Here is a 56,698-nt window from a genome sequence, read left to right on the forward strand (position 1 = left end):
CCTAGCCCAAGCTCGTGGCCAGCACGGCCGTGACCTCAACAAAGGAGAACGCCCATGTCAGAAAACGCCACCCATAGCGCAGCACTGGTGACCGACCCGGTCTGCGGCATGCAGATCGATCCCCAGATAGCCGTCACCACCCGCGAGCACGAAGGAACCACCTTCTACTTCTGCTCACACGGCTGCGCCGCCGCATTCGACGCCGACCCCCACCGCTACGGTCACCCCCACGCGGCACAGTGATCCCCTCACCGCCTGTGTCGCCCGTCCGCAATCGGGTCGCTCAGCGTTCGTTGTTCTTGACGGCCCAGAGCTCAGGTCTCGAGAGTGTGCGGCTTGATCACGCGCGATCCGGTCGGAATGCTGTCGTCGGCCATTACGCAGTCCTCGCGTGATGCCGCCAGTCTGACGACCGACGCGGACGTTCGACAAGGTGGTTGCGAGAGTCGGTGCCTCTTGGATCGTTGTCGTGGCGATCGCCCCCATCCCGCCAACGTTCGCTATCACTCTGGCGTTTGCCTTCCGGCTGCTCTTCGGGCTCAGGGAGGCTGTCTTCCTTCGCGCGGGCACGGCGGACAGTGACTCGGGATGCCGTCAGGCGTCGGGCGCGGTAGCCGCAGTCAGCACGATGAGCGGGCTGTGCGCGATCATGTCGTCGACATCGTCTCTGCGCCATCGGCGCGCCGCAGCCTCGATGAGCGGCCGTGCTTCGTGGGGATCGGGGATTATACGCGCCGCGGCTGGGACGTCGGCTTCGATGCCCTTCTTCAAATGCACAATGACGTTTGGGTCTGCGGTGATGTTGTGTATCCAGTCCCGTGTGCGGTCTCGACGCGGCATCCCGGTGATGAACAGCACGCCATCCTCATCGTGTAGGAAGATCTCGATGCGGCGCGGTAGCCCGCTACGGCGACCGGTCGTCGTCAGGTCGATGAGCTGGCTTCGGTGCAGGGCTTCGCGGACGTCGTTGTTCACACCTGTTGAAGCAATCTCCCAGCCGTAGGTAGCGTTCGGCGGCGCCAGAGTGGTCAATGTCCGCAAGACCCGTCTGCACTAGTAGTCGCGGTCAGGTGCGCTTTACGAGGCAAGCACGGCGCTCGAAATTGAAGGACGGCAATCGGCATTGAAGGACGGCAATCGGCGCGAAGAGACGCTTGCGACAACGCAACGCACTACGGCGCGCGACAGCGACACGGCGGAACAAGAGCGAGCGAAGTAGGGAAAGAGCGACAGCGATGCACGCAGGCACCCGACCTGGTGGTTACCTCATCGGCAACCTAAACGTGCATCTCCCTGCACTCGCAAGCAAACCGTAAAAAGTCCTGGATAACGCGCAAAACCGGCCGTACGCTGACGGCATGCGAGGAGGCCTTGAGCGGTGGAAAAGGGGTGTCGAGTCCCGCGGGGTTCGACACGCGATCGCCTACGCGCTTGAGGGCACCTGTGATGCTCACCTCCCGCACTTGTCCGGTGCTGATGCGCTCGAAGCGTACGGTCTGGCATCTGACTCGACCGTCGCGCGATTCATCGTCGACCAGGGCCGCATCTCAGCCGACGAGCTCACCGCCAGCGGGCTTCGCGTCTGGCTGACCGGCCACGACCCCGTCAGCGGCGAGGAGCGCGGCCGGCAACGGCTGAGCGCCGACGCTGACCTCTTGCTCGACGGCACGCTCAATCACCCCAAGTCGTACAGCATCGCCGCGTTGCTGCATCCAGAACTCGCGGCCGAGTTCGAGGCGCTGCAGGACCGGCAGCGGGATCAGATCCTGCTCACCTGGCAGCGTGAGCTGAACGCGCGACGTGGGCACGGCGGACTCATCCGAGAGGACATCACCCGGATCGAGGTCGTCGAGCTGCAGCATCGTCGTTCCCGGGCGCTCGACCCGCACGCTCACCGTCACATGTGGTTGAACGTCAAGGTGCTGGGTGAGGACGGCAAGTGGTCGAACGTCGACTCGCGTGTCGCGATGAAGCTGCATACGGTGATCAACGCCGAAGGCGATCTCGCTGCCCGCACCGACCCCCGATGGATGGCCGCCCTCGCACGCTACGGGTTCACTCTCGACGGGGACGGGGAGGTGGCGCAGCTCGCGGGCGCGGTGCGGTCCTTCTCGCGTCGGTCGGCGCAGATCGAGCGGAACCGAGCGAGGTTGGTAGCGGAGTGGACGGCCGAGCACAATGGGGCGAGCCCCAGCGTCCGGGTCCTGACGCAGATCGACCGTCGCGCATGGGCGATGTCGCGCCCGAACAAGCCGGCCCACCTGGACGAGCAGTCCTGGGAATTGACCGTCCGCCACGAGCTGGCGGGTATCGATCCCGCACTCACCCGTTATCGGGCTCCGATCTCGACTACCGCAACGCCCCTCGACGCGCTGGACCTGGATCTGCTGTCGAATGCTGCGGTCGTTGATGCCGACGCGCGGTCCACCCGTTCCGGCGGCCGGTTCAACTCTTTCGATCTCCGCGCCGGCGCCATCCGCGCCCTATCCCACAGCGGAGTGATCGCGCCGCGCGACGCGATGACCACCACGATCGATGAGATCACCGACCGAGCGCATCGCAAGTCCGTGCGACTCGTGGGGGACGCGGGCATTCCCGGCCACGTGAAGGCGTTCATGGCGACGGACACGATGCGCCTGAAGATCCGTCTCGCGGGGCGCCTCGATGCTCTCGCCTCACCCGGCCGCTCACTCCTGCCGGCCGAGCTACGTCGTGCCGCTGCATCCGCGGAAGACATCGAAAACTTGGATGCCTCGCAGTTCGCAGCGGCGGGTGCGATCGCGGGGACGGGTGGGCTCGTGGCGGTCACCGGGCCGGCCGGCGCGGGCAAGACCACCATGCTGCGCGTCGCGCACGCTGGACTGATCGGACAACGGCGACGGATGCTGGTGGTCGCGCCGACCCGGAAAGCGGCATCGGTCGCCTCGCGCGAGGTCGGCGCCGCAGCCTCGAGCCTGCACGCTCTGCTCGCCGACCACGGATACCGCTGGCACGCCGATCCCGCCGGAGCCCAAGTATGGACTCGGCTGTCGCGCGGCGACGCGGATCCAGCGACAGGGATCGTGTATGACGGGCCTGCGAAGTTCGTCCTCCGGCAGGGCGATCGGATCGTCGTGGATGAGGCCGGCATGGTCGACCTCCAGACCGCGGCCGCGCTTGTCGATCTCGCCCTAGCGCACGGCGTCGGCGTGGCGATGGTAGGAGATCCTCATCAAGCGCTCCCGGCCGGGCATGCAGGAGCGATGGCAACCGCAGTGCGCTACGCGACAGCATCCGTCGAACTCGACACCGTCCACCGGTTCAGCGATCCCGAATACGCGGCGCTCACGCTGCGCCTGCGCAACCCCCGCGACCGCGACGAGGCCCTCAGCGTTGCGGGGGAGTTGCTTCGACGCGGGCACGTGCAACGTGTGGCCAGCACGGACGAAGCGCGCGAGGCGATGGTTGCGGCTTACTTCGATTGGCACGCGCGAGGCAAGCGAGTGGCGCTGGTTTCCGGTTCAAACGGAGAGGCGGATGCGATCAACGACGCCATCCAGCAACGACGCGTCGATGAAGGTGAGCTGGACCCCACGACGCTCGCGCTGGGGATGGGGGAGCAGTGCATCCTGGTCGGTGACACCGTGCAGACCCGCCGCAACGATCCGCGCACCGGTGTCGAGAACCGTGCGCAATGGATGGTGCGCAACATATCGGATGGGAGCATTGACCTCGCCTCGGTCAGTGACAGTGGTGAGATTCGCCGCGTGAGCCGCGACTACGCGCTCGACCATCTGCAACTTGCGTACGCGTCGACGGTGCACGGCATTCAAGGTGAGACGACGGATGCCGCGGTGGTTGGGCCTGATGTCGACGCGGCCGGCCTGTATGTAGGCCTGACGCGTGGGCGGCACCAGAACATCGCCGTCACGATCGCTCGGACCGACGAGGATGCGCTAAGCAACATCGGCGCTACGATGATGCGCGGAACGACCGAGCTGACGATCCAGGACGCGATGCGCGCGGCGGAGGCTGAGCTGCGGCGAGCGGCGCGCGAGCGGGCGCTGGAGGCGTCCGGGCCGTGGAACGTCCCGGGCTCTTCTGCCTCGCTCGGCGGACTGTCGCGCTGATTGCGTTGGGACTGCGGGCATCCGCTTTGCGACGTCGTCCTCCACTAGATCGCGCCCACCGCGAATCTCGCTGCGCTCAAGTCGTTGCTGACCAACTCGATGTGAGCGTCAGCACAGCAACACGCATGATGGCGAAAATGGAACAGGAGGGGCGCGCAACGGGTCTCATCTCGCGCGAGACCTACAACCGGATGCAGACGGAGCAGCAGAAGCTGACGTCGCCGCATCAGTTGGGCGACGCAGACCCGGCAGGACCTGCGATCGGACTACATTTCCGGCCGGTGCGTAGGCCGTCACCTACACTGGCCACAGCGCGTTGTCTGGTGCCGCGATGCGCGGTTCTCGGTACCGTGGGATTGCGACTTCCAGTCGCGCTATCGACGTTGAATCACACATCGGTCGAGCGGCCCACATTTCGCCCGCACTTGCTGAGAAGAGCCGCGAATTTCAATGCATATTCGTGTCGGCGCATGCGCCTGAGCGCTCCGGAATTCCGCGGTTTTTGCGGGTGAATGAGGGTTGTTCATATGCCTTTCGCCTCATTCGATTCCCCCCATCTCCACAAACCGCTGTCACAGAGAAGGGCCCGAGAACCGCGGAATCACGCGAATCTCGGGCCCTTTTCGTTTGCTCCACTGGGCAACAGCCCCGGTCCTTGAGCAAGCGAAGCGAGACGAAACGCCGCGTCAGCTCGGCGTCAGCTCGTCCGGAGCCGCGCGATGTCGGCGAGGTCGTCTTTCGAACAGGTGGTCATCCGGACCTTTGCCCTTGCACATGGCTAGCCGAGGGCGCGGACGCGGGGGTTCGCCTGCACGATGCCGTTCCTCAGCGCGAGGGCGACGCGGCCGACTGATTGTCTAGATCAGGTTCGCGTAGATGATGCCTGCGGCGACGAGTCCGCCGACGAGCAGCCCGAGGCTCGACCACACGATGATTCGTGTCCAGTCGATGTAGCGGGGTGAGCGGGTGCCGGCGCCGAACCCGGCCGTGTCGGTCCAGGCCACGAACTCGTCGAATCGCATCGTCACCCGAGGTGGTGGCGCCGACGGGGCTGACTGTCGAGAGGGTTCTGCCCGGGGCGCATGCGGCCGGGACGCGTGCTCTGGCCGGCCGAGTGGTTGGTGGGCCGGATGGGGTCTGCGGAGCGGGTCGCTGGTGTAGCTCACGAGGATGTCGCGGGCCTCCCGCGCACTGTTGAACTCGCGGCCGAGCCGGGCGCGGTCCTCCGCATTCGCGTCCGGATGGAGGTCGGGGTGGAGCGCACGCGCGCGTCGGCGGAACGCGTCGCGGATCTCGTCCACGGTAGCGACTGCGGTGACTCCGAGGTGCGTGCGTGCTTCGTCGAGCGTCATGCCATTGCCGTCAGATAGCGCTGGTATTCGCGGGTGAGGCGCTCTTGCCGGCCGCGCTGGGCGACGACCGCGAACTGCGCGAGCAGTCGCTTGGACAGCCGTGCCTTCAGGGCCTCGTGGACGATCAGCAAGGCGAACGATGCCAGCGCGGCCGAGTATGCGACCAGGCGGAGCGTGGGGGAGGGCCCGGTGAACACGCTCGCGACATACGTGACGATGAACAGGGCAGCGAGCCAGTTGGACAGCCGCCCCCAGATCGCTAGCGATCGGTAGTGCGCGCCGGTGGTCTGCCACCAGAGCTTGTTCGGGGACCAGAATTCCCATCCATCGGGTGCCGGAATCGATGTCTGCGGTGGCGACCATCCTGCCGGGGGCTGCCAGAACGCATTGGCTCGAACCCATTTGTCAGTGGGCGTCGGCCAGCCGCGCGGTACGCGAAAGTCAGCTGGGACACCCGGAACGCGAATTCGCCGCCCTCGTCCGGTCAACGTCGTCCTCCCCAAGAAACGGCACATTGTCGACGCCAGACTAGCGCCGCCCAACGTAGGGGCTTCGCACGCGCGATCCGACCCCTGCCATGCTGTTTCCGTGGCTCAGCAAAACGACCTCGTCGCCGTGCTCATCGACGCAGATAACGTCTCTCCCGCACGGATCGGTGCCGTCCTGACCGAGATCGCCCAGTACGGGACGGCGTCCGTCAAACGCGTGTACGGCGACTGGACGAAGCCACAGCTGAGCAGCTGGAAGGCCGCGGCGAGCGAGCACGTCGTTCAACCCATGCAGCAGTTCGCGAACACCGCCGGCAAGAACGCCACCGACAGCGCTCTCATCATCGACGCGATGGATCTGCTGTACACCGGCCGATTCCAGGCCTTCTGCATCGTCTCGAGCGACAGCGACTTCACGCGTCTGGCGTCCCGCATCCGCGAGGACGGCGTCACCGTCTACGGGTTCGGCGAGCGAAAGACCCCCGAAGCGTTCCGTAACGCATGTGATCGGTTCACCTACCTCGATGTCCTCGTCGAGCCGTCAACGGGTAGCGTCGACGCGCCCGCCATCAAGACGCGCATTTCGTCGGCCAAGCTGCGCTCCGATGGTCAACTGGTCAGTGCTCTGCGGGCGGCGATCGGCGGCGCCTCCTCAGACGACGGATGGGCCGACCTGGCTGCCGTGGGTTCACTCGTGCGAAAGCAACGACCGGACTTCGACTCCCGCAACTGGGGCTACGCGAAGCTGTCCGACCTGGTGCGCGAGATCGGACTGTTCGAGGTCGGGCCGCGGCCGGGCGGCGGCGTGCGCGTAAGGGTGACGCCACCAACGACAAAGTAGCCAACGCGTTCCGGTGCGATCCGCTTGCACGTGAGACGGGGTGGTGCGCGACGACTGATCCCTAGCGGGCGGTGCACGAAGCAGGAACGAGGCGGACAGGCCAGGAGTAGTGCGATTGACGCTCCTGTGCGGGCTGGCCAGGGCACGCTCTCGAGCGATGCTGAGTCGGGATGCCGTCGATGGCGTGGTGCTGGTTGACCGCCACACGCTAGCGACGCGTCGCGAAGTTACGCTGGGGCTCTGGGCCGGTAGCGCAGTGCGGTTACTCCCGACTGGAACTCATGGCGATCAACGAGCTCTAGCTGCATGCGCTCGCGCAGCCCGGCGAGCAGTGTCGGCCCGTGCCCCGCGACGATCGGCTGCACGACGAACACGTACTCGTCGATCAGTCCCAGATCTGCCAACGCCTGTGGGAGCGTCACGCCGCCCACGAACAGGCCCTCGCCTGGTTCCTGCTTGAGCCGGCGCACCGCTGACCTCAGGTCATCTCGCACCAGTTCGGCGTTCCAATCGACCGTGGCGAGCCTGCTCGACACCACATACTTCCTCGCTCGGTTGATGGTCTCGGCGAACGGGATCTCCCAATCCCGCATCCAGTCGGGCCACGTTCCTGTGGCCGGTTGCCGCCAGGCGGACTCCATCATCTCGTACGTGGTCCGGCCGAAAAGTAGTGCATCGGCACGACCCATCTCATCGGTCCAGAAGCGCATCGACTCCTCATCGGGGGGCAGTCCGGCATCATGATGGACGCAACCGTCGAGCGTGACATTGATCGCGTACCGAAGTGGCCTCATCTCGTCGTTCTCCTCACGCGCGCTGCACGTCCTCAGCGGACTCCGCTCACACTACGGTCGGCGCCGGTGCGCTGCTCGCCATCTCGCGTCCGCTCCTTGGACCGACCGACCTTGATCCGTATCCGGGCATCGCCCGTTGAGCGGACCGCCTCGCTCAAGACAGGTCGGATGTCACCTGCTCAGTCAGCAGTCCCTATGACCTCCAGTGTCCCCTTTCGGCGGACAGACGTCGGCGTGGGACTCCTAGTACCTTTACGGTCAAGGGGGGGCTCTAGCGCTGATACGTTCGCGATCAAGCGGCGAGGCTAGTAACCCGTTACGAACGAAGGGGTTCGAGTTGACGAAATCTCGCGCACGACGCCGCTTCTCCCGCGCCGTTGCGGTCACCGCCCTGGTATTGGTGAGCCTGTTGACCGGCGCACAGGCGGCCACGGCCCTCGGGTGGAGTCCCGTCGTGCCCTGCGGCAATGGGGGGATCCTGTCAGGCAGGTCCTACCAGATCACGTTCAGCAATGCCGGGGGAAACAGCTACGCAGACAGCGGCTGTGGACCGAACGCGGCAATTATCCTCCGGTATCAGGCGTATCCGGGCGGCCCTTGGTACAACACTTCGCAGTCCATCGCATACGGGACCGTGTCAAAGGCCCAGAGCGGTACTTGGAACGGCTATCACAAGGCATTCACCACTAGCGGCGTCCAGGTCGGCTTGACGAACTCCTAGGGAGCGAACATGAAGAAGCGATTGGTCGTACTCGCATCCGCACTCGGCGTTGCCGGCCTCGTCGCGGCGGGCAGTGTCGCTGCCCTCGGTGGTGCAGTCACGAACCCCGAGGCCGACACGCCCGCGGAACCTGTCACCCAGCGGGTGTACGACGCGGCATATGCGGAGTTCAGGGACTGCATGAAGGATGCTGGTGTCCCCCTCGCCGGTGAACGCACTGTAGGCGCCGTTCACGAGTTCTCCTATCTGGCAGACGGTCAGTCTGCCTACGACAAGTGCTACCCGGATTTCGCCGGCGTCGACTTCCAATGGCAGGTGGCGAACTCCTACGACTCCCCGACCTACGTCAAGCTCCGGGAATGCCTCACCGAAGGCGGCGTGCAGCCGGGCAAAGACGTCGAGACTGTCTGGGCCCAAGTGCAGGCGGAGAAGATTGACGTCGACGCGTGCACCTTGGGTGTCGGCTCGAACTAGAAGCCGTGTGTCGGCGGCCATGAAAAGCTGCCAATAGTGAAGGACCGGCGCGCCCGCAAGCCGGTCGCTTTGCGCGCGCGGTTATGCGTCGGGGCCATCGGCCGCGACTGCCGCGCGCCGGTCGCGCGCATGACCCGCACGCTCGAATACCCGATGCGCGTCCGCCAACTGCAACACCGCTGCCTTGCCAACCACCGGAGCGCGCGCGAGTCGACTTTGCGCCTGGCTCGAAGCACGGCGCGCAGACATCGACGGCGGGCCTGCGGCCTAGGCGAGTGCCGCTCAGCCTCACGTCCTAGCGATCAGCAGCGCAACGGGGGGCATGTCGCGGGTGCGCTCACCGGGTCAGAACGGCGCCGGGTCGAACTCGGCGTCGGTGGCGAAGTGCACCCCGGCGGCGGAGGGGTCGGGGTAGCAGCGCCCGGTCGGACTCGTCCACTCCAGAACTCCGCCGCTCCGCTGCTTCACGGACCACGTCGAGTGGTGCATGAGAACGTGATGTCGTCGGCGCAGGTGCGCCAGGTTCGTGTGCTCGGTCGGCCCGCCGAGGGCGTGGTCGATCGTATGGTCGACATCACTCCGAGCGGTGGGCTGCCGGCATCCGGGAAAACGGCCTGCGCACGGCACGCCGGCTCGGCATCCGGCGACATCGGCAGGTCAGTGTCGGCGCCGTCGACCTCGATCAGCTTGGCCAGCCGATCGGCGTCGCGCTCGGCCTCGCGCGCGGTCACTTTGGCATCGCGGATCGTCTGCGCCTCGGCATCCGCGACCTCTCTACCCATCCGGGTCAGTCTGTCGAGGATGCCCTGGGCAAGCACGGAGGGCAGCGGTGCTCGCAGCTCCGACATACCGTCGTCCAGGTCGATGACGCGTACCGCGCGGGACTCAGTGGATCGGGCACCGGGTCCGCGACGCGGCCCGTACCTGCCCGCCCGAGGCCGGCATGGTGGGCAGTCGGCGACGGTTCACCTCGAGTCCCGAGCCGAGGATCGTCACTCGCGGGTCGCTCAGGGCCGCGATCGCGGTCGCAAGGCCCGCGATCGCGAGCTTCTCGCCAGGGCAGCGATGTCCTCGGGCCACCGTCGCACCGCCATGGGGCACGAATGCCGCCAGCGCCTCGTAGTCCTCGACACCTTCGAAGCGCTCGGGCCGGAACTCCTCCGGGCGGTCCCACGCGTGGTCGTCGGTGTCGGTCGCCTGGATGTCGAGCACCACCCGGCCACCCGCGCTCACCCGCTCGCCGTCCAGCGCGATGTCGACGAGGGCCGTGCCTGGGAGCATCGGGACGAAGGGGGCCGTCCTCCGGATCTCCTGGGCGAACGCCGTCGCAAGCGGCCCGTCAGCGAGCAGCCCGCGCTCCGCGGACTCCGCCGCGATCCGTTCACGCCACTCCGGCCGGTCGTGCAGCTCCTTGGCGGCGAACGCGACGAAGCGCGCGACCGCGATCATCGGTCGGATGCTGTTCTGCAGCTCGATGCCGGCGAGACGCGCCGGCAGCAGCTGACCCTCGCGATCCCGGTGATGCGACCAGGTGTGCAGCGCCGTTCCTGCTTCAGCACGCAGCATCCCGGACCTCGCGGCCTCGATCAGCTTCTGCGCGTGGTTATCCGACCAGCGCCGGTTCAGCTGGGCGAGCAGGTACGCGGGGGAGTAGGGCGCGCCGAAGCCGTCGACGATCTGCGCGAGTCGTGCCGCCCAGCGCGTCTGCGCGTCCGGCGTACCCGGAAGGCCGGCCCACTGCATGCTCGCACGTCCGAACGCACCGACCGCGGCGTCGTAGGCGGTTCGCTCGCCGCCCTCGACCCATGCGTCGAGTTCGACCTGCCACTCCCGCTCGAAGAGGGGCGTCAGTCGTGCCACCTGTGCGTCCTCGTACGCGACGTCGATGAAGGCGCTCTTGCGATGGCGATGCTCGTCACCGTCGAGGCTGTGCACCGAGCCGTGCCCGAAGAGCGTCTCCTGCACGAGTGCCGGCATCGCACCGTGGCGGGCTATCCGCTCGCTGTCGTAGAAGACGTCGACGCCGTCCACACCGCGAACCAGCAGGGCCTCTTTGCCGAGGAGCCGCATGGGCACGGCTCGGGCCCCCGCCTGGGTGCGGCGCCAGATGTGCGCGCCGAAGTCGTACCCCCGAGTGAGAACACTGAGGGAGTCGTCGTTCAGAACCGTGCGGAGAGGATTGCGCATCCATCCACTGTCACAGCGCTCGCCGGCGCACGACAGGGGGAGGCGCCGACGGGATGCCTGTGCTAGAGCCTCTCGTGCCTGGAGGCGCGTCAGCCCGCTGCCGCGTGCTCTGCAGCGACGTCGATCAGGACCGGGATCGCGCGATCGAGCATGGGCATGGTCGCGGTGAGCGAGATCCGGAAGCACTCCGGGGTGTCGAAAAGCGTTCCGGGCATGATGTGGACGCCGCGGGCAGCGACCGCATCGCAGAAGGCCCGCGCGTCGTCACCGGGGGCCCGGCCCCACAGATAGAACGTGCCCTCGGGCCGTGTGATGGTGAAGCCGGCATCGGCCAGAGCTCCGTACGCCCGGTCGCGCTTGCGGGTGAGCTCCTCCATGTCGAGCGAGAGCGATTCGAGGTCGGGGACGGCGTACTGCATGATCGCGTCGGGGAAGCCCCAGCCGATGGCAAGCCCCAAGGGCACCAGCGCAGCCCTGAGGGATGCCTTGTCGTCGGCGGGGAGGAGAGGCGAGAGGGCGAGATAACCCAGCCGCTGGCCCGGCGCGAGCAGCACCTTGCCGTAGCTGTAGTCGATGAGCGTCCAGGGATACGATCCCGCCGGGCTGGTGAAGCCGATGCCGTCGAAGCGGATGCGGCGGTAGGGCTCATCCGACAGCAGCCAGATGCGTCGACCATGCGCGGCGGAGGCCGACTCGAGCACGTCGGCCAGGGCGTCCCATGCGGATTTCGGATACACGCGCCCGGTGGGATTCGCGGGCGAGTTGACGACGACGACGCGGGTCCGGTCGGTGATGGCCCGGGCGATGGCGTCGATGTCCAGATCGAACGAGTCCGGAGTCAGCGCGGCCCGCACCGGGGTGAGGTCGCGCACCTGCAGCATCGGCTCGTAGCAGAACCAGCCGGGCACCGGTACGACCACCTCATCGCCGGGGTCGGTGAGCAGGGCCAGGGCGAGCGAGATCGCCCCGAACGCCCCCTGGGTCATGGCGATGTCGTCGGGCTCGAACGGCAGACCGAGCTCGCTCTGCAGGCCCTGGGCGATCGTCTCCTGCGCGTCGCGCCGGCTGCCCGTATACGCGAACCAGTCGACCGAACGGGGAGTGAGCTGTGCGCTCATCGCCGCGGCGAGGCCGGGCAGCGGCATCTCGTGCGGATTCCCGAACGTGAGATCGACGGCATCCGGAACATCGGTGAGCGCCTGCATCCGGGCGAAGAACGACGTCACCGACTCGATCGCCGCCTCGGCTCGGGACGCGCGCGCAGAAAGTGTCATCGCCGACCTCGTCTCCCCAGCACCGAGCGTGTGGCGCCAGCATCGCAAGGCGATCGGCTTGCGTCAATGGCCACCGCGGGCGCCGGGTCAGCCGAACAGCAGCACCAGCAGTCCGCTCGCCGCGCCGAGCGCGAGCGCCCGAGCCCGCTCAGCGGCGGCGTCGGGCGCGCACGGCGTCCACCGCGGTCCACCCGAGAAGTCCCGCGGCCCCGGCGCCGAGACCGGCGGCGGCGACCGGCATGGGCAGGAGCGCGCCGTCCATGGGCGGCAGCGCGAGAAGGACGAGGGATGCCGCGGCGAGCACCCCCCCGATGGCCGACGTCGTGGCTCGACGCACCAAGCTCGTCAGCATCCGGCGGTCGCGCGGATCGGCCAGCAGCCGCACATTTACGCTCAGGTCGCCCGCCGCCAGGTCGCCGACGATCTGATCGACCAGATTGGGCAACCGTCGCAGCGTCGGCACCATTCCGAGTGCGGTGTTGCCCAGCATCCGGCCGATGGACGCCGGCGCGAGCTGGGTCATGATCAGCCCGTTGGCCAGCGATCGCGATTCCGCGAGGATGTCGAACTGCCGCGCGCTCGTGCGCACGGTTCCTTCGAGGATGGCGAAGGCGCGGGCGGCGGCGAGCAGATCAGGCGGCAACGGGGAGCCGTACGCGAGGAAGAGGTCGGAGGCACGGTCGACGGTCTGAAGCGTCACCTGCGAGCCGTCACCCAGTTCGTGCGTGACGAACCGCGCCAGGTCGCGGCGGAACGCCCGCTGCTGATCGGGGTCGTCGATCGGCATGATCCGCAGTGCGGCGTCGCCGAGCCGACGGGTGTCGCCGGTGAGGAATCCGATCGCGAGTTCCTGCACGGTGTCGCGCAGCTCGCTGTCGATCCGACCGACCGATCCGAAGTCGATCAGCGCCGGCCGGCCGTCGCCGGTCAGGATGATGTTGCCGGGGTGCAGATCAGCGTGGAACGCGCCGTCGATCACCATCTGACGGAGGAAGGACGACAGCACCGTCCGAAGCGCATCGTCGACGGGGGCGTCGAGGTCGTCGCCCAGGTCGGCGAGCGTCGGGCCTTCGACGTACTCCATCACGAGCACACGCGCGGTGCTGAGTTCGGGAACGAGGTCAGGGATCAGCACTTCGTCGGCGGCTCGTCGTGCTGAAGCCGAGAGCGCGGCGAGGTTGGCGGCCTCACTCGCGAAGTCGGCCTGCCGCCTCAGATCGTCGGCGTACTGACGTGCGACGCCTTCGATCCCCACCTGCCGGGCCTGTGCCGAGCCGAGCGTGAGCCACCTGGCGATGCGCAGCATGATGTCGATGTCGCACTCCAGCAGCGGAACGATCCCCGGTTGCTGGATCTTGACCGCCACGTCGCGCCCGTCCGCGAGTCGCCCGCGGTGCACCTGGGCGATGGATGCTGCTGCGGCCGGTTGGTCGTCGAAGGCGCTCAGCAGCTCGCGACGCGGACCCCACTCGACAGCCAAGAGGGCGGCGACCTCGTCCGGGTCCGCCGGTGCCACGCTCTTCTGCAGAAGCGAGAGCTCGGCGACCCACTCGGGCGGCAGCAGGTCGTCACGCGTGGAGAGGAGCTGACCCGCCTTGATGAATCCGCCGCCCGCGGTCTCGAGCGCCGAGCGCAGGCCCTTCGCCTGTCGGCTGCGCAGCGGGCTCGTCGCGGGGTCGCGGCTGAAGTCCAATCGGCCGAACGGCAACAGGCCGTGTCGGCGCGCGATGGCGAAGATCTCACGGAATCGAGCGCGGCGCTGCCGGCTGTTCAGCGGACGATCCCCGGCCCCCGCCGCCGCAAACTCTGCGAAGCGCGGCGGGCGGGTCAGTCGCGGAAGGCTCACCCTCTGATTCTGACGGCGTATTCACCGTCGAGGGCGATGCGGGCGGTCACGCCCGGTCGGACTTCTCGTCGGGGATCTCGTCGCTCCTGGGTCCGACGACATCGCCGGTGATGGTGTGCTCCCGCTCGACGTCCTTGATGACGTCGGTCTTAAGGTCGCTCGCGGGGTTGCCTTCTTCGTCAGGGGTGAGCGACGGGACGGGTGAGCTGTTCATGAGTGCTCCTCTGAGTGGGTCGGCCATCGGATGATGCGGTCGAGGCTACGGTGGCCGCGCCCGTCGCCGAAGCGGGTTGCCCGCATCGGCATATCGGTGTACCGCGCGGATGCGGCGGGACCCGTGCGGGGCCGATCAGTCGTCCGACCTCGATGCGTGCTGCTGGCGGATGCGCCGCCCCTCGATGATGTCGGCTCGCTCCTTCTCCGCAGCCTTGTCGCTGCGACGCGTGTCACGGGGAGGGAGCTGGATGTCCCGCTCCGCGGCGATGCCCGCCTGGAGCTGTCGGCCGCGCTCGAGCTCGGCGTCGAACTCCGCGCCGAAGAGGAGGGCGATGTTCGCGATCCACAGCCACAGCAGGAAGACGATGACGCCGGCGAGCGACCCGTAGGTGCGGTCGTAGTTCGAGAAGTTGACGATGTAGACGGCGAAGAGTGCGGTGGCGATGGCCAGCACGAGGATCGCCAGCAGCGCGCCCAGCGTGATCCAGCGGAACTTCGGCTGGCGGGCGTTCGGCGTCGCGTAGTAGAGGATCGCGAGTGCGACGACGACGATCACCGCCAGCACCGGCCACTTGACGATGCTCCACACCGCCGTCACCGCCGAGCCGAGGCCGAGCGCGGCGCCGACCGCGTCTGCGACCGGTCCGCTCACCACGAGGATCACCATCGCCAGGGTGACGAGGATGACGGTGATGACCGTGACCCCCAGCTGCAGCGGCTTGAGCTTCCAGAACGGCCGGCCTTCGTCGATCTCGTAGATCCGGTTCATCGCGCGACTGAAGGCGCCGACATAGCCCGACGCCGACCAGATCGCGAGCACGATTCCGGTGATGAGTGCGAAACCGGCGGCGGGCGAGCCCGCGACCTGCTCGATGGGCCCGCGAAGGGCATCTGCCGTGTCTCCCGGCGCCACCGACTGCACGATGCCCAGGAGCGTGTCCGCCGCGTCGTCGCCCTGTCCGAGAACGCCGAGGAGCGAGAACACGGCGATGAGACCGGGGAAGAACGACAGCACGCCGTAGTAGGTCAGGGCCGCGGCGATGTCGGTGCACTGATCATCCGAGAACTCACGCAGGGTCTTGCGGACCACGTACTTCCAGGAGCGACCTTCGATCTGCCGGGGGGAGTCCGGCTTGTCGGGGTGCTCCGCGGCGGGGGCGTGGTCGGCATCGCCCTTCGCGGGGTTGCGCGTGTCTCGGCTCATCGTGACCTCCGGTGGCGGGCGCTCGGTGCGCCCGCGTCAGCGAGATCTCAGTGAACCCGGCCGATGCCGACCGCGCGTGGGGGTTGCGCGGAGCGCGCACGATGTGGCAAGGCGTGCGGGGCAGGGTCAGCTGCGCGGCCACTCGATGAGGACGAGACCCTGCTTCGTGTCGGCGTGGGTGACCGTGCCATCCGTGAACAGGTAGGTCAGCCCGTAGCCTTCGTCATCGGTGGCGATCGTGGTGTCGGGGTTCTCGGTGACGTAGACGCCGTCCTCGGCCTCTTCGCGGATCCAGCCCTGTGCCTCGAGCTGCTCTTGGGCCGCCGCCGCATCGTCATCGGAGATCTCGGACCAGCCGAAGATCTGCAGGTGGTCTCCGGCAGGCCCGTCGAAGTCTGCCCACACGCACATGAGACCTTCGGTGAGCTGCACCTCGCCCACCCAGAACGGCTGGGCCTGGGCGGTCCATCCGATCTCCTTGAACTCCGCGACCATGTCGGCGGGGATGAGAGTCTCGCACGTGGGGTCGGCACCCGGCTCGACGTCGGGATCGCCCGACGGCGTGGCCGCGGGGGTGTCCACGGGCACCGGCGTCGCCGTCTCTTCGCCGGCGGTGGCCGGGTCCTGCGGCGAAGCGCAGGCGGCGAAGAGCAGAGCCGCGGCGGTGAGCGCGAGGACGGCACCGAGACGGCGGTGGGGATGAGTCATCGAGAGGCTCCGAGCGGGGTCAGTCGGTGGCATGGAGGAGGTCGTGGAATTGGTCGTGCAGCAGCCCGTTGGTGGCGAGGGAGGAGCGAGCCGACAGGCTGTCGTCGCCGTCGAACGACGTGAACCGGCCGCCTGCCTCTCGCACGATCGGGACGTGCGCGGCGATGTCGTACTCCTTCACGTCGAACTCGGCGACGAGTTCGAGCCGGCCCTCCGCGAGCAGCATGTAGGGCCACGCGTCGCCGTATCCGCGGTCGCGCCACACCGCACGCGACAGACGCAGCAGGGCGTCGGTGCGGCCGGCCTCATCCCATTGCGCGATGCTCTGGAAGCTGACGCTCGCCCGAGCGACGTCGTCCACGGCCGACACGGCGAGACGTCGCGCAGCGGCATCCGACGTGTTCGTCCATGCGCCGAGCCCGGTGGCTGCCCACCAGCGTCGTCCGATGGCCGGCTGGCTGACGACCCCCACCCGGGGGACGCCGTCGATCGAGAGGGCGATGAGCGTCGCCCACATCGGAATGCCCTTGAGGTAGTTCGAGGTCCCGTCGATCGGGTCGATGATCCATTGCCGTGCGGTATCGCCCGAGGCTCCGAACTCCTCGCCGAAGACCCCGTCGTCCGGTCGCTCGTCGGCGATCAACGACCGGATCGCGCGCTCCGTGGCGAGATCGGCCTCGGTCACGAAGGTGTCGTCCGCCTTCGTCTGCACGTCGAGGTCGGCCGCGTCGAAGCAAGCCATGGATGCCGCGTCGGCGGCGTCGGCGAGCCGGAGAGCCAGGGCGAGATCGGCCTCGAGATCCCCGTCGAACGGCGCGTCGAAGGCCGTTGCGGGGGAGGGAGAGGTCACGGCATCAAGGATAACCGGCGCGGCATGGCCTCGATTTCCGGTGTCGCAATCGTGATGGTAATGTTGACCCTCGGTTCGCCCCGTTGCGAATCTCGCACCTCTAGCTCAATCGGCAGAGCAACTGACTCTTAATCAGTGGGTTCTGGGTTCAAGTCCCAGGGGGTGCACCATCACTCGAATTCGATCTCGCTGGCCGCGATGGCGTCGGCGTAGGTCCGCAGATCCGGCCCCGGCTCCCAGTCGATGAACTGGTCCTTCAGACGTGCGTTGAGTTCTTTGTAGGCGTTGTCGGAGCTGATGTCCGGCGACGTGCGGGCGATATCGACCACTGCTTCGCGCAGCACGCGGTCGGCGTCGTCGAGGATCTTGGCGCGAGCCTGCTCGTTCCAGGCGATGTCTGTGCTCTTCATACCGGGGACGCTAACCCACGCCGCGCGGTCGCGCGGGGGGTTGCCCTCTCGGCGGTCATGTGGTGGGCGCTTGACGGGATGGCCGCCGGTTCATAGATTGCGGCGATGACAGACGTTCCTCCCGACCTCGCCGGTCGCCGCGCGCTCGTCACCGGCGGCGCCGGCGGGATCGGCCTCGCCTGTGCCCGGGAGTTCGCCCGACGCGGTGCGCACGTCATCATCGCCGACATGCAGGAGGATGCCGCCCGTTCCGCCGCCGACGAGGTGGGGGGCGAGGCATGGGTGACGGACCTGTCCGACACCCGGGCGCTGGATGACCTGGTGCTCGACATCGACATCCTCATCAACAACGCCGGGATCCAGCGGGTCAGTCCGATCGAGGAGTTCGACCCCGACACGTTCCGGCTGCTGCTGCGGCTCATGCTCGAGTCTCCGTTCCTGCTCGTGCGCGCGGCACTGCCCAAGATGTACGAGCGCGGGTGGGGGAGGATCATCAACATCTCGAGCGCGCACGGACTGCGCGCCTCGCCGTTCAAGTCGGCGTACGTGTCGGCCAAGCACGGGCTCGAGGGGCTATCGAAGGTGACGGCGCTCGAGGGGGGTGCGCACGGCGTGACGAGCAACTGCATCAACCCGGCGTACGTGCGCACGCCGCTCGTCGAGAACCAGATCGCCGATCAGGCGCGCATCCACGGGATCCCCGAGGGGGAGGTGGTCGAGAGGATCATGCTCGCGGAGACGGCCGTGAAGCGACTCGTCGAACCCGAGGAGGTCGCCTCTCTCGCCGGGTGGCTCGCCTCGGAGGCTGCGGGCATGGTCACGGGCGCCTCGTACACGATGGACGGGGGGTGGACGGCGCGATGACGACCGCCGCCGCCGGCCATCGCTACCGCACGATCGACGTCGCCGTCCCGGGAGGAACGATGTGCGCCGGGGTGTGGGATCCCCTCGACCCCGCACCGGGCGCGCCCGCCGTGCTGTTCGTGCACGGGGTGACGGCGTCGCACCTGGCATGGCCGTTCGTCGTCGACCGCCTCCCCGGCGTCAGAGTCGTCGCGCCGGATCTTCGCGGACGCGGGCGCAGCAACGAACTGGCGGGCCCGGCGGGCATGGCCGCTCATGCCGACGACCTCGCCGCCGTCCTCGATACCGCGGGCATCCCGCGCACGCTCGTGGTGGGCCATTCCATGGGCGCGTTCGCATCGCTCGTCCTGGCGGACCGGCATCCCGAGCGCGTCGCGCGGCTGGTGCTCGTCGACGGCGGCCTGCCGCTGGACGTGCCGGTCGGGCTCGACGCCGACGCCCTCGTCGCGGGCATCCTCGGGCCCACCGCCGAGCGCCTCTCGATGCGCTTCGCCGACGTGGCGCAGTACCTCGCCTTCTGGCGCGCGCACCCCGCGTTCACCGAGGCCTGGTCGGATGAGCTGGAGCGCTACCTCGCGTACGACCTCGTCGACGCCGGCGACGGCGCCCTGCGTCCGGCGACGAGCTACCGCACGACCGCCGAAGACACCCTCGACATGAACACCGGAGAGGCGCTTCCCCACGCGCTGGCGGGGATGCGGCATCCGACCCGCCTGATCACGGTGCCGCGAGGGCTTCGAGACGAGCCACCCGGTCTGTACGCGCCTCAGCATCTCTCTCGCATGCTGGCCGTCTATCCGGGTGTCCGGCACGAGCGCGTGGATGGGTTCAACCACTACACGATCGTGATGTCGCCTGCCGGGGCCGACGTGGTGGCACGGGTCGTGCTCGAGGAGCTCGCCGCGCCGGTGGTCTGACCCGTCGGCGCGGTGCTCAACGCCCACCGGCGATGCGCGTCGTGAGCTGGTGCGCGTGGGCCAGCAGGGTGCGGCCGAGCTCGGTCACCCGCTCGGGACCGAAGCGGAACTCCACCCCGGTGAGACTCAGCGCCCACTGCGGGTGCCCCTCGCGGGTGAAGACGGCGGCGGCCATGCCCCAGCTGCCCTCGACGATGAGTCCGGGATTGACGGCGTAGCCGCGCGCGTGGGTCTCGCGCAGTCGCGCACGGAGCCGCTGCTCGCCGTGCGCGCGACCCCACCTCTCCTCCAGCTCGGGGTGCCGAGCGAAGTAGCTGTCCACATCGTGAGGCGGAAGGAAGGAGAGGATCGCCAGGCCCGCCGACGCCACTCCGAGCGGGAACCGCACCCCCTCGGAGAGCACGAAGGATCGGATGGGGAAGCTTCCCTCTTCGCGCAGCAGGCACACCGTCTCGTCGCCGCGGCGCACCGAGAGGAACGCGCTCTCCTCCGTGCGAACGGCGAGCGAGCGGACGATGTCGCGCGCGACGTCGGTCACGTCGTAGCGGGATGCCGCGACGGTGCCCATCAGGTAGAGCTCCGGCCCGGGCATCCACCGCCCGGTCGCGTCGTCCTGGTCGACAAGCCCCTCGGCCCGCAGCGCGGCGAGGAGGCGATGGGTGGTGGGGCGGGTGAGCTCCGCACGTGTGGCCAGATCGGCGACGCCGACGCCCTCGCCGCCCGCGGCGGTCACCAGCCGGAGCAGCCGGGCCGCGCGCGCGACCGACTGGGTTCCGGGTACCGGTGAGGCGGGGCGACTGTCCACGATGTGGACACTAGTCCGGCGTTTCGCCACATGGCAAGCGATCGCGTGCGGTCCGGGTCACCCGCGGTGAGAATGGCGTGAGCGCCGGGACACACCGGAGCGCGGCCCGCCGAGCGGGTCCTCGGCGGGCGCCAGCGAAGGAGCACACGTGATCGACAAGACCTGGGCCTCGGCGGCTGAAGCCGTCGCCGACATCCCCGACGGCGCGAGCCTGGCCGTGGGCGGCTTCGGCCTCTCGGGCAATCCCATCGCGCTCATCGAAGCTCTGCTGGCTCAGGGCACGAGCGGCCTGAGCGTCGTCAGCAACAACTGCGGTGTCGACGACTGGGGCCTGGGCGTGCTGCTGCGCGCCCAGCGCATCCGCAAGATGACGTCGTCGTACGTGGGCGAGAACAAGGAGTTCGAACGGCAGTTCCTCTCGGGCGAGCTCGAACTGGAACTCACACCGCAGGGCACGCTCGCCGAGAAGCTGCGGGCTGGCGGGTCGGGGATCGCCGCCTTCTTCACGCAGACCGGCGTGGGCACACAGGTCGCCGAGGGCGGCCTCCCGCGCAGGTACGCCCCGGACGGCTCGATCGCGGTCGCCTCGCCGCCGAAGGACGTGCGCACCTTCGACCTCGGCGCGGGGGAGCGCGATTACGTGCTCGAAGAGGCCATCGTCACCGACTTCGCCCTGGTCCATGCCCTCCGCGGCGATCGGCACGGCAACCTGGTCTTCAACAAGGCCGCCCGAAACTTCAACCCCCTCGCGGCGATGGCCGGGCGGGTCTGCATCGCCCAGGTCGAGGAGCTGGTCGAACCCGGCGAACTCGACCCCGACAGCATCCACCTTCCGGGCATCTACGTGCACCGCATCGTCGAGGTGGGAACCGACATCGAGAAGCGCGTCGAACGTCGTACGGTCTCGACCCCGACCACCCCGGAAGGAGCCTGACATGGCCCTCACCCGCACGCAGATGGCGGCGCGCGCCGCCCGCGAGCTCGCCGACGGCGCCTACGTCAATCTCGGGATCGGTCTGCCGACCCTCGTGCCCAATCACGTCCCCGACGGCGTGACCGTGGTCCTCCAGTCGGAGAACGGCATCCTCGGGGTGGGCCCCTATCCCACCGAGGACGCCGTCGACCCCGACCTCATCAACGCCGGCAAAGAGACAGTCACGACCCTTCGCGGGGCATCGTTCTTCGACTCGGCGACCAGCTTCGGCATGATCCGCGGCGGCAAGATCGACGCGGCGATCCTCGGCGCCATGCAGGTCTCGGCAGGCGGCGACCTGGCCAACTGGATGATCCCCGGGAAGATGGTGAAGGGACCGGGCGGGGCGATGGACCTCGTCCACGGCGCCGCCAAGGTGATCGTCCTGATGGAGCACGTCGCCAAGGACGGCTCGCCCAAGATCGTGAACGCGTGCTCGCTGCCGCTCACCGGCCGCGGTGTCGTCGACCGCATCATCACCGATCTCGCGGTGATCGACGTCACCGCGTCGGGACTCGTGCTCGTCGAGGTCGCCGAGGGGGTCACGGTGGACGAGGTGATCGACGCGACCGAGCCGGAGCTGCGCGTCGCCGACGAGCTTAGGGTGGTGTCATGAACCACGACGATGTCGTCATCGTCGCCGCCGCGCGCACGCCGCAGGGGCGACTGAAGGGCCAGCTCGCCGCACTCACCGCCGTGCAGCTCGGAAGCGCCGCGATCGCCGGCGCGCTCGAGCGCGGGGGCATCCCGGCCGACGCCGTCGACGCCGTACTGGTGGGCCAGGTGCTCGCCGCCGGTGCAGGTCAGAACCCGGCGCGGCAGGCCGCCATCGGAGCGGGGATCGGCTGGAACGTCCACGCATCCTCGGTGAACAAGGTGTGCCTCTCGGGGCTCACCGCGATCATCGACGGGGCACGGATGCTTCGCCTCGGCGACGCGACGGTGGTGGTGGCGGCGGGCATGGAGTCCATGACACGCGCCCCGCATCTGCTCATGGGCTCTCGTGACGGCTGGACCTATGGGTCGGTCGAGGTGCTCGACCACATGGCCTACGACGGACTCACGGACGCCTACGACGCCGAGAGCATGGGCGCATCGACCGAGCGCCACAACGGCCGCCTGCAGATCACCCGCGAGATGCAGGATGCCGTCGCCGCCCGTTCGCACCAGCGCGCCGCCGCGGCGCGGGAAGCAGGGCTCTTCGACGCCGAGATCGTCGCGGTGACGATTCCGCAGCGCAAGGGCGATCCGTCCATCGTCTCGAAGGACGAGGGCGTCCGCCCCGACACCACCGTCGAATCCCTGGCCGGTCTCCGGCCCGCGTTCGCGAAGGACGGCTCCATCACGGCCGGCAACTCGTCGCAGATCTCGGACGGCGCCTCGGCGGTGGTCCTCACCACGCGCTCCCACGCGGACGAGAAGGGCTGGCAGGTGCTGGCCGTGGTGGGCGCCGCCGGTCAGGTAGCAGGACCCGACAACTCGCTCCACGCGCAGCCCGCACGGGCGATCGAGAAGGCCTGCGCGCGGCAGGGAATCACTCCTGGCGCCCTGGACCTCGTCGAGATCAACGAGGCCTTCGGCGCCGTGGTGGCCCGATCCCAGATGGAGCTCGGGTTGGCGGACGACGTGGTCAATCCCCACGGCGGTGGCATCGCGATCGGGCATCCGATCGGCGCTTCGGGCAACCGGCTGGTGGTGCACGCGGTACACGAGCTGGTGCGTCGCGGGGGCGGCACGGCGGCGGTGGCCCTGTGCGGCGGCGGAGGCCAGGGAGATGCGCTCATCCTGACGCGCTGACGGGTCCCGAAGCATGCGGAACAGGAGGCGCCGACCGCGGCGGTCGATGATCGCAGCGGTCCTCCTGACGGCGTGCGCGGGTGCGGTCTCGACCGGCTGCACGCCGGGCGGCCCCGTCGTCTCGACGCCTTCCGCGGTGACCCCTCCGGCAGCCGAGGAGGGGAGCGCCTCCCCGCCGCTGCCGCCGACGCCGACGGATGTCGTGACCGGTCTTGCGGCCCCGTGGTCGATCGCCTTCGCCGGCGGATCCGCGCTCGTGTCGGAGCGGGACTCCGCGCGCATCCTCGAGATCACTGCCGACGGCGAGATCCGCGAGCTGGGCGCCGTCGCCGGGGTCCGCCACGGGGGAGAGGGTGGGCTGCTGGGGATCGCGACAGCACCCGGCGACGGCGCGCTTTTCGTCTACTCGACCGCCGACGACGGGAACCGCGTCCAGCGGTTCGCGCTCCTCGGCGAGGCGGGCGAGCTCTCCCTCGGCGATCCGGACACCGTGATCGACGGCATCCCGCGATCATCCACCCACAACGGCGGCCGCATCGCCTTCGGCCCCGACGGCATGCTCTACGTCACGACCGGTGACGCCGGCGACCCCACCGCAGCACAGGATCCCACCTCGCTGGCCGGCAAGATTCTGCGGGTGACCGCCGACGGGGGCGTTCCCGAGGACAACCCGTTCGACGGTTCGCCGGTCTACAGCCTCGGACATCGGAATGTGCAGGGGATCGCCTGGACGGACGAGGGCGAGATGTTCGCCAGCGAGTTCGGGCAGAACCGGCTCGACGAGCTGAACGTGATCGTCGCCGGCGGCAACTACGGATGGCCCGAGGTAGAGGGCTCCGGGGGAGGGGACCGCTTCGTCGACCCGGTGCAGGAGTGGCCGACCGACCGCGCCAGCCCGTCGGGGATCGCGATCATCGGCGACACCCTCTACCTCGCGAACCTGCGCGGCCGCGTCCTGCGCGCCGTCCCCACGGCACAGCCGGATGAGGCGACCGACTACTTCGAGGGCGAGTTCGGGCGGCTCCGGGCGGTCACGCGCGCGCCCGACGGCGCGCTGTGGATCCTCACCGGAAACACCGACGGCCGCGGAGACCCCGGGGACGGCGATGATCGCATCCTCGCCGTCGACCCCGCGGCCGTGCCCGGCTGAGGTCGCGTCGCCGGCGGGCCTCAGTGCTTGCGCTTGATGCGCTTCTTGGCCAGCTCGGCCTCGCGGCCGTGAGCGGCCGAGTCGCCGGGCATCGCCTCACCGCGGGCGGCGCGGCGGGCGTCGATGATCGCGCCGATCGCGAGGGCGAGGGTGATGCCCCAGCTCAGCCACGCCAGAGCCGTGCGCCAGGTGAACTCGCCCGTTTTCAGGCCCCGGACGAGTGTGGCCCCGCTCGTGATCGCGCTGAACAGACCGGTGCGGAAGAGGTAGGTGCGCATGCCGACAACGCTACCCGCACGCGGTTGTCAACCGCCGAGGCCTTGACAGCGCCGCTGTTAGCCTGACAAAGACCACGGAACCGGGAGGCCTCGTGACCCAGGCAGATTTCGTCGTCGTCGCCAATCGACTGCCCGTCGACCACGTGACGCACGCATCAGGAGAGGACGGCTGGCGACGATCGCCCGGCGGACTCGTGACCGCGCTCGAGCCGGTGATGCGCGACACCGAGGGCGCGTGGGTCGGCTGGGCGGGGCGCGCCGACCTCGACGTCGAGCCCTTCGAGTTCGAGGGCACGTACCTCGTCCCCATCCGGCTCAGCGCGGAGGAGGTCGAGAACTACTACGAGGGCTTCTCCAACGACACCATCTGGCCCCTGTACCACGACGTGATCGCCGCCCCCCGCTACCGCCGCGTGTGGTGGGAGAGCTATGTGCAGGTCAACCGGCGCTTCGCCGAAGCCGCAGCCGACGCCGCCGCCGACGGCGGAACGGTGTGGGTGCAGGACTACCAGCTGCAGCTGGTGCCGCAGATGCTGCGCGACCTGCGCCCCGACCTCACCATCGGGTACTTCCATCACATTCCCTTCCCTGCATACGGTCTGTACTCGCAGCTTCCGTGGCGTCGTCAGGTGCTCGACGGGCTGCTCGGTGCCGACGTCATCGGTTTCCAGCGTGTCGCGGATGCCGGCAACTTCGCCCGCGCGGTGCGACGGGTCCACCACTACAACACCAAGGCCACCGGCATCACGGTGCCGCAGGCCGACGGCACGAGCCGGTCGGCCCTGGCGAAGGCCTTCCCCATCTCGATCGATGCCGAGAGCTATGTGGAGCTCGCGCGGCGCCCCGACATCCAAGCCCGCGCCGCCGAGATCCGCGAGAGCCTGGGCAACCCGAAGAAGATCCTGCTCGGGGTGGACCGCCTGGACTACACCAAGGGCATCCGTCACCGGATCAAGGCGTTCGGCGAACTGCTCGAGGACGGCCGCATCAACGTCGGCGACGTGACCCTCGTCCAGGTGGCCAGCCCCAGTCGTGAGCGCGTCGAGTCGTACGTGACGCTCCGGGACGAGATCGAGCTGTTGGTCGGCCGCATCAACGGCGAGTTCGACACGATGGATCACACCGCCATCCGCTACCTGCACCAGTCCTATCCGCGCGAAGAGATGGTGGCGCTCTATCTCGCCGCGGACGTCATGCTCGTCACGGCCCTCCGCGACGGCATGAACCTCGTCGCTAAGGAGTACGTGGCGGCGCGCAGCGACAACCGCGGGGTGCTCGTGCTCAGCGAGTTCGCCGGCGCGGCCGACGAGCTGGCGAGTGCGGTGCGCATCAACCCCCACGACATCGGGGGCATGAAGGACGCCATCGTGCGCGCGATCGAGATGCCCACCGCCGAGCAGGGACGCCGCATGCGGGCGCTGCGCCGCAAGGTGCTCGAGAACGACGTCGCCAAGTGGTCGCAGTCCTTCCTCGACGCGCTTGAGGTCGCCCGGCGTTCCAAGCGTGCGCAGGTGTCAGCGTGAGCCCCGAGACGGCGGCCGCGCTCACCGCGGTCGCGCGGGCTCCGCGTCTGCTCGTCGCCCTCGATTTCGACGGCACCCTGTCACCACTCGAGGACGAGCCGATGCAGGCGCGGATGCTGCCCGCCGCACGCGCCGCGGTCGAGGCTCTCACCAAGGCCCCCGGCACCGTGGTCGCGCTCGTGTCGGGCCGGAGCCTGCACGACCTGCGCGAGATCGCCGAGCACCACGACGACTCCGCCGTCTATCTCGCCGGATCCCACGGCGCCGAGGTGTGGGTGCCCGGCAGCGGTCCCGTCGAGGTGGCCGACGACGCCGAGCATCTGGCCCTGCGAGATCGCCTGCGCGCACGGGCGGAGGAGGCGACCTCCGGCATGTCGGGGGTGTGGATCGAGCCCAAGACCTTCGGCTTCGGCGTGCACACCCGCACCGCGGACGCCGCGACCGCGGCCGCCGCCAACGCGGCGGCCGATCGCATCGTCACCGCCGAGGCTCCCCACTGGCGCCGCCGCACCGGCCACAACATCGTGGAGTACGCCTTCCGCCACGAAGGCAAGGACACCGCCGTCGCCGAGCTGCGAGAGCTCACCGCGGCCGACGCCGTCCTCTTCGCCGGCGACGACGTGACGGACGAGGACGCGCTGCGCAGCCTCGGACCCGGAGATCTCGGAGTGCACGTCGGCGATCGGGAAACGGCTGCCGCGGTGCGCGTCGCCGACATCCCCGCCTTCGCCGATCTGTTGATGACGCTCGCGGATGAGCGGGGCCACCGACGGGAATAGACTTCGAGAATGCCCCAGCCGGATAACTCCATCGACATCAAACCGCGCAGTCGCGTCATCACCGACGGCATCGAGGCCACCACGTCGCGGGGCATGCTCCGCGGCGTAGGGATGGGCGACGACGACTGGGACAAGCCGCAGATCGGCATCGCGTCCAGCTGGAACGAGATCACGCCCTGCAACCTGAGCCTCGACCGACTGGCACAGGGTGCGAAGGAAGGCGTCCATTCCGGCGGGGGGTATCCGCTGCAATTCGGCACGATCTCGGTCTCGGACGGGATCTCGATGGGGCACGAGGGGATGCACTTCTCGCTCGTGTCGCGGGAGGTCATCGCCGACTCGGTCGAGACGGTCGTCATGGCGGAACGGCTCGACGGCACGGTCCTCCTCGCGGGCTGCGACAAGTCCATCCCCGGGATGCTGATGGCATCGGCCCGCCTCGACCTGTCGAGCGTCTTCCTCTACGCCGGATCCATCGCCCCCGGCTGGGTGAAGCTCAGCGACGGCACGTCGAAGGAGATCACGATCGTCGACTCGTTCGAGGGCGTCGGCGCGTGTCTCGCCGGTCGCATGAGCGAGGAGGATCTCAAGCGCATCGAGTGCGCGTTCGCGCCGGGCGAGGGCGCCTGCGGCGGCATGTACACCGCGAACACCATGGCCTCGGTCGCCGAGGCGCTGGGTCTGAGCCTTCCCGGGTCGGCTGCGCCGCCGTCGGCGGACCGCCGACGCGACTACTTCGCCCACCGATCCGGCGAGGCGGTCATCAACCTGCTCCGCCTGGGCATCACCACGCGCGACATCCTCACGCCCGAGGCGTTCGAGAACGCCATCGCCCTGGCGATGGCGCTCGGCGGCTCCACCAACGTGGTCCTCCACCTGCTGGCGATCGCGCGCGAGGCCGAGATCGAGCTGAACCTGCACGACTTCAACCGCATCGGCGACAAGGTTCCCCACGTGGCGGACATGAAGCCGTTCGGCAAGTACGTGATGAACGACGTCGACAAGCACGGCGGTATCCCGGTGATCATGAAGGCGATGCTCGACGAAGGCCTGCTGCACGGCGACGCGCTCACTGTCACCGGCAAGACCCTCGCCGAGAATCTTCGCGACCTGGACCCCGACCCGGTCGACGGCGACGTCATCCACCGCTTCGACGACCCGATCCACGCCACCGGCGGCATCACGATCCTCCACGGGTCGATCGCCCCCGAGGGCGCCGTGGTGAAGACCGCCGGATTCGACGCCGCGGTGTTCGAAGGACCCGCGCGCGTGTTCGAGCGCGAGCGCGCCGCGATGGACGCGCTCGAGGCCGGTCGGATCCAGGCCGGCGACGTCGTCGTCATCCGGTACGAGGGCCCCAAGGGCGGTCCGGGGATGCGGGAGATGCTCGCCATCACCGCCGCCATCAAGGGCGCGGGCCTCGGAAAAGATGTACTACTGTTGACGGACGGTCGATTCTCAGGCGGCACAACCGGACTGTGCATCGGCCACATAGCACCCGAAGCGGTGGACGCAGGTCCCATCGCCTTCGTGCGCGATGGTGATCTGATACGGGTCGATATCGCGGCTCGCTCTCTCGACCTACTCGTCGACGAGGCAGAGCTGAGTTCCCGCCGCGACGGCTGGGAGCCCCTTCCCCCGCGCTATACCCGTGGCGTCCTTGCCAAGTACTCCCGTCTCGTGCGCTCCGCAGCCCAGGGCGCCGTCACGGGCTGAACCGGCTGCCGACACAGCCCCTCCGAGTCACAGAGGATCGATCCCATGCCCGCCGAATCCGCCACGGCCGTCCCCCGGCCGCCCGCTCCCCGCACCGCTGCCGCGCCCGTGCTCACGGGCGCCCAGGCGGTCGTCCGCTCCCTCGAACTGCTCGGGGTGACCGACGTCTTCGGTCTTCCCGGCGGCGCGATCCTGCCGGTCTACGACCCGCTCATGGACACGTCCGAGATCCGTCACATCCTCGTCCGCCACGAGCAGGGCGCCGGGCATGCCGCCGAGGGCTACGCCGCGGCATCCGGCAAGACGGGCGTCGCGATCGCGACCTCGGGACCGGGCGCGACGAACCTGGTGACGGCGATCGCCGACGCGTACATGGACTCCGTGCCCATCGTCTGCATCACCGGCCAGGTGTTCTCGAACCTCATGGGGACCGACGCCTTCCAGGAGGCCGACATCGTCGGCATCACGATGCCGATCACGAAGCACTCCTTCCTGGTGAAGACGCCCGAAGACATCCCGGGCGCCATCAAGGCGGCGTTCGAGGTGGCCTCGACCGGGCGGCCGGGCCCCGTCCTGGTGGACATCACCAAGGACGCGCAGCAGGCCGAAGCCCCGTTCATCTGGCCGCCGAAGGTCGACCTGCCCGGCTATCGTCCGGTGACCAAGGCGCACGGCAAGCAGATCCTCGCCGCGGCGCAGCTGCTCGCCGAGGCCAAGAAGCCGGTGCTGTACGTGGGCGGCGGAGTGATCCGCGCACACGCGTCGGCCGAGCTGCTGACCCTCGCCGAGACGACCGGTGCGCCGGTGGTGACGACGCTCATGGCGCGCGGCGCGTTCCCCGACTCCCACACGCAGCACCTGGGCATGCCGGGCATGCACGGCACCGTCCCGGCCGTCCTTGCGCTGCAGGAGTCCGACCTCATCGTCGCGCTCGGTGCCCGCTTCGACGACCGCGTCACCGGCAAGGCGGCGCTGTTCGCCCCGAACGCGCAGGTCGTGCACGTCGACATCGACCCGGCCGAGATCTCCAAGATCCGCACCGCCGACGTGCCGATCGTGGGGGATGTCCGCGACGTGCTCGTGGACCTCGATGTGGCGTACCGCGGCGCGCTCGACGGCGCCAAGGCCGATATCGAGGAGTGGTGGTCGTACCTCGACGGGCTGCGGGACGAGTTCCCCCTCGGCTACGCGCCCACCAGCGACGGCCTGCTCTCGCCGCAGTACGTCATCAGCCGCATCGGCGAGCTGACCGGCCCCGAGGGCGTCTACGCCTCGGGAGTGGGCCAGCACCAGATGTGGGCGGCGCAGTTCATCAAGTACGAGCGGCCCAACGCGTGGCTGAACTCCGGCGGGGCCGGCACGATGGGCTACTCGGTGCCCGCCGCGATGGGCGCCAAGGTCGCCGAGCCCGACCGCCACGTGTGGGCGATCGACGGCGACGGATGCTTCCAGATGACCAATCAGGAGCTCGCCACGTGCGCGATCAACAAGATCCCGATCAAGGTCGCGATCATCAACAACTCCTCCCTGGGGATGGTCCGTCAGTGGCAGACGCTGTTCTATGACGGGCGGTACTCGCACACCGACCTCAACACCGGGCACGACACCATCCGCATCCCCGACTTCGTCAAGCTCGCCGAGGCCTACGGATGCCTCGCGATCCGCGTCGAGAAGGAGGAGGACGTGGATGCCGCCATCCGGACGGCGCTCGAGACGAACGACCGCCCCGTGGTGATCGACTTCGTCGTGTCGGCCGATGCGATGGTGTGGCCCATGGTGCCGCAGGGCGTCAGCAACAGCTACGTGCAGTACGCGCGGGATCACGCGCCGGCTTTCGACGAGCAGGAGGACTGAGACCGTGTCGAGTCATGTGCTGAGCCTCCTCGTCGAGGACAAGCCGGGTCTGCTCACCCGCGTGGCGGGCCTGTTCGCCCGGCGCGGCTTCAACATCGAATCCCTCGCCGTGGGCGTGACCGAGGTGCCGGGTCTGTCCCGCATCACGGTCGTCGTCGACGTCGACGAGCTGCCGCTCGAGCAGGTGACGAAGCAGCTGAACAAGCTCGTGAACGTCATCAAGATCGTGGAGCTCGACGCCTCGGCGTCCGTGCAGCGCGAGCACATGCTCGTGAAGGTGCGCGCCGACAACGCCAGTCGTTCGAACGTGCTCGAGGTGGTGAACCTGTTCCGCGCCTCGGTCGTCGACTACGCCCCCGACGCCCTCGTCATCGAGGTGACCGGCGACAAGGGCAAGGTCGAGGCCTTCCTGCGCGCCATCGAGCCCTTCGGCATCAAGGAGCTCGCGCAGTCGGGGCTGCTGGCGATCGGCCGCGGCGGCAAGAGCATCACCGAGCGCGTCCTGCGCGGCTGACCCACCCCGCGGGCGATCCGCCTCGTGTCGCCCGCCCACAGACCGAACCAATCAAGGAGAAACACGAAGATGGCTGAGATCTTCTACGACGACGACGCCGACCTTTCGCTCATCCAGGGCAAGAAGGTCGCGATCGTCGGCTACGGCTCGCAGGGCCACGCCCACGCCCAGAACCTGCGCGACTCGGGCGTGCAGGTCGTCATCGCGCTGAAGGACGGCTCGAACTCGACCGCGAAGGCCGAGGAGGAGGGCTTCGAGGTCAAGAGCGTCGCCGACGCCGCCGAGTGGGCCGACGTCATCATGATCCTCGCGCCGGACCAGCACCAGCGCGGAATCTACAACGACTCCATCAAGGACAAGCTGACCTCGGGCAAGACCCTCGCCTTCGCCCACGGCTTCAACATCCGCTTCGGCTACATCCAGGCGCCCGAGGGTGTGGACGTCATCCTCGTCGCGCCGAAGGCCCCCGGCCACACGGTGCGACGCGAGTACGTCGCCGGTCGCGGCATCCCCGACATCATCGCCGTCGAGCAGGACGCGTCGGGTTCGGCGTGGGACCTGGCGAAGTCGTACGCCAAGGCCATCGGCGGCACCCGTGCCGGCGTCATCAAGACGACGTTCACCGAAGAGACCGAGACCGACCTGTTCGGCGAGCAGGCCGTCCTCTGCGGTGGCGTGTCGCAGCTGATCCAGTACGGCTTCGAGACCCTCACCGAGGCCGGCTACCAGCCGCAGATCGCGTACTTCGAGGTCCTCCACGAGCTCAAGCTCATCGTCGACCTCATGTGGGAGGGCGGCATCGCCAAGCAGCGCTGGTCGGTGTCGGACACCGCCGAGTACGGCGACTACGTCTCGGGTCCTCGCGTCATCGACGCGCACGTCAAGGAGAACATGCAGGCGGTGCTCGCCGACATCCAGTCCGGCGCCTTCGCCAAGCGCTTCATCGACGACCAGGACAACGGCGGCGCCGAGTTCCAGGAGCTGCGCGCCAAGGCGGCCCAGCACCCGATCGAGGAGGTCGGCCGTGACCTGCGCGCGCTGTTCGCGTGGAAGCAGCAGGACGCCGACTACACCGAAGGCAGCGCCGCGCGCTAGCCCGAAGGCCAGCCAGCACACCAGCTCGGCTTCACCGGCCCCCGTCCCCCGCACCCAGGGGACGGGGGCTTTCCCGTGCCCCGGGTGCCGCCCGGCTTCGTTCCGCGCGTATCAACGCGGGCCGTTCGCGCTCTTTGTTCGTGTAGCCGGAATGGGGTCCGGCACTACCCGAAGGAGCAAGACGATGAGCACTACCGCACGCGGAAATCGGGGCCGCCTGGTCTCGATCGTCACCGCGACCATCCTGGCCGGGGTCGCATTCGGCCTCGCCGGATGCCAGACGCCTCGAGCCGAGGTCGTCAGCGATGTCGAGCAGGGAACCGTCCCGGCTGCCGTGCAGATCGAACGGGCCATCCGCGCCGCGGAGGCGCGGTACGAAGGCATGGCCGAGCGCTACGCCGACCGCTCGACCGACGCCGGACAGCCGGTGAGCCCGCACACGGCCGATCGGATGGACCGCACGGGCGTCGAGGAGGACGCGCCGCCGGCACCGCCTCTGGTCGCCGACCGACTGGCGCCGAAGCCGCAGTGAGACCCGAACACGACGCACGCGGACGACGGCGACCCGCCCTCAGGGGCAGGTCGCCGTCGTCCGCGTGTCGTCGAAGTGCGTCCGCCACTCCACCTCGGTCAGTTCGCGCCCGGCGATCTCGCAGGCGGCGGAGGCGTGAACGGCCGGATCGAGATCCCACACGATGACACCCTCGGCCGCGCCGGCGACGAGCAGACGCCCGTCGTGCGAGAGGTGGGCACCCTGGGCGAGTTCGTCGCTGGGCGCGTCGATCGTGTCCGCGAGCTTCACCCGCCCACGCATGCCGTACAGCGCGGCGCGATTGTCCCACCCCACGATCAGCATCGTCCGCTCATCGTCGCTGATCTCCACGGTGTTCCCGCTGCTGAAGGGCTTCGGCAGAGAGGCGATGGGGTCGAGAGTGTCGAGTCCATAGCGCGTCACCGCGGTGTCGGTCACGGCGATGAGGTCGCCGGAGTGGGTGATGACGTTGCCCTCGGTCCCGGCGAGCCCTCGAGCGACGAGCGCGCCGGTGCGCCCGTCGAACACTGCGGTGTGGGTGGTGCGCGGACCGGAGTCGAAATACGTCAGCGCGACGCGTGACGCGTCGGGGGACTGGCTGACCCGATTGTGCACCATCTCGCCCTCGATGTGGGGCACCTCGATGAACGGCCCGGCACGGTGTCCCGTCATCGGGTCGAAGGCGACGAAGAGATCGCTCTGCGGAGCGAACACGAACGCGTGCGGGCCGGGTCGTGCGGGAACCGGGAAGATGTCCTCACCCATCCGCTCGACGATCTCCTGGTCGAGCCGGATCGACGACCCGTCGGTGGTCAGGAACGTGGACCCGCTCTGCTCCGACCAGTTCTCGACCACCGTGGGCGAGACCCACGACAGCCATTCCGCCTCTCGGCCGGTCGCGGCATCCTTCTCGATGTCCCACAGCGAGAACGGCCCACCGGCCAGCGGCTTCGTGATGACGGTGGCCCCGTCGCCGCTGATGCCGCCCACCAGCTGCCTGCCGCGTGCCACCAGCGTTCGCGCCGCGCCCGAACCGTCCAGCGCCCACACGAACGTCGCGCCCGCAGAGGGGGCGTGCAGGAGCAGACCGTCGCCGTCGGAGCGAGGGATCACCTCGCAGGCCTCGTCGACGAGGGTGGCGAACTCGCGCCCCGTGGGCTCGCCCGTCTGCAGGTCCCATTCGGCGACGGTGCCCAGCCGCGAGCAGTAGGCGGTGTCGCGATCGGGGAGCACCGCGACCTTCCAGCACGGGCGGCCGGGGACGGATGCCGCGCGCCACAGCGTCCGCCCGGTTTCGACGTCGATGCGCGCCGCCCCGTCCTGACCGGACGCGAGGACCGTGCCGTCGCCGATCGCGGCGATCGACGCCGAGGAGAGGTCGCCGTCGGTGGTGATCCGCGCCCGCTCGCGCAGATCGGATTCCTCGTACGCGATCAGAGCGCCGGGCGATCCGACGACGACCGAGCCGTCTCCGACCACCGCGACGGAATCGGCCCGTGACGGCGCCCCCATGTGGTCGTCGAAGACACCCGGATCCGAGGCCGCCATCTCGCCGGTGCGGATGTCCACCGACTGCACGTCGAAGGTGACGGGGTTGCCGACGAAGACCCGGGTCCCGTCGGTGCTGAAGACCACGGGGAACGACGTGCGCGCCGGCACCCGCACGCTCGCCAGCTGGCGGCCGGACACCAGGTCGATGAACGTGAAGTGATTGTGGCAGCACAGGCCGGGCTCGTCCTCGGACGCCCACAACGGCGTCTGCACCGCCGCGGATCGACCGTCCGGGCTGACGGCGAGGAAGCGGGGATGGGGCGAAGGGCCGGGGACCGCGACATCGAACGTGCGGCGGACGGCGTCGTCGCGAAGGTCGATCGACCGCATCGTGACACCGGCTTCGCCCTCGGTCACCACGAGCGCGCCGTCCGAGGCGGGCTCGGCCGCCACCACCGCCGGGTGCGGGTGCTCGATCCGCCTGATCAGGCCGTCGGCGGCCATCATGATCCCCAGCAGGGCCGAGCGCACCCGATCGTCGTCGGGCCACCGGCGGTAGGCCTCGACGGCGAGCAGCGCGGCGAGATCGCGGTCGGACGAGCGCAGCGCCAGCGAGGACGCCGTCAGGGCCTCGATGCGGGCCGACTCGCCCGCGGCCCGAGCCTCCTCTCCGCGGATCGCCGCAACGCCGCCCGCGATGAGCACCGCGACCAGCAGCGTGGCGACGCCGCCCAGCGCGAGGCGCAGCGTGCGGTTGCGGGCCCGCTCACGGTGCGCGCGGTGGCGGAGATCGTCGAGCTCGGCTCGCTGCCGCGCGTCCGAGGCGTCGAGGAACGCGAGTTCACGCGGGGTCAGATCCCGAGGCGACGCCTGTCTCAACTCGAGCGCGGCAGTGAGGTGCGCCCCGCGCAGCAGGTCGTCGTCGTCTTCGCCGTCCGCCTCCCAGGCCGCGGCCGCGCTCTCGACACCGCGGAGGACGCGCATCCGGTCGCGATCCTCGTCGAGCCAGCGGTCCAGGCGAGGCCATGCGCGGGCGACCGCTTCGTGGGTGACCATGACCGAGGTGCCGTCGACGGTCAGCAGCCGCGCGCGTGCGAGCCTCTCGATCACACGGCGACGATCGGTGTCCGCCAGAAACGGCGCCGCGGTCACGCGACGGCGCGTCGACGAACCGTCCTCGCCGCGGTCGATCAGGCGGGTCATGACCGATCTGCAGACCGTCTGCTCGTCCTCGGGGAGAGATCGATACACCTCCTCCGCGGACTGCGCGATCGCTCCGGCGATGCCCCCCGAGTCTTCATAGCCCGCCACCGTGAGGGTGTCGCCTTCTCTGCGGATCCAGGTCTCGCGCATCGCGTGGGAGAAATGGGGCAGTGTCGAGGCGCGATCGCCCAGATCGCGAAGGGCGAGTTCGGTCAGGCCGGGCTCGAGCCGCAGTCCCGCTCGGCGTGCCGGCTGCTCGACGGCCTCGCGGGCGCCCGCCGGGGTCAGCGGCCCGAGCAGATGGATGTGCTCGCCGATCGCATCGCCGATGCCGGGCAGGGTGCGAAGCGCGTCGAGCGCGTCGGAGCGCGCCGTGATCAGCAGCATCCCGCCGTCGGCGACGAACACCCTCGCCGCTTCATCGAACCGGGCGCGTTCGCCGTCGTCCATTCCGAGCAGCTCCTCGGCCTGATCGACGATGAGCGCGCCCGCCTTCGCCGCCGCCGCGCGCAGCGTTGCCGCCACGTCGCGACCCGGCGACACCACCTCGCACGCGATCCCGCTCTCGGACAGCCTCGGGATCACGCCGGCGAAGGCGAGCGAGCTCTTGCCCGTCCCGGACGGTCCCGCCAGAGCGAGGATCCTTCCTCGCCTCAGCCGCTCGACGACCGCGTCCGCGTCGCGCTCCCGGCCGAAGAAGAGCTCCGCCTCGTCGGTGCCGTAGGCCCGCAGCCCCGGATACGGACATTCCGAGCTGGCCGTCCGCTCCACGTGCGGTGCCTCGAGCGACGGATCCTGACGGAGCATCGCCGTCTCGAGGGACTGCAGCCGGGCGCCCGGCTCGATCCCGAGCTCGTCGGCGAGACGCTCGCGCGCAGCGCGGACCGTCGCGAGCGCTTCAGCCTGGCGATCGGCGCGATAGGTTGCCAGCGCGAGGATCGCCCATCGGTCCTCGCGGAGGGGCGCATCCCTCACGAGCCGCTCGGCTTCGGGGATGAGCGTGCGATGCTCTCCGAGCCGGAGCCGGGCCTCGAGGAGCTCCTCTTCGGCGCTCGCGCGGATCTCGGTCAAACGGCGGGCCTCGCCGATGCCGGCATCCCACGCGGCGATCTCGGGAAGCGGCGTCCCGCGCCACAGCCCCAGCGCGCGCGTGTACGCGTCGACCGCGCGTCCGTCATCGCCGCGCAGGCCGTGTGTGCGCGCCGCCTCGACGAGCCGTTCGAACTGCACCGCGTCGATCGACGCGGGGTCCAGCCCGAGCCGGTACTCCGTGCCGACCGTTTCGATCGACTCGGGGCCCAGCACCCGACGGATGCGCGCCACACTGTTGCGGACCTGCTGCTGCCAGGTCGCCGGCGGGTCTTCGCCCCAGCACGCCTCGGCGAGCTGCGCGGGTGCGAGCGACGCGCTCCGCCGCGCGACGAGCGCGGCGAGCAGGGTCCGCTCGCGAGGTCCGAGAGTGCCCTGCCCGATGTCCAGCGCCCCCAGAACGCGGATGGTCATGAGGGAAGTGTGGGCACGCGCCGGTCGGGCGTCAATACCCCTCGCCGCGCGCGGATATCCGCCGGATATCGCGGGAGCCGGTGGCGGGTATCGGCCCGGTGGAACGTGAAGTCACCAGGCCCCGGCCCCGGGGCCGCCGAGAAGGAGTCATCATGTCCACCACCACCCTTTCGATCCGCCTCGCCGCGATCCTGTCGGGCGCGATCCTCGCGCTGACGCTCGCCGGTTGCCAAACCGCGCAGAGCGCCGCGGGCGACGAACCCGCGACGCGGTCCGACGGCGGTCGCATCTCGGTCCCCGTCCCGGCCCCGCCCGGCGTGGACACGCGCCGGCCGGCCGACCGGCTCGAGGCCATGGACCTGCGCCAGGGCTACATCACCCGCGACGACATCTCGCGTCCGGCCGATCGCCTCGCCGGCGAACGGGGCACAGGCGTGTCGGCCGCGGTTCCCGGATGCCGGCAGCACATCGTCCTCCAGGGTCCCCAGGGGCGGGATCGGGTCCTGTGCCTGACCACGGGGCGCTGATCACCTCGCCCCGCCGGTCGGCGCTACGCTGGCGGGGTGAGTCGTGATCGCGAAGAGGACGCCTTCCGCTGGGAGGGCGACGGCGACCCGACCCTCGATGCGCCGACGTCCGAGCCCGCGGCCCCGGCCGACTCGCCGCGAGTCGCGGATCTTCCGGCGGGGTTCACCGCCGTCGGTCGCGGCAGCGAGGACGCGGCGGGCACCGCCGCCATCGACCGCGAACCAGCGGTCGAGGGCGACGTCGCCGCTCGTGACGAGACCCCGGCGGCGCCTCTCGGCAACGCCATGCTCATCGCCCTCGGAGTGCTCGGGGGCGTGTACGCGCTGTGGGTGATCGGCTGGATCATCGGCGGCCTCCGGCTCCAGGGCGCCGCGCAGTACCTGGTGGCTGATGTCATGTTCCAGGGCAGCTTCTGGCTGGCGGTGCTGGCTGCGCCGATCTGGTTCGCCACGACGTTCCTCCTCACGCGAGGCTCCCGCGCGTGGGTACGTCTGGTGTGGCTGATCGCGGGCGTGGTGCTCCTGGTCCCGTGGCCCTTCGTGATGATGGGGACGGTGGGACAGTGACCGAGCCGACCGTCGACCCCGCACCCCGCGGTACCCGGCACCGCACGCCGACGTGGCTCATCGCCGCGATCACCGGCATCCTGGGCCTGTTCTACGCGTACGCGGTCTGGAACGCGATCGGCAATCTCACCGAGACGCTCAGCGTCGCCGGCGACCTGGGGCTCACCCTCAACGCGCTCGGCTGGTTCCTCTGGATCTTCGCCGCGGTCTTCCCGATCATCGTGTGGTCCGCGGCCTTCGCCCTCGGCTACCGTCGGCCGCCGCATCACCTGCTCCTGGTGATGGTCGCGGGGCTCGCGCTCGTGGCGGTGTTCTGGCTCGACGTGGTCTCCTACGCGACGCTCAACACCACGGCTCTCATCGGCTGACTCCGCGCGTCACACGGTCCGGCGCCCCGTGCGCGCCGCGATAGGCTGACGGAGGCCTCGCCCCATGACGCGCGGCGGGTCGTCCCCTCTGCAGCGCGCGGTCGCGCACCGTCCCGAAGGAAGCACCCGTGACGAAGCCTGTCGTTCTCATCGCCGAAGAGCTCTCCCCAGCCACGATCGACGCCCTTGGCCCCGACTTCGACGTCCGTCACGTCGACGGAACGGACCGACCCGCGCTGCTGTCATCCCTGGCCGAGGCCCACGCGGTGCTCATCCGCTCGGCGACCAAGATCGACGCCGAGGCGATCGCCGCGGCGCCGGTGCTCAAGGTCGTCGCCCGCGCCGGTGTGGGACTGGACAACGTCGACATCAAGACCGCCACGACCGCCGGCGTCATGGTCGTCAACGCCCCGACGTCGAACATCATCTCGGCGGCGGAACTCACCGTCGGGCACATCCTGAGCCTGGCCCGCCGCATCCCCGCAGCCCATGCGTCGCTGGCCGACGGCCAGTGGAAGCGCAGCGCCTACACCGGCACCGAGCTGTTCGAGAAGACGGTCGGCATCATCGGTCTGGGTCGCATCGGCGCGCTCATCGCGGCGCGCCTGCAGGCGTTCGACATGCGCGTGGTCGCATACGACCCGTATGTCACCAGTGCACGGGCCCAGCAGCTGGGCGTGCAGCTGCTCGGACTGGACGAGCTGCTCGAGCAGAGCGACTTCGTCACCATCCACATGCCGAAGACGCCCGAGACCACGGGGATGATCGGGGCGGAGCAGTTCCGCATCATGAAGCCGAGCGCTTTCGTGGTGAACGTGGCACGCGGCGGCCTCATCGATGAAGAGGCGCTGCGCGACGCGCTCGTCGCCGGAGAGATCGCCGGGGCGGGTCTCGACGTGTTCACCAGCGAGCCCCCGGCCGAGGGCGGCACCGCTCAGGCGCTGCTGGACCTCCCCAACGTCGTCGTCACGCCGCACCTGGGCGCCTCGACGGAAGAGGCGCAGGAGAAGGCGGGCGTGTCGGTCGCCAACTCGGTGCGCCTGGCACTGGGCGGCGACCTCGTGCCCGACGCGGTCAACGTCGCCGGCGGCGTCATCGACCCGTACGTGCGTCCCGGCATCCCGCTGGTCGAGAAGCTGGGCCAGATCTTCGCCGCGCTGGCGCATTCGCCCCTGACGAGCCTCGACGTCGAGGTGCACGGCGAGCTCAACACCTACGACGTCTCGGTGCTGAAGCTCGCGGCCCTCAAGGGCGTGTTCACCAACATCGTGAGCGAGACGGTCTCGTACGTGAACGCTCCGCTGCTGGCCGAGCAGCGCGGCGTCGACGTCCGCCTCATCGTGGACGACGTCAGCGACGAGTACCGCAACGTGATCACCCTCCGCGGCGCGCTGTCGGACGGATCGCAGCTGTCGGTGTCGGGTACGCTCACCGGCACCAAGCAGGTCGAGAAGCTCGTCGGCATCAACGAGTACGCCATCGAGCTGCCGATCGAGAAGCACCACGTCGTGATGCTCTACACCGATCGTCCGGGAATCGTCGCCGTCTACGGGCAGAAGTTCGGCGAGGCCGGGATCAACATCGCCGGCATGCAGATCGCGCGCCAGAACGCCGGGGGACAGGCGCTGTCGGTGCTCACGGTCGACTCGCCCGTGCCGGACGAGCTGCTCGAACAGGTCAGCTCCGCGATCCACGCCGACCTGTTCCGCCAGATCGAGATCACCGAAGGCTGACCCCCGGGTCGACTGCGCGGTTCAGCCGCGTGCGGCCCGCTCCACGAGCGCGATGAGGGTGTCCATCGCCGCGCCCGTGGGCACCACCGCCGGAACGCCGCTTCCGGCGAGCGTGCTGTTGTAGTAGAGCCCGTCGCTGACGAGCATCACGAGGTCGTGTGCGGCATCCCCGTCGACGTGCGGGCGGATGGCGGTGCTCCAGCGCTCCCTGACGTCCCGCAAGGCGGTGACGGCGTGAGCCTGCCCCGCCTGTGCCAGCCGCGACACGGCCACGAGCGCGCGGTCGAGCGGATCGTTCGCCATCGCCGACGAGCGCAGGAAGTACGACACCGGGCCCTCGGGAGCCGACGTGATGGCGGCGATGTCGTCATCGACGAGTGCGCTCAGTCGCTCGATCAAGGCGAGTTCGAGGGCGTCCTTCGTGCCGAAGTGATACAGGAGTCCGCCCTTGCTCACCGCAGCGGCGCGCGCGGTGGCATCCATCGTCGCCGCGCGTTCACCGTCGTCGATGAGGATCGCCTCGAACGCGTCGAGCACCCTGTCGCGGGCGAGGGGAGGGCGGCTCATGTCGTCGATCGTAGCGAGCGGGGGGCGTCGGACTTTGATACTATACCGGCTGGACGGTACAGAAACTGAGGATCGGTCATGACCATCGACACACCGACGCGAGCTCGCACCACCCCGACGCCTCCGCGCGTCGGATGGCGCGGCTGGGCAGCGCTGGCCGTCCTGATGCTGCCGGTTCTGCTGGTCTCGGTCGACAACACGGTCTTGAGCTTCGCGCTGCCCGCCATCGCCCTGGACCTCGCCCCCACGAGTGCGCAGCAGCTGTGGATCATCGACGCCTACCCCCTGGTGCTCGCCGGGCTGCTCGTGACCATGGGCTCTCTCGGCGATCGCTTCGGCCGGCGGCGGATGCTGCTCACCGGAGCCGTGGGATTCGCCGCGGTCTCGGTGCTGGCCGCGTTCGCGCCCACCGCCGGGTGGCTCATCGTCGCGCGCGCGGCGATGGGCGTCTTCGGCGCCATGCTCATGCCCTCGACGCTCTCGCTCCTGCGCAGCATCTTCCCGGACCGGGATCAGCGGCGCCTGGCGATCGCCGTCTGGGCGGCGGGATTCTCGGCCGGTGCGGCCCTCGGCCCGGTCGTCGGCGGCGTCCTGCTGGAGCACTTCGCGTGGGGGAGTGTCTTCCTGCTCTCGGTTCCCGTGCTGGTACCGCTGCTGGTCTTCGCGCCGTTCCTGGTCCCCGAGAGCCGCGACCCCGCCCCCGGTCGCATCGACCTCGCCAGCATCGCGCTCTCGATGGCCGCGATGGTTCCGATCGTCTTCGCCATCAAAGAAGCGGCCGTCCATGGATTCGGAGCGGGGGTCGTGCTGCTCGCGGTGGCGGGTCTCGGGTTCGGCGTCCTCTTCGTGCGCCGGCAGAACCGCTTGGCCGTGCCGATGCTCGACATGACCCTCTTCGCCCGCGGCGCCTTCACCGGCGCGCTGCTGGTGAACCTGCTGAGCGTCATCGCACTCGTCGGCTTCCTGTTCTTCGTCGCCCAGCACCTGCAGCTGGTGGCAGGCCTGTCTCCGCTGCAGGCAGGCCTCGCCCTGGTGCCGGGACTCGCGGCGATGATCGCGGCGGGGCTGGCGGTCGTCCCCCTCGGGCGTCGCGTGGCCCCGCGTGTCCTCGTGCCCGCCGGACTGGCGGTGTCCGCCCTGGCCTACCTGGTGGTCGCCTCGACCGCGCACGGAGCACCCACGTGGGTGCTGGTCGTCGCCTTCGTCGCCCTGGGGCTGGGCATCGGGGCCGCCGAAACCGTCTCGAACGAACTCGTCCTCTCGAGCGCGCCGCCCGAGAAGGCGGGCGCGGCCAGCGCGGTCTCCGAAACCGCGTACGAGCTGGGCGCCGTCCTCGGCACGGCGGTGCTCGGCGGCATCCTCACCGCCCTCTATCGGGCGAATCTGGTGCTGCCGGCGGACGTCCCCGCCACGGCGGCCGCCGCCGCCCGCGAGACCCTGGCCGGCGCGATGCATGCGGCGGACGGCCTGGACACGGCGACGGGTGCGGCCCTCGCCACGGCGGCGGCCGAGGCGTTCGACTCCGGAGTCGGAGTCACCGCGCTCATCGGCGCGGCGCTCGTCGTGATCGCGGGCGTCGTCGCGGCCACTACCCTGGGAGGGTTCCGAACCGCGTCCGCGCGCGAGCACTGACCGCCGCGGCCGGACCAGCTTCCAGCACGAGGAGAGCGATGTCGCGCGTCGTCAAACTCGCCGTCATCCCCGGTGACGGCATCGGTCCCGAAGTCGTCGCCGAGGCGGAGAAGATCCTCCGGGCGGCGACCGCCGACTCCGAGGTCCGCTTCGACACCACGCACTTCTCGCTCGGGGCCGGACGCTATCTCGAGACCGGAGACACCCTCACCGACGCCGATCTCGCCGCGATCGCCGCCCACGACGCCATCCTCCTCGGCGCGGTCGGCGGAACGCCCGGGGACGAGCGGCTGAAGGACGCCAACATCGAGCGCGGCCTGCTGCTGAAGCTGCGATTCTCGCTCGACCACTACGTCAACCTGCGCCCGTCGAAGCTGTACGCCGGCGCACCCGGACCCCTCGCAGACCCCGGCGAGATCGACTTCGTCGTCGTCCGCGAGGGCACCGAAGGGCCCTACGTCGGCAACGGCGGATCGATCCGCACCGGCACGCCGCACGAGGTCGCGAACGAGACCTCGGTCAACACCGCGTACGGGATCGAGCGGGTCGTCCGCTACGCGTTCGCGCTCGCCGAGAGGCGGAGCCGACGGCTGACCCTGGTGCACAAGACCAACGTGCTCGTGCACGCCGGCGGCATGTGGAAGCGGGTCGTCGACGCCGTCGCGGGGGAGCACCCCGATGTGGCCGTAGACTACCTGCACGTCGACGCGGCAACCATCTTCCTGGTCACGAACCCGGGCCGTTTCGACGTGATCGTCACCGACAACCTCTTCGGCGACATCCTGACCGACTTGGCCGGCGCCGTCACCGGAGGCATCGGCCTCGCCGCATCGGGCAACATCAACCCCGACGGCGCGTTCCCCTCGATGTTCGAGCCCGTTCACGGTTCGGCGCCCGACATCGCGGGTCAGCAGAAGGCCGATCCCACGGCAGCGATCCTCTCCGTCGCCCTCATGCTCGATCACCTCGGGCTGGGAGACGAGTCCGCACGCATCACCCGCGCGGTCGAGCAGGACATCGCGGCACGCGAGGGATCGAGCCGCACCACCGCGCAGATCGGCGACGCCATCCGCGATCGGCTCCAGGCGTAATCTGGTCCCGCACCGCGCCGTCGCCCCCATAGCCAGGACGTGAACACATGACGATGATCGACTCCGACCCCGACACCGGCCTCGCCCCGCTCGCCTTCCAGGTGACCCGCAATCTGAACGCGGCCTCGCCGGCACGCCGTGACGAGGTGCTGGCCAATCCCGGCTTCGGCACGAACTTCACCGACCACATGGTCGACATCTGCTGGTCGGTCGGCGGCGGGTGGCATCGGCCGCGCGTGCAGCCCTACGGCCCGCTCTCGCTCGACCCGGCAGCTGCGGTGCTGCACTACGGCCAGGAGATCTTCGAGGGCATCAAGGCCTATCGTCACGCCGACGGATCGATCCACACGTTCCGACCCGATCAGAACGGCCGCCGCCTGCAGCGCTCCGCGCGCCGTCTGGCGCTGCCGGAGCTGCCGGTGTCGTACTTCATCCAGTCGCTGCGCGAGCTCATCGCCGTCGACGGAGACTGGGTGCCCTCGGGCGAGGACCAGAGCCTCTACCTGCGCCCCTTCATGTTCGCGGAGGAAGCGTTCCTGGGTGTCCGTCCCGCCAACAAGGTGGGCTACTACGTCATCGCCTCCCCGGCCGGCGCGTACTTCAAGGGCGGCGTCAAGCCCGTGTCGATCTGGCTCAGCGAAGACTACTCGCGCGCGGGCAAGGGCGGCACCGGAGCGGCCAAGACCGGTGGGAACTACGCCGCCAGCCTGCTGCCCCAGTCGGAGGCGTACGAGAACGAATGCGACCAGGTCGTCTTCCTCGATCAGGACCGCAACGTCGAAGAGCTCGGCGGCATGAACGTGATCTTCGTCTACAAGGACGGCAGGATCGTCACACCGCAGTCCGATTCGATCCTCGAGGGCATCACGCGCGACTCGATCCTCCAGCTCGCCAAGGACCGTGGTCACACCGTCGAAGGACGTGCGGTCTCGCTCGAGGAGTGGCGCAGCGGGGTCGCCTCCGGCGACATCGTCGAGGTCTTCGCCTGCGGCACGGCGGCGGTGGTCACCCCCATCGGCCTGCTCAAGGGCACGGACTTCCTCGACGAGCAGCCCACGGGCGAACTCGCCCTCGCGCTCCGGGAGGAGCTCACCGACATCCAGTACGGGCGCCGCGAGGACAAGCACGGCTGGCTTCTGCGCCTGGACGCGTGAGGCGGCACTCCCACTTCGGCGCGTGTCGTTAGGGTGAACGGGTGAGAATCGCGCGTTTCAGCCACAACGGAGCCATCACCTACGGGATCGTCGACGACACCGACCTCGTCGTCCTGGCCGGTGACCCCATGTTCGCCGGGTTCGACACCACGGGGGAGCGGGTGCCGATCGCCGACGTCGCGCTGCTCGCGCCGGTGATCCCCCGGTCGAAGGTGGTGTGCGTCGGCCGCAACTACCGCGACCACGCCGCGGAGCTCGGCAACGACGTGCCCGCCGCGCCCATGCTGTTCTTCAAGCCCAACACGTCCGTCATCGGGCCCGGCGACGCGATCGTGCTGCCCCCGCAGTCGGAGCGCGTCGACTTCGAGGGTGAGCTCGCGGCCGTCATCGGCAGGATCGCCAAGAACGTGCCCGCCGAGCGCGCCCTCGACTACGTCTTCGGGTACACGATCGGCAACGACGTGACGGCGCGCGATCTGCAGCGCAGCGACGGGCAGTGGGCGCGGGCCAAGGGCTTCGACACCTTCTGCCCCCTCGGTCCCGCGATCGAGACCGATTTCGACCCCACCGGCGATGCGGTCGTCACCACGCGGGTCAACGGCGACGTGCGTCAGCAGGGGCCGATCAGCGACATGATCTTCTCTCTGGCCGACGTCATCGCGTACGCCTCGGCGGCGTTCACCCTCCTTCCCGGGGACGTCATCCTCACGGGCACGCCCGCGGGCGTCGGGCCCTTCACCGCCGGCGACACCGTCGAGGTCGAGATCTCGGGCCTCGGGATCCTGCGCAATCCCGCGCGGAACGCGTAGGCCGGCGGTGGTCACGGCGCAGCCTCCGGATCCCACGGCGATCCCAGCCGAGGACGCGGATGCTGCGAGCCTGAGTCCCGGCGAGATCGCCCGCGTACAACGCCGGACGGTCCGGGTGCTCTCGGCGGGCCAGGTCCTCGGTGGGCTGGCGTTCGGGGCGACGGTCTCGCTCGGGGCGGTGCTGGCCGCGGAGATCTCGGGGGACGAGGCGTTCTCGGGACTCGCCGCGGCGGCGGTCACGCTCGGCACCGCCGTCTTCGCGGTTCCCCTGGCGTCGTTCGCCCGACGCCGTGGGCGGCGGGTGTCGCTGGCCACCGGCATGGCGCTCGCCCTCGTCGGGGTGATCCTCGTCGTCGGCGCCGCGGGTGCGGCATCCTTCCCGCTTCTGCTCCTTGCCTTCGGTCTCGTCGGTGCGGGCCAGGCGGTCAACCTGCAGACGCGATTCGCCGCGGCCGATCTCGCGAGCGACACCACGCGCGGTCGCGACCTGTCGATCGTGGTGTGGGCGACGACCGTCGGCGCCGTGCTGGGCCCCAACCTCACCGGCCCCGGTGAGGTGCTCGGCCAGTTCGTCGGCATGCCACCCCTCACCGGCCCCTACCTCATCACGGCGGGCGCTCAGCTGGCGGGGATCCTCGTGTATCTCGTTGCGCTGCGCCCCGACCCGCTGCTGCTGGCTCAGCGCGTCGTCGCCTTCGCGTCGCGTTCGTCGGGGGCCCGTGCGATCGTCAAGCCCGACGCGCCGACCGCAGCGCGCTTCGCGGTGTTCGCGATCGCCGCCGCGCACGGGGTGATGGTCTCGGTGATGGCCATGACGCCGGTGCACCTGATGCACCAGGGCGCGACGCTCACCGTCATCGGGCTCACGATCAGCCTGCACATCGCCGGCATGTACGCCCTGTCGCCCGTCTTCGGCGTCCTCGCCGACCGGATCGGACGCATCCCCGTCATCCTGCTGGGCCAGGTGCTGCTGGCCGCGTCGCTGGTCACCGCGTCGCTCGGGCAGGACGCCACCGCGGCGGTCACCGTCGGACTCATCCTCCTCGGTCTCGGGTGGAGCGCCACCACCGTGGCGGGCTCGGCCCTTCTGACCGAGGCGTCGTCCGAACAGCAGCGCACACGTCGTCAGGGCTTCAGCGATCTGGTGATGAGCCTGGTCGGGGCCGCGGGAGCGATCCTGGCCGGGTTCGTGCTCGCCTGGATCGGGTACGGCGGTCTGGCGCTGGTGGTGGGCGTCGCGGTGGTCGCCACCGTGGTCCTCGCCCCGTTCGGCCGCATCCCCGCGCAGACGGTGCCGGCCGATGGCTGAGTGGTCGGGTACGGGGCGCGCCTATGCGGAGTCTTTCGCTCGGCTGTGCGCAGGGGCGGTTCCGCCGCTGCTGGATGCCGTCGAGTCCGTGCGGGGAGCGCCGGCCGGGGGCCGCCTGCTCGACGTGGGCACGGGGCCGGGCACCGTCGCGGGTGCGGCCTCGGCGCGGGGTTACGCGGTCGTCGGGGTCGATCCGGAGGGGTCGATGCTCGCGGTCGCCCGGCGACGGCATCCCGACGTGCATTTCTCGGCCGCCGCTCTGCCGGACCTGCCGTTCGAGGACGGATGGTTCGACGTGGTGACGGCGAGCTTCGTCCTCGGGCACGTCGCCGACCTGCAGGCGGCGGTCGCTGCGCTCGCCCGCGTGTGCACCGGGGACGGCGTGGTGGCGCTGACGTCGTGGCCCTCGGGCCGGAGCCCGCTCCGCCCCCTCTGGGAGGACGTCCTCGCGCGCGGTGGCGCGGTCGGCTACCCGCCCGACAGCGGTCCCCCCGGGGGCGGTGCCGAGCGCTCGGCCGAGGGACTGGCCGACCTGCTGGCCGACGCCGGTCTCGGGCGCATACGCACCGGCACGCTCACCTGGACCTTCGAAATCGATCCCGACGACCTGTGGCGCGGGGTCGCCGGGGGAGTGGCGACCATCGGAGGCATCCACCGGTCGCTCGACGACGAAGGCCGCCGGGCACTCCGAGCCGCCTACGACGAGGTCGCCGGGACGAGGGCGGACAGCGACGGGATGCTGCGGGTGCCGCACTCCGCGATCATCGCGGTGGGCACCCGGCGGTGACCGCGCCGGGATCGACCCGGCGGCGGATCTAGACTGGTCGGCGATGTCCTCCACACCCGATCCCCGCACCACCACCGCCACCGGCTCCGACGTGCGCGTGCGGTTCTGCCCGTCGCCGACCGGCCTGCCGCACGTCGGCCTCATCCGCACCGTGCTGTTCAACTGGGCCTATGCGCGTCACCACGGCGGCACCCTCGTGTTCCGCATCGAAGACACCGACGCGGCCCGCGACAGCGAGGAGAGCTACCAGCAGCTGCTCGAGGCGCTGCGGTGGCTCGAGATCGACTGGGACGAGGGCGTCGAGACCGGCGGCCCCCATGCGCCGTACCGGCAGTCGCAGCGTCACCACATCTACCGCGAGGTCCTCGACAAGCTCGTCGCCGCCGGCGCCGTCTACGAGAGCTACTCCACCGCCGAGGAGATCGACGCCCGCAACGAGGCCAACGGCCGCGCGAAGCAGCTCGGCTACGACAACTACGACCGGGATCTCACCGACGAGCAGAAGGCCGCGTTCCGGGCCGAGGGCCGTCAGCCGGCCTGGCGCCTGCGGGTTCCCGACGAGGACCTCACCTACGTCGACCTCATCCGCGGCGAGGTCACCTTCCCCGCCGGCTCCTTCCCCGACTTCGTGCTCGTGCGAGCGGGGGGAGTGCCGCTCTACCCGTTCGTGAACCCCGTCGACGACGCGCTGATGGGCATCACCCACGTCATCCGCGGCGAAGACCTCATGCCGTCGACGGCGCGCCAGCTCGCGCTGTACCGCGCCCTCGTCGACGCGGGCGTGACGACGTTCATCCCGCGCTTCGCCCACATGCCCCTTGTCCTGGGTGAGGTCGGCAACAAGAAGCTCTCCAAGCGCGACCCCAAGGCCGACCTCTTCCTGCAGCGGGAGAAGGGCTTCATCCACGAGGGACTCCTCAACTACCTCGCGCTGCTGGGGTGGGCGATCGGTCCCGACCGTGACGTGTTCGGTCTCGACGAGCTCATCGCAGAGTTCGACATCGCCGACGTGAACCCCAACCCGGCGCGGTTCGACCAGAAGAAGGCCGAGTCGATCAACGGCGACCACATCCGGATGCTGGCCCCCGAGGACTTCGCCGCCCGCATCGTCCCGTACCTGCAGACCGCCGGAGTGATCGGCCCGGAGCCGACGGCCGAGCAGGCGGCGCTCGTCGCGGCATCCGCGCCCCTCGTGCAGGAGCGCGTGCAGCTGCTCGGCGACGTTCCGGGCATGCTGGGCTTCCTCTTCACGGATGAGATCGTCTACGCGGACGACGCGTTGTCGTCGCTTCCCGACAACGCGCCCGAGGTGCTGGTCGCCTCGGTCGACGCGCTCGAGCTGGTGCCGGAGAGCGAGTTCACCGCCGCCGCGGTGCAGGAGGCGTTGGCGGGCGCGCTCATCGAGGGTCTCGGACTGAAGCCTCGCGTGGCGTATGGACCCCTGCGCGTCGCGCTGAGTGGACGCCGCGTGTCGCCCCCGCTGTTCGAATCGATGGAGCTGCTCGGCAAGACGGAGTCTCTCCGTCGCCTCGGCGCGCTGGTGGCCGCGCGCTGACGCGCCCGGCCACCGGTCCGGTTTGGTCGAGGGGCCGAGGTCGACTAGACTCGATCCTCGGCACGACTTCGGTCGAAAGCCTTGGGGTATGGTGTAATTGGCAACACGGCTGATTCTGGTTCAGTTGTTCTTGGTTCGAGTCCAGGTACCCCAGCAAGACGATAAAACCCCCGCTCAGACGGGGGTTTCGTCATGTGCGCCGACGTCGGCGACGATCTCGCGGCCGAGGTTCGCGTGCGCTGGGTCGCCGTCGCCGTGTTCGAGGAGCAGTGCGCCCACCGCGGCGGCCCACCCCTTCGCGCGTGTCCACGTCGCCGCATCGGCCCGGTACGCATCCATGAACGCCGCGCGTCCGCGCGCGTCGAAGACGATCCACGCGGCGGCGAGGTCGTAGGCGGGATCGCCGGCGGTGACGTCGCCGAAGTCGATGACGGCACGGAGGCGCTCGTCGCGCACGATGCGGTTGCCCGGATGGAGGTCGCCGTGGATCCAGACCGGTCGACGTGCCCACGGCGGAGCGCCCGCACCGCGCGACCAGACGGTCGCGAGCCGGGACGCGTCGCCGGGGGAGAGAAGGCCGCGATCCTGCAGGCCGCGGATCCGCGGGCGGATGACGTCGTCGCGCTGGGCGAGCGGCACTCCGCGATATGGGTTGGCCGGCCACAGGCCGTCGGCGACGACGTGCAGGGCCGACAGTGCGGCCGCCAGCTGCGCGGCCCACGGCGTCCGCGCGCTCCGGGCCGACTCCAGCCCCGTTGTCCCCGGGATCCACGGAACCACGGACCACGGCCAGGGGAACGCGTCGGTCGGCCCGCCCGCGGCGACGGGCGCCGGAACCCGGATGCCCGTCGCTGCGATGCGCGCACGGATGGCGGGAAGGGCGGATTGCTCGTGCTCGATGAGCGCAGTGGCGGACGCCCGCCGGGGAAGCCGCGCGCACAGGTCGTCCCCGAGGCGCCACATCTCGCAGTCCCACCCGGAACCCGCGCGCACGATCGGCCGCTCAGCCAGAGCGCGGACTCCGGAATGGGCGTGGGCGGCGAGCAGTGTACGCACGACAGCCTCGGTAATCGCGATATCGGCGGGCGGTCGTTGCGGCACTCCCGCACCCTATCCGCGTGCAACGCCCGCCGCGTGTCATAGGCGACAGATGTCTTGTTCTGTGTGGGAATGTGTTGTACTGTGTGGGAAATCCCAGCGAAGGGCACGGACCATGTACGCAGCGGAGCGTCAGCAGCTCATCGAGCGCCGACTCCGTGCCGACGGGCGCGTGAGTGTCGTCGACCTCGCCCAGCGCTTCGACGTCACGACGGAGACCGTCCGCCGCGACCTCGACCTGCTCGAGACCGCCGGCCTGCTGCGACGCGTCCACGGCGGAGCGGTCCCGATCGACAGCGGCTCCACAGCCGAGGCGACCCTGGTAGAGCGCCGGAGCGTCCACAGCGCCGCGAAGGCCGCCATCGGTGCACGCGCGGCGCGCGCGATCGGCGAGGGCTTCCAGGGCTCGGTCTACTTCGACGCCGGAACCACCACGGCGGCGGTCGCCCAGAGTCTCGCGCCGCGGCTGCGCGCCGGCGGCATCGAGATCGTCACCCACGCGCTCAGCCTGGCCGCGGAGCTGGCCGGGCAGTCCGGTGCGGAGCTCACCGTCATCGGCGGCCGCGTCCGAGGCGTCACCGCCGCCGCCGTGGGCTCGGACACCGTCCGGACCATCGAGAACCTGCGGCCCGATGTGGCCTTCGTCGGCACGAACGGCGTCTCCGCCGGCTTCGGCCTGAGCACGCCCGACCCCGACGAGGCCGCCGTCAAGCGCGCGATCGTGCGTGCCGCGCGGCGTGTCGTCGTCGTCGCCGACCGTGACAAGCTCGGGCGCGAGCTGCTCGTCGGCTTCGGCGCACTGGCCGACGTGGACGTGCTCGTCAGCGACGCCCAGCCCGACGCCGAGCTCGCGCTCGCGCTGGCGGACGCCGATGTGGAGGTCTGGAACGCATGATCGTCACCCTCACCGCCCATCCGTCGCTCGATCGCACGGTGACGCTCGCCGCGCCGCTGCAGCCCGGCGAAGTGCAGACGGCGACGGCGTCGCGCGAGGATGCCGGCGGCAAGGGGATCAACGTCGCCCGGGTGATCGCGGCCGCCGGCGGAGCCACGCGCGCCGTCCTGCCCTTGGCGGTCGACGACCCCTTCGACGCGGCGCTGCGCGGGGCCGGTGTGGATGCCGTGCGCGTGCCCGTGCGCGGTCACGTCCGAGCGAACATCACCATCACCGATCCCGCCGGGGTGACCACCAAGCTCAACCTGCCGGGCGCGATCCTCGACGCCGCCGAGCTGGACGCCCTCATCGCCGCGACGGTCGACGTCGCGCGAGGCGCCGACTGGCTCGTGCTGGCCGGGTCCCTCCCACCCGGTGCGGGCGACGCGTTCTACGTCCAGGTCATCGCGGCGGTGCGCTCCGCCCTCGGTCCCGACGCCCCGCGCATCGCCGTTGACACATCCGGGCCGGCTCTGCGCGAAGTCGTCACTCATGGTGCCCCGGACCTCATCAAGCCGAACGAGGACGAGCTCAGCGAGCTGACCGGCATCGCCCTCGACCCGGCGACGCCGCTCGTCGAGGATGTCGTGCGCATCGCGCGGCATCTCGTCCCCTCACGCACCGGCGCGGCCCTGATCACCCTCGGCGCGCACGGCGCGGTGTACCTGAGGGCCGACGCGGCCTGGGCGGCGACGCCGCCCCGGATCCAGGTCCGAAGCACCGTGGGCGCCGGCGACAGCTCGCTCGCCGGATTCCTGATCTCGGATGCCGCGGGCGGCACGCCCGAGGAATCCCTCACCACCGGCGTCCGCTACGGCGCGGCCGCTGCTTCGCTCCCGGGCACGCAGGCGCCCACGCCGAGCGATCTCCCCGACGGAACCGTCCCCGTCACCCGTCTGTTCTGAACCCCGCACCATCACCACGGAGGAACCATGTCCGACACCATCACCCCGGAGCTCGTCAGCCTCGACGAGACGCTCGGAGACGACAAAGCCGCCGTCATCCGTGCTCTCGCCGAGCGCGTGGCGGCCACCGGCCGCGCCACCGACGGCGCGGCACTGTACACCGACGCCTGGGCCCGCGAGCAGAAGGACGAGACCGGCCTGCCCGGCGGCATCGCGATCCCGCACGCCAAGAGCGCGGCCGTCACGCAGCCCTCGCTCGCTTTCGCCCGCCTCGCCCCCGGGGTCGACTTCGGCGCGCCGGACGGCCCGGCCGATCTGGTGTTCCTGATCGCGGCGCCGGAGGGGGCCGCCGAAGCTCACCTGGCCGTGCTGTCCAAGCTCGCGCGCAGCCTGATGCAGGACGACTTCACCGCGGGTCTGCGGGCGGCCACCACCGCGGAGGAGGTCGTCGGCATCGTCCGCCGCGCCATCGGCGAGGAGGACTCCGCAGCCGCCCCGGCCGCGGCCCCCGCCGCGACAGCTGCCGCACCGGCCGCCGCGGCATCCGGGCTCGAGGTCGACGGCCGGCCCGCGCGCATCGTGGCGGTCACCGCGTGCGCCACCGGCATCGCTCACACGTTCATGGCCGCGGACGCGCTGACGGCCGCCGGCAAGAAGAACGGCGTCGACCTCGTCGTCGAGCCGCAGGGCTCCAGCGGCTACCAGGCGCTGCCCCGCGACGTCATCGACAACGCCGACGCCGTGATCTTCGCCACCGACGTCGACGTCCGCGAGCCGCAGCGCTTCGCGGGCAAGCCGGTCGTCCGCGCCGGAGTCAAGCGCGGCATCGAGCAGCCCGACCAGCTCATCGCCGACGCGGTCGCCGCCGCCAAGGACCCGAACGCGACGCGCGTGGGCGGCACGGCCACGGCCTCCGATTCCGCGCCCGCGGAGACCCTGTCGTGGGGCGCACGTATCCAGCGCATCCTGCTGACCGGCGTGAGCTACATGATCCCGTTCGTCGCCGGCGGCGGACTCCTCATCGCGCTCGGCTTCCTGCTCGGCGGCTACGACGTCACCGACAACGCGGGCACGATCATCACCCAGAACGCTCTGTGGAACCTCCCCGAGGGCGGCGAGAACCTGCTGCTCGGCAACGTCGGGCTCTACCTCGGCTCGGTCTTCTTCATGATCGGCGCCACATCGATGGGCTTCCTGGTGTCGGCTCTGGCGGGCTACATCGCGTTCGCGATCGCCGACCGTCCCGGCATCGCGCCCGGCTTCGTCGCCGGTGCGGTGGCCGTCCTCATGAACGCCGGGTTCATCGGCGGCATCGTCGGAGGTCTGCTCGCCGGCTTCGTCGCGTGGTGGCTGGGCAGCCTCAGCGCCCCGCGCTGGCTGCGCGGTCTCATGCCGGTCGTGATCATTCCCCTCGTGGCGTCCATCGTGGCGTCGGGCCTGATGATCCTCTTCCTCGGCCGCCCGATCGCCGCTCTCATGGAGGGCCTCACCGTCTGGCTCAACGGCCTCGCCGGCACCTCGGGCATCGTGCTCGTCGGTGTGATCCTCGGTCTCATGATGTGCTTCGACCTCGGCGGCCCGGTCAACAAGGTGGCCTACGCCTTCGCGACCGCGGGTCTTGCCGCGGCCACGGCCGAAAACGCCACGCCGTACCTGATCATGGGCGCGGTCATGGCCGCGGGGATGGTCCCGCCGCTGGCCATGGCCCTCGCGTCGACCGTCCTCGCCCGCAACGTCTTCACCCCGGTGGAGCGCGAGAACGGCAAGGCCGCGTGGCTGCTCGGTGCGGCCTTCATCAGCGAGGGTGCGATCCCGTTCGCCGCGGCCGACCCGCTGCGCGTGATCCCCGCCTCGATGATCGGCGGTGCGGTGACCGGTGCGCTCACGATGGTCTTCGGCGTCCAGTCGCTGGCACCCCACGGCGGGATCTTCGTGTTCTTCGCCATCAACCCCATCTGGGGCTTCCTCATCGCCCTCGCGGCCGGTACCGTCGTGACGGCCCTGGTCGTCGTGGCCCTCAAGCGGTTCGTGGGCCGCAAGGAGCTCGAGCAGGCCAAGGCCCCCCTGAAGACCGCCGTCCCGGCGTGACCGACGAAATCGATCGAGGAGACGACATGGCAGAACGCACCGCCACCATCGCCAGCAGCTCAGGCCTGCACGCCCGCCCCGCGAAGCTCTTCGTGCAGGCGGTGCAGGAGAAGCCGGTCCCGGTGACGATCGCCGTCGACGGCGGGCCCGACCTCAACGCCGGCAGCATCCTGTCGCTCATGGGCCTCGGCGCCTCGCAGGGCACGGTCGTGACGCTGAAGGCCGAAGGCGAGGGTGCCGATCAGGCCCTCGACGAACTCGTCGCGCTGCTCGAGACCGACCTCGACGCCGAGTGAGAGGCCACTCCGGCACACGCCTCTGACGAGGCGACGGACCAGAAAGCGGATGCCGCGGCTCGAAGCCGGCGCGGCATCCGCTTTCTCCGTCCCGGGAGCGACTCAGATGTCGGCGGCCTCGCCGACCTCGAGCTCGAGGAACTCCCCGCCGTCCTGCTCCACGGCCCACGCCAGCCGTGCCCTGCCCATCTGTCGACCGGCGACGGACAGCGTCATGTCGTGGGTGCCGAAGGCCTGCCGCGGGGCGACCTTCAGCACGAAGTCCATGGCGTCGCCGATCTTGAGCCAGGGCGCCCCGACCGGTGCCGCGAGGAGCTTCACCTCCACCCCTCCGGGCACGGTGTACGAGTCGCCCGGGTAATAGAAGGCGTCGTTGACGAGGACGCCGACGTTGTCGACCACGGGGATCGACTCGTGGATGAGTGCGTGCCTGCCCCCGAAGAACGTCAGACGGAACGGCCCGACCTCCCGGGTGTCGCCGGGCGCGACCTCCACGACGTCGAAATCGGATGCCGCGGCCACGACACCCGCCGGTCCGTAGACCACGGCGTCGGGGAAGGTCCGCAGGATGCGGGTGAGGTGCTCGGGGGTCCAGTGGTCGGGGTGCTCATGGGTGATGACCACGCCCACCACCTGCTCGAGCTCGCCGAGGGGAGCGGTGAACGAGCCGGGATCGATCACCAGCGTCTTCCCGGCATCGTGGACGGTGAGCGTGGCGTGTTCGTATTTCGTGACTCGCATGGGTCGAGTCAACCGCCGCCGCCGACCCTCGGCAAGGGCCGGAACCGGGACCCGTGTCGATTTGGCGGGCATCCGAACACATGCCATAATCGAACGGTTGCGAAAGCGGCCCCATCGTATAGCGGCCTAGTACGCCGCCCTCTCACGGCGGTAACGCGGGTTCGAATCCCGCTGGGGTCACCAACCAGAAGAGCCGGTCCACAGGACCGGCTCTTCTGTCTTCCTCGGGTCAGTTCGCGATGCCGCCGCACAGGACCGGCACGGTCGCCTCGAGCGGGATCCCGGCGCCGAGCGAGGACGACCGGCTGGCGAACGGGTCGTCGGCGTTGAAGGCGTACATGCCGTTGCCGTCGAAGTCGATGCCGTGGACGATCACCTGCACCGTGTCGGCGTTGGCGTACCCTTCGGGGCTCGAGAGCGTGCGCTGGTAGTACAGGTACCCGTCGGCGTCCGCCGTCGCGTACCGGTCGAGGGCGAGCGCGGACGCCGGGGTGACGTCGCCCGTGCTGGTGAGCGAGGTGAGGATGCCGCCGTAGAAGGGCACGCCGTCCAGAACGGTCACGACGCCGTCCTCGCCGGCCTGGGCGGGCCCGGGGCAGCCCTGATCGAGGGCGGGGCCGTCGACGCCGTGGAGGTGCATGGCGTGGGGCAGGTTGGGGGAGAGGCCCCAGGCCTCGACCGTCACCTGCAGCTTGCCGTTCGGAAGCGCCTTCACCCGCGTCGTTCCCGAGGCATCGCCCCCGGGCACCGCGGCGGGCTGGATCGAGGCGAGTCCGTAGGTGTAGCTGCCGACCTTCGGCGACGGGTTGTCGTCATGCGCTGCGGACGCGCCCCCGGCGGCCCCGAGGACCATCGCTGCCACCAGCGCCGTACCGGCGGCCATTCCCCAAGTCTTCTTCAACATCGCGTACTCCTTCGTACAGAGCGACCTCGGCCGACGGCGGTCGTCGTCTGGGTGACCGGGTGCCACGCTCTCTTCGGAGCCGTGCGACTTTCGGATGGGGCATTCACTCCGCGGCGGCGTCGTCCCTCGTGCGCCGACGACCGCGCACCGCCCGCAGGACCGCCCACACGATGAGCGCCCCCGCACCGACCACGGCGATCCAGGGAGTCAGGAAGCCGAGCGCGACGACGATCCCGTTGAGGGTCGCGATCAGGCCGTTCCATCCTGCGGCCAGGCCGTCCCCGAAGCCGGCGGGATCGGCCTCGACGATCTCGACGTCCGGGGTGAGCGAGACCGTCAGCGACGACATCGCCACCTGCCGCTCGACCCACTCCAGCTCCTGCTGGTACGACTCGAGCATGGCCTGGCGCTCCGACAGCGCAGCCTCGGCCGCGATCAGGTCCGAGAGATCGCCCGCCTCGGACATCAGGTCCATGAGGCGGTCCACCGAGGCCTGCGCCGCGTCGATCCGTGCGCGCAGGTCGATGGCCTGATCGGTGACGTCCTGCCGCGAGATCGTGGACGTCGTGACCTCCCCGAGGCGATCGAGTTCGTCGATCAGCCCGGTGAGGGCGTCCGCGGGCACGCGAACGGTGATCCAGGCTCCTCCCGGCGGGTACGGGTAGGGGTACGACACGCCCTGGTCGTCGGTCATCCCGGGCTCGGCGCCGTCGGGAACCTCCGAGGCGGCCGCATCCACGTTCAAGGACTCGACGTAGCCGTCACGGCTCTCGGCGGCTTCGCCGATCGCGCGGGCGGCGTCCCCGACGTCCGCCACGACGAGCGTGGCGGAGGCCGTCGTGATCATCTCGCGTTCGCCGGCGGCGTCGTCGCCGGAGTCCTCCGTGGCAGCTCCGCCGCCGTCGGCGGCATCCACGGCGCCGCCGGAGTCGCCGTCACCGGCGAATCCCGGCGCGATCTCGGGAGCGATCGCGTCGCCTCCCGACGACCCGCCCACGCCCACGACTCCCGACAGGTTCGGGGCGATGACCGCCGCGATGAGGATCACGGCGGCGGCGGCGCCGCCGGCGACCCACCAGCGTCCACGCCGGCGGCGCCGGACGGACTCGCCCTGCCGCTCGCGGGCGATGTCCGCGAACAGCGCCTCCTCGATGGCGGCCACGCG

The 56,698-nt window shown here is 70.0% G+C and carries 54 protein-coding genes and 3 tRNA genes (1 of these 57 cut by a window edge); 35 read left to right on the forward strand and 22 right to left on the reverse strand.

The genetic code is table 11. The features are described 5' to 3' along the window. The first annotated feature begins 54 nt into the window (after positions 1 to 54). Positions 55 to 243 carry a YHS domain-containing protein gene (locus Q9S36_RS39495; RefSeq protein WP_194398101.1) on the forward strand — a complete coding sequence of 63 codons (189 nt, stop codon included), beginning with the start codon at positions 55 to 57 and terminating at the stop codon, positions 241 to 243. A 351-nt stretch (positions 244 to 594) separates the two neighbouring features. Here the strand turns inward: Q9S36_RS39495 and Q9S36_RS39500 are convergent, their stop codons facing one another. Continuing rightward, positions 595 to 975: a nitroreductase family deazaflavin-dependent oxidoreductase gene (locus tag Q9S36_RS39500; RefSeq protein WP_311290226.1), complete on the reverse strand. Its 381-nt coding sequence runs from the start codon at positions 973 to 975 to the stop codon at positions 595 to 597. 488 nt (positions 976 to 1,463) lie between these two features. Between Q9S36_RS39500 and Q9S36_RS39505 the strand changes: the two genes are divergently transcribed. Then, on the forward strand, positions 1,464 to 4,109 hold the full coding sequence (locus tag Q9S36_RS39505) for an AAA family ATPase (protein WP_311290227.1): 2,646 nt from the start codon (positions 1,464 to 1,466) through the stop codon (positions 4,107 to 4,109). A gap of 857 nt (positions 4,110 to 4,966) precedes the next feature. Here Q9S36_RS39505 and Q9S36_RS39510 read toward each other — a convergent pair. Both Q9S36_RS39510 and Q9S36_RS39515 read right to left on the reverse strand, forming a co-directional pair. Next, positions 4,967 to 5,461, reverse strand: coding sequence for a DnaJ domain-containing protein (locus Q9S36_RS39510; protein WP_311290228.1), 495 nt, complete (start codon positions 5,459 to 5,461; stop codon positions 4,967 to 4,969). Continuing rightward, complete coding sequence (locus Q9S36_RS39515; protein WP_311290229.1) at positions 5,458 to 5,949, reverse strand: hypothetical protein; 492 nt, start codon at positions 5,947 to 5,949, stop codon at positions 5,458 to 5,460. The genes Q9S36_RS39510 and Q9S36_RS39515 overlap by 4 nt, the downstream gene beginning before the upstream one ends. Positions 5,950 to 6,049: 100 nt before the next feature. Here Q9S36_RS39515 and Q9S36_RS39520 point away from each other — a divergent pair, with 100 nt between their 5' ends. Then, positions 6,050 to 6,790 (forward strand): NYN domain-containing protein, encoded by a 741-nt coding sequence (locus Q9S36_RS39520; RefSeq protein ID WP_311290230.1) that lies wholly within the window; start codon positions 6,050 to 6,052, stop codon positions 6,788 to 6,790. Between the two features lie 227 nt (positions 6,791 to 7,017). Here the strand turns inward: Q9S36_RS39520 and Q9S36_RS39525 are convergent, their stop codons facing one another. Further along, positions 7,018 to 7,584, reverse strand: a complete 567-nt coding sequence (locus tag Q9S36_RS39525; protein ID WP_311290231.1) for a dihydrofolate reductase family protein — start codon at positions 7,582 to 7,584, stop codon at positions 7,018 to 7,020. A 730-nt stretch (positions 7,585 to 8,314) separates the two neighbouring features. Between Q9S36_RS39525 and Q9S36_RS39530 the strand changes: the two genes are divergently transcribed. Then, complete coding sequence (locus tag Q9S36_RS39530) at positions 8,315 to 8,779, forward strand: hypothetical protein (protein WP_311290232.1); 465 nt, start codon at positions 8,315 to 8,317, stop codon at positions 8,777 to 8,779. 345 nt (positions 8,780 to 9,124) lie between these two features. Here the strand turns inward: Q9S36_RS39530 and Q9S36_RS39535 are convergent, their stop codons facing one another. The 9 genes from Q9S36_RS39535 to Q9S36_RS39575 all read right to left on the reverse strand — a co-directional run bounded on the left by Q9S36_RS39535 (position 9,125) and on the right by Q9S36_RS39575 (position 17,064). Then, positions 9,125 to 9,247: a hypothetical protein gene (locus Q9S36_RS39535; protein ID WP_311290233.1), complete on the reverse strand. Its 123-nt coding sequence runs from the start codon at positions 9,245 to 9,247 to the stop codon at positions 9,125 to 9,127. Next, entirely contained in the window at positions 9,244 to 9,627 is a 384-nt protein-coding gene (locus Q9S36_RS39540) for a hypothetical protein (protein WP_311290234.1), read from the reverse strand. The genes Q9S36_RS39535 and Q9S36_RS39540 overlap by 4 nt, the downstream gene beginning before the upstream one ends. A gap of 37 nt (positions 9,628 to 9,664) precedes the next feature. Continuing rightward, on the reverse strand, positions 9,665 to 10,966 hold the full coding sequence (locus Q9S36_RS39545) for a cytochrome P450 (RefSeq protein ID WP_311290235.1): 1,302 nt from the start codon (positions 10,964 to 10,966) through the stop codon (positions 9,665 to 9,667). Between the two features lie 89 nt (positions 10,967 to 11,055). Then, complete coding sequence (locus Q9S36_RS39550; RefSeq protein ID WP_311290236.1) at positions 11,056 to 12,240, reverse strand: aminotransferase class I/II-fold pyridoxal phosphate-dependent enzyme; 1,185 nt, start codon at positions 12,238 to 12,240, stop codon at positions 11,056 to 11,058. Between the two features lie 148 nt (positions 12,241 to 12,388). Continuing rightward, positions 12,389 to 14,086 (reverse strand): AarF/UbiB family protein, encoded by a 1,698-nt coding sequence (locus Q9S36_RS39555; RefSeq protein WP_311290237.1) that lies wholly within the window; start codon positions 14,084 to 14,086, stop codon positions 12,389 to 12,391. Between the two features lie 46 nt (positions 14,087 to 14,132). Then, a complete protein-coding gene (locus Q9S36_RS39560) occupies positions 14,133 to 14,300 on the reverse strand; it encodes a hypothetical protein (RefSeq protein WP_311290238.1) in 168 nt (55 codons plus the stop codon). A 135-nt stretch (positions 14,301 to 14,435) separates the two neighbouring features. Then, positions 14,436 to 15,506 carry a YihY/virulence factor BrkB family protein gene (locus Q9S36_RS39565; RefSeq protein WP_311290239.1) on the reverse strand — a complete coding sequence of 357 codons (1,071 nt, stop codon included), beginning with the start codon at positions 15,504 to 15,506 and terminating at the stop codon, positions 14,436 to 14,438. A gap of 126 nt (positions 15,507 to 15,632) precedes the next feature. Then, on the reverse strand, positions 15,633 to 16,214 hold the full coding sequence (locus Q9S36_RS39570) for a hypothetical protein (RefSeq protein ID WP_311290240.1): 582 nt from the start codon (positions 16,212 to 16,214) through the stop codon (positions 15,633 to 15,635). A gap of 19 nt (positions 16,215 to 16,233) precedes the next feature. Next, positions 16,234 to 17,064: an inositol monophosphatase family protein gene (locus Q9S36_RS39575; protein ID WP_311290241.1), complete on the reverse strand. Its 831-nt coding sequence runs from the start codon at positions 17,062 to 17,064 to the stop codon at positions 16,234 to 16,236. A 94-nt stretch (positions 17,065 to 17,158) separates the two neighbouring features. On the opposite strand from Q9S36_RS39575, the gene Q9S36_RS39580 reads away from it, so the two are divergent. Next, a tRNA-Lys gene (locus tag Q9S36_RS39580) sits at positions 17,159 to 17,234 on the forward strand. On the opposite strand, the gene Q9S36_RS39585 is transcribed toward Q9S36_RS39580, so the two are convergent. Then, positions 17,235 to 17,474, reverse strand: coding sequence for a hypothetical protein (locus Q9S36_RS39585; RefSeq protein WP_311290242.1), 240 nt, complete (start codon positions 17,472 to 17,474; stop codon positions 17,235 to 17,237). It abuts the tRNA gene before it with no gap. Positions 17,475 to 17,579: 105 nt separating this feature from the next. Here Q9S36_RS39585 and Q9S36_RS39590 point away from each other — a divergent pair, with 105 nt between their 5' ends. Both Q9S36_RS39590 and Q9S36_RS39595 read left to right on the forward strand, forming a co-directional pair. Next, complete coding sequence (locus Q9S36_RS39590) at positions 17,580 to 18,338, forward strand: 3-hydroxybutyrate dehydrogenase (protein WP_311290243.1); 759 nt, start codon at positions 17,580 to 17,582, stop codon at positions 18,336 to 18,338. Next, positions 18,335 to 19,255, forward strand: coding sequence for an alpha/beta hydrolase (locus tag Q9S36_RS39595; RefSeq protein WP_311290244.1), 921 nt, complete (start codon positions 18,335 to 18,337; stop codon positions 19,253 to 19,255). Before Q9S36_RS39590 ends, Q9S36_RS39595 begins: the two co-directional genes overlap by 4 nt. 16 nt (positions 19,256 to 19,271) lie before the next feature. Here the strand turns inward: Q9S36_RS39595 and Q9S36_RS39600 are convergent, their stop codons facing one another. Next, on the reverse strand, positions 19,272 to 20,060 hold the full coding sequence (locus Q9S36_RS39600) for an IclR family transcriptional regulator (RefSeq protein ID WP_311290245.1): 789 nt from the start codon (positions 20,058 to 20,060) through the stop codon (positions 19,272 to 19,274). 148 nt (positions 20,061 to 20,208) lie between these two features. Here Q9S36_RS39600 and Q9S36_RS39605 point away from each other — a divergent pair, with 148 nt between their 5' ends. From Q9S36_RS39605 to Q9S36_RS39620, 4 genes are read left to right on the forward strand one after another with little or no spacing between them, the layout of a single operon-like run. Further along, positions 20,209 to 20,994, forward strand: a complete 786-nt coding sequence (locus tag Q9S36_RS39605; RefSeq protein ID WP_311290246.1) for a CoA transferase subunit A — start codon at positions 20,209 to 20,211, stop codon at positions 20,992 to 20,994. Position 20,995: 1 nt separating this feature from the next. Beyond that, complete coding sequence (locus Q9S36_RS39610; protein WP_251450127.1) at positions 20,996 to 21,649, forward strand: 3-oxoacid CoA-transferase subunit B; 654 nt, start codon at positions 20,996 to 20,998, stop codon at positions 21,647 to 21,649. Continuing rightward, positions 21,646 to 22,830: an acetyl-CoA C-acetyltransferase gene (locus tag Q9S36_RS39615; RefSeq protein ID WP_311290247.1), complete on the forward strand. Its 1,185-nt coding sequence runs from the start codon at positions 21,646 to 21,648 to the stop codon at positions 22,828 to 22,830. Before Q9S36_RS39610 ends, Q9S36_RS39615 begins: the two co-directional genes overlap by 4 nt. Before the next feature lie 46 nt (positions 22,831 to 22,876). Continuing rightward, on the forward strand, positions 22,877 to 23,980 hold the full coding sequence (locus tag Q9S36_RS39620) for a PQQ-dependent sugar dehydrogenase (protein ID WP_311290248.1): 1,104 nt from the start codon (positions 22,877 to 22,879) through the stop codon (positions 23,978 to 23,980). A gap of 20 nt (positions 23,981 to 24,000) precedes the next feature. Here the strand turns inward: Q9S36_RS39620 and Q9S36_RS39625 are convergent, their stop codons facing one another. After that, positions 24,001 to 24,258, reverse strand: a complete 258-nt coding sequence (locus tag Q9S36_RS39625; RefSeq protein ID WP_251450124.1) for a hypothetical protein — start codon at positions 24,256 to 24,258, stop codon at positions 24,001 to 24,003. 92 nt (positions 24,259 to 24,350) lie between these two features. Here Q9S36_RS39625 and otsA point away from each other — a divergent pair, with 92 nt between their 5' ends. From otsA to Q9S36_RS39660, 7 genes are all read left to right on the forward strand, one after another. Then, positions 24,351 to 25,781 (forward strand): alpha,alpha-trehalose-phosphate synthase (UDP-forming), encoded by a 1,431-nt coding sequence (gene otsA, locus Q9S36_RS39630; RefSeq protein WP_311290249.1) that lies wholly within the window; start codon positions 24,351 to 24,353, stop codon positions 25,779 to 25,781. Further along, positions 25,778 to 26,560, forward strand: a complete 783-nt coding sequence (gene otsB, locus Q9S36_RS39635; RefSeq protein ID WP_311290250.1) for a trehalose-phosphatase — start codon at positions 25,778 to 25,780, stop codon at positions 26,558 to 26,560. The genes otsA and otsB overlap by 4 nt, the downstream gene beginning before the upstream one ends. A 9-nt stretch (positions 26,561 to 26,569) precedes the next feature. Further along, entirely contained in the window at positions 26,570 to 28,276 is a 1,707-nt protein-coding gene (ilvD, locus tag Q9S36_RS39640) for a dihydroxy-acid dehydratase (RefSeq protein WP_311290251.1), read from the forward strand. 45 nt (positions 28,277 to 28,321) lie between these two features. Further along, positions 28,322 to 30,130, forward strand: coding sequence for an acetolactate synthase large subunit (locus Q9S36_RS39645; protein WP_251450119.1), 1,809 nt, complete (start codon positions 28,322 to 28,324; stop codon positions 30,128 to 30,130). Between the two features lie 4 nt (positions 30,131 to 30,134). After that, entirely contained in the window at positions 30,135 to 30,644 is a 510-nt protein-coding gene (gene ilvN, locus Q9S36_RS39650; protein ID WP_311290252.1) for an acetolactate synthase small subunit, read from the forward strand. A 24-nt stretch (positions 30,645 to 30,668) separates the two neighbouring features. Further along, a complete protein-coding gene (gene ilvC / locus Q9S36_RS39655) occupies positions 30,669 to 31,739 on the forward strand; it encodes a ketol-acid reductoisomerase (RefSeq protein WP_311290253.1) in 1,071 nt (356 codons plus the stop codon). Positions 31,740 to 31,923: 184 nt separating this feature from the next. Then, the gene (locus Q9S36_RS39660; RefSeq protein WP_311290254.1) at positions 31,924 to 32,271 is read left to right on the forward strand and encodes a hypothetical protein; all 348 of its coding nucleotides are present in this window, start codon (positions 31,924 to 31,926) and stop codon (positions 32,269 to 32,271) included. Between the two features lie 39 nt (positions 32,272 to 32,310). On the opposite strand, the gene Q9S36_RS39665 is transcribed toward Q9S36_RS39660, so the two are convergent. Then, positions 32,311 to 36,468: an AfsR/SARP family transcriptional regulator gene (locus tag Q9S36_RS39665; protein WP_311290255.1), complete on the reverse strand. Its 4,158-nt coding sequence runs from the start codon at positions 36,466 to 36,468 to the stop codon at positions 32,311 to 32,313. 152 nt (positions 36,469 to 36,620) lie between these two features. On the opposite strand from Q9S36_RS39665, the gene Q9S36_RS39670 reads away from it, so the two are divergent. The 4 genes from Q9S36_RS39670 to serA all read left to right on the forward strand — a co-directional run bounded on the left by Q9S36_RS39670 (position 36,621) and on the right by serA (position 39,663). After that, positions 36,621 to 36,995 carry a hypothetical protein gene (locus tag Q9S36_RS39670; protein ID WP_311290256.1) on the forward strand — a complete coding sequence of 125 codons (375 nt, stop codon included), beginning with the start codon at positions 36,621 to 36,623 and terminating at the stop codon, positions 36,993 to 36,995. Positions 36,996 to 37,031: 36 nt separating this feature from the next. Next, positions 37,032 to 37,562, forward strand: coding sequence for a DNA polymerase III subunit gamma/tau (locus Q9S36_RS39675; RefSeq protein WP_311290257.1), 531 nt, complete (start codon positions 37,032 to 37,034; stop codon positions 37,560 to 37,562). Continuing rightward, positions 37,559 to 37,930 (forward strand): bacitracin resistance protein, encoded by a 372-nt coding sequence (locus Q9S36_RS39680; protein WP_311290258.1) that lies wholly within the window; start codon positions 37,559 to 37,561, stop codon positions 37,928 to 37,930. Before Q9S36_RS39675 ends, Q9S36_RS39680 begins: the two co-directional genes overlap by 4 nt. 128 nt (positions 37,931 to 38,058) lie before the next feature. Beyond that, complete coding sequence (gene serA, locus Q9S36_RS39685; RefSeq protein WP_251450106.1) at positions 38,059 to 39,663, forward strand: phosphoglycerate dehydrogenase; 1,605 nt, start codon at positions 38,059 to 38,061, stop codon at positions 39,661 to 39,663. 21 nt (positions 39,664 to 39,684) lie between these two features. Here serA and Q9S36_RS39690 read toward each other — a convergent pair whose 3' ends face one another. Next, positions 39,685 to 40,230, reverse strand: coding sequence for a TetR/AcrR family transcriptional regulator (locus Q9S36_RS39690; protein ID WP_251450104.1), 546 nt, complete (start codon positions 40,228 to 40,230; stop codon positions 39,685 to 39,687). A gap of 78 nt (positions 40,231 to 40,308) precedes the next feature. Between Q9S36_RS39690 and Q9S36_RS39695 the strand changes: the two genes are divergently transcribed. The 8 genes from Q9S36_RS39695 to Q9S36_RS39730 all read left to right on the forward strand — a co-directional run bounded on the left by Q9S36_RS39695 (position 40,309) and on the right by Q9S36_RS39730 (position 48,721). Then, on the forward strand, positions 40,309 to 41,862 hold the full coding sequence (locus tag Q9S36_RS39695) for an MFS transporter (RefSeq protein WP_311290259.1): 1,554 nt from the start codon (positions 40,309 to 40,311) through the stop codon (positions 41,860 to 41,862). Positions 41,863 to 41,900: 38 nt separating this feature from the next. Beyond that, positions 41,901 to 42,953 (forward strand): 3-isopropylmalate dehydrogenase, encoded by a 1,053-nt coding sequence (locus tag Q9S36_RS39700; RefSeq protein ID WP_311290260.1) that lies wholly within the window; start codon positions 41,901 to 41,903, stop codon positions 42,951 to 42,953. Positions 42,954 to 43,000: 47 nt separating this feature from the next. After that, positions 43,001 to 44,107 (forward strand): branched-chain amino acid aminotransferase, encoded by a 1,107-nt coding sequence (locus Q9S36_RS39705; RefSeq protein WP_311290261.1) that lies wholly within the window; start codon positions 43,001 to 43,003, stop codon positions 44,105 to 44,107. A 41-nt stretch (positions 44,108 to 44,148) separates the two neighbouring features. Next, positions 44,149 to 44,916, forward strand: a complete 768-nt coding sequence (locus tag Q9S36_RS39710) for a fumarylacetoacetate hydrolase family protein (protein ID WP_251450096.1) — start codon at positions 44,149 to 44,151, stop codon at positions 44,914 to 44,916. Positions 44,917 to 44,986: 70 nt separating this feature from the next. Beyond that, on the forward strand, positions 44,987 to 46,225 hold the full coding sequence (locus Q9S36_RS39715; RefSeq protein ID WP_396653936.1) for an MFS transporter: 1,239 nt from the start codon (positions 44,987 to 44,989) through the stop codon (positions 46,223 to 46,225). Further along, positions 46,218 to 47,012 (forward strand): methyltransferase domain-containing protein, encoded by a 795-nt coding sequence (locus Q9S36_RS39720; RefSeq protein ID WP_311290263.1) that lies wholly within the window; start codon positions 46,218 to 46,220, stop codon positions 47,010 to 47,012. Before Q9S36_RS39715 ends, Q9S36_RS39720 begins: the two co-directional genes overlap by 8 nt. Before the next feature lie 43 nt (positions 47,013 to 47,055). After that, entirely contained in the window at positions 47,056 to 48,567 is a 1,512-nt protein-coding gene (gene gltX, locus Q9S36_RS39725) for a glutamate--tRNA ligase (protein ID WP_311290264.1), read from the forward strand. Positions 48,568 to 48,649: 82 nt separating this feature from the next. Further along, positions 48,650 to 48,721, forward strand: a tRNA-Gln gene (locus Q9S36_RS39730). 20 nt (positions 48,722 to 48,741) lie between these two features. Here the strand turns inward: Q9S36_RS39730 and Q9S36_RS39735 are convergent. Next, the gene (locus Q9S36_RS39735; protein ID WP_311290265.1) at positions 48,742 to 49,623 is read right to left on the reverse strand and encodes an aminoglycoside phosphotransferase family protein; all 882 of its coding nucleotides are present in this window, start codon (positions 49,621 to 49,623) and stop codon (positions 48,742 to 48,744) included. 157 nt (positions 49,624 to 49,780) lie between these two features. Between Q9S36_RS39735 and Q9S36_RS39740 the strand changes: the two genes are divergently transcribed. From Q9S36_RS39740 to Q9S36_RS39755, 4 genes are read left to right on the forward strand one after another with little or no spacing between them, the layout of a single operon-like run. Then, positions 49,781 to 50,560 (forward strand): DeoR/GlpR family DNA-binding transcription regulator, encoded by a 780-nt coding sequence (locus Q9S36_RS39740; RefSeq protein WP_311290266.1) that lies wholly within the window; start codon positions 49,781 to 49,783, stop codon positions 50,558 to 50,560. After that, positions 50,557 to 51,504: a 1-phosphofructokinase gene (locus Q9S36_RS39745; RefSeq protein WP_311290267.1), complete on the forward strand. Its 948-nt coding sequence runs from the start codon at positions 50,557 to 50,559 to the stop codon at positions 51,502 to 51,504. Before Q9S36_RS39740 ends, Q9S36_RS39745 begins: the two co-directional genes overlap by 4 nt. A 27-nt stretch (positions 51,505 to 51,531) precedes the next feature. After that, positions 51,532 to 53,592: a fructose-specific PTS transporter subunit EIIC gene (locus Q9S36_RS39750; protein ID WP_311290268.1), complete on the forward strand. Its 2,061-nt coding sequence runs from the start codon at positions 51,532 to 51,534 to the stop codon at positions 53,590 to 53,592. 26 nt (positions 53,593 to 53,618) lie between these two features. Next, positions 53,619 to 53,888, forward strand: a complete 270-nt coding sequence (locus Q9S36_RS39755; protein ID WP_251450080.1) for an HPr family phosphocarrier protein — start codon at positions 53,619 to 53,621, stop codon at positions 53,886 to 53,888. 102 nt (positions 53,889 to 53,990) lie between these two features. Here the strand turns inward: Q9S36_RS39755 and Q9S36_RS39760 are convergent, their stop codons facing one another. Then, the gene (locus Q9S36_RS39760) at positions 53,991 to 54,629 is read right to left on the reverse strand and encodes an MBL fold metallo-hydrolase (protein WP_311290269.1); all 639 of its coding nucleotides are present in this window, start codon (positions 54,627 to 54,629) and stop codon (positions 53,991 to 53,993) included. 107 nt (positions 54,630 to 54,736) lie between these two features. Between Q9S36_RS39760 and Q9S36_RS39765 the strand changes: the two genes are divergently transcribed. Then, positions 54,737 to 54,812, forward strand: a tRNA-Glu gene (locus Q9S36_RS39765). 46 nt (positions 54,813 to 54,858) lie between these two features. Here Q9S36_RS39765 and Q9S36_RS39770 read toward each other — a convergent pair. Next, positions 54,859 to 55,533: a hypothetical protein gene (locus Q9S36_RS39770; protein ID WP_311290270.1), complete on the reverse strand. Its 675-nt coding sequence runs from the start codon at positions 55,531 to 55,533 to the stop codon at positions 54,859 to 54,861. A gap of 103 nt (positions 55,534 to 55,636) precedes the next feature. Continuing rightward, on the reverse strand, positions 55,637 to 56,698 hold the 3' portion of the coding sequence (locus tag Q9S36_RS39775; protein WP_311290271.1) for a DUF4349 domain-containing protein. It continues 48 nt past the right edge of the window; the window shows 1,062 of its 1,110 coding nt (coding positions 49–1,110); its start codon lies off the right edge, out of view; its stop codon occupies positions 55,637 to 55,639.

The sequence above is a fragment of the Microbacterium sp. ARD31 genome, from assembly GCF_031844425.1.

Coding starts and splice junctions, on each gene's coding strand:
- Q9S36_RS39495 (WP_194398101.1), top strand. CDS start 55: ATGTCAGAAAACGCCACCCATAGCGCAGCACTGGTGACCGACCCGGTC.
- Q9S36_RS39510 (WP_311290228.1), bottom strand. CDS start 5,461: ATGACGCTCGACGAAGCACGCACGCACCTCGGAGTCACCGCAGTCGCT.
- Q9S36_RS39525 (WP_311290231.1), bottom strand. CDS start 7,584: ATGAGGCCACTTCGGTACGCGATCAATGTCACGCTCGACGGTTGCGTC.
- Q9S36_RS39530 (WP_311290232.1), top strand. CDS start 8,315: ATGAAGAAGCGATTGGTCGTACTCGCATCCGCACTCGGCGTTGCCGGC.
- Q9S36_RS39540 (WP_311290234.1), bottom strand. CDS start 9,627: ATGTCGGAGCTGCGAGCACCGCTGCCCTCCGTGCTTGCCCAGGGCATC.
- Q9S36_RS39545 (WP_311290235.1), bottom strand. CDS start 10,966: ATGCGCAATCCTCTCCGCACGGTTCTGAACGACGACTCCCTCAGTGTT.
- Q9S36_RS39550 (WP_311290236.1), bottom strand. CDS start 12,240: ATGACACTTTCTGCGCGCGCGTCCCGAGCCGAGGCGGCGATCGAGTCG.
- Q9S36_RS39560 (WP_311290238.1), bottom strand. CDS start 14,300: ATGAACAGCTCACCCGTCCCGTCGCTCACCCCTGACGAAGAAGGCAAC.
- Q9S36_RS39565 (WP_311290239.1), bottom strand. CDS start 15,506: ATGAGCCGAGACACGCGCAACCCCGCGAAGGGCGATGCCGACCACGCC.
- Q9S36_RS39570 (WP_311290240.1), bottom strand. CDS start 16,214: ATGACTCATCCCCACCGCCGTCTCGGTGCCGTCCTCGCGCTCACCGCC.
- Q9S36_RS39585 (WP_311290242.1), bottom strand. CDS start 17,474: ATGAAGAGCACAGACATCGCCTGGAACGAGCAGGCTCGCGCCAAGATC.
- Q9S36_RS39590 (WP_311290243.1), top strand. CDS start 17,580: ATGACAGACGTTCCTCCCGACCTCGCCGGTCGCCGCGCGCTCGTCACC.
- Q9S36_RS39595 (WP_311290244.1), top strand. CDS start 18,335: ATGACGACCGCCGCCGCCGGCCATCGCTACCGCACGATCGACGTCGCC.
- Q9S36_RS39610 (WP_251450127.1), top strand. CDS start 20,996: ATGGCCCTCACCCGCACGCAGATGGCGGCGCGCGCCGCCCGCGAGCTC.
- Q9S36_RS39615 (WP_311290247.1), top strand. CDS start 21,646: ATGAACCACGACGATGTCGTCATCGTCGCCGCCGCGCGCACGCCGCAG.
- Q9S36_RS39620 (WP_311290248.1), top strand. CDS start 22,877: ATGATCGCAGCGGTCCTCCTGACGGCGTGCGCGGGTGCGGTCTCGACC.
- Q9S36_RS39625 (WP_251450124.1), bottom strand. CDS start 24,258: ATGCGCACCTACCTCTTCCGCACCGGTCTGTTCAGCGCGATCACGAGC.
- ilvD (WP_311290251.1), top strand. CDS start 26,570: ATGCCCCAGCCGGATAACTCCATCGACATCAAACCGCGCAGTCGCGTC.
- Q9S36_RS39645 (WP_251450119.1), top strand. CDS start 28,322: ATGCCCGCCGAATCCGCCACGGCCGTCCCCCGGCCGCCCGCTCCCCGC.
- Q9S36_RS39660 (WP_311290254.1), top strand. CDS start 31,924: ATGAGCACTACCGCACGCGGAAATCGGGGCCGCCTGGTCTCGATCGTC.
- Q9S36_RS39665 (WP_311290255.1), bottom strand. CDS start 36,468: ATGACCATCCGCGTTCTGGGGGCGCTGGACATCGGGCAGGGCACTCTC.
- Q9S36_RS39670 (WP_311290256.1), top strand. CDS start 36,621: ATGTCCACCACCACCCTTTCGATCCGCCTCGCCGCGATCCTGTCGGGC.
- Q9S36_RS39690 (WP_251450104.1), bottom strand. CDS start 40,230: ATGAGCCGCCCTCCCCTCGCCCGCGACAGGGTGCTCGACGCGTTCGAG.
- Q9S36_RS39695 (WP_311290259.1), top strand. CDS start 40,309: ATGACCATCGACACACCGACGCGAGCTCGCACCACCCCGACGCCTCCG.
- Q9S36_RS39700 (WP_311290260.1), top strand. CDS start 41,901: ATGTCGCGCGTCGTCAAACTCGCCGTCATCCCCGGTGACGGCATCGGT.
- Q9S36_RS39705 (WP_311290261.1), top strand. CDS start 43,001: ATGACGATGATCGACTCCGACCCCGACACCGGCCTCGCCCCGCTCGCC.
- Q9S36_RS39720 (WP_311290263.1), top strand. CDS start 46,218: ATGGCTGAGTGGTCGGGTACGGGGCGCGCCTATGCGGAGTCTTTCGCT.
- gltX (WP_311290264.1), top strand. CDS start 47,056: ATGTCCTCCACACCCGATCCCCGCACCACCACCGCCACCGGCTCCGAC.
- Q9S36_RS39740 (WP_311290266.1), top strand. CDS start 49,781: ATGTACGCAGCGGAGCGTCAGCAGCTCATCGAGCGCCGACTCCGTGCC.
- Q9S36_RS39745 (WP_311290267.1), top strand. CDS start 50,557: ATGATCGTCACCCTCACCGCCCATCCGTCGCTCGATCGCACGGTGACG.
- Q9S36_RS39750 (WP_311290268.1), top strand. CDS start 51,532: ATGTCCGACACCATCACCCCGGAGCTCGTCAGCCTCGACGAGACGCTC.
- Q9S36_RS39755 (WP_251450080.1), top strand. CDS start 53,619: ATGGCAGAACGCACCGCCACCATCGCCAGCAGCTCAGGCCTGCACGCC.
- Q9S36_RS39760 (WP_311290269.1), bottom strand. CDS start 54,629: ATGCGAGTCACGAAATACGAACACGCCACGCTCACCGTCCACGATGCC.
- Q9S36_RS39770 (WP_311290270.1), bottom strand. CDS start 55,533: ATGTTGAAGAAGACTTGGGGAATGGCCGCCGGTACGGCGCTGGTGGCA.